Source organism: Gordonibacter sp. 28C (assembly GCF_003339845.1).
Taxonomy (GTDB): domain Bacteria; phylum Actinomycetota; class Coriobacteriia; order Coriobacteriales; family Eggerthellaceae; genus Gordonibacter.
The window spans coordinates 1-57,671 of record NZ_PPTR01000010.1; the positions used below are offsets into that span (position 1 = coordinate 1).

The window sequence follows — 57,671 nt, forward strand, 5'->3', positions numbered from 1 at the left end:
TACCGCGAGCAGTTCCGCAACGGCGCGCGGGACCGCAGGGAGCTGCTCTACTCCCACGAGGCGTCGGGGCGCTACGTCTGCACTCGGGTCCTGACCCACCTCGAGCCTAGGCCGTTCATGAGCTGCGCCAACAGGTGGGCCGTCGGCGAGAGGCACGGCCACGCGTCAATGGCGGTTCGGCAGCGGATTCCATCGATCGCGGTCAAAAACGCCGGAACTGCGTCGCTCCGCCGGCCCTTGCAACGCCCTTCTGATTTCCGACGATCTCGCGAGCAGGGAAAACGCGGATCAAGGCGCCGCCGAGCGTCCTCGCATGGCCGTGCGGCGACGAACAACCGTCAAAAACGGCCGCGAAAGCCGAAATCCGCCGTCAAACCGGAATCGACATAGGCCCGTTCGAGGCTGCATGGCGGCGGATCGCCATCAGGCGCGACGTGGGGGCGTGTCGATGGTGGTCTAACAGCGGAAGTCGGATCTGGCTCAAAAGATCAAATAAAGATCCGCGAAGGCCGGTTCCGCCGCCATGGAGGCAAGGGAACGAAGCCGATGCCCCAAGGACGAACGACGCGCAGGTTGAACCCCCTCACCCCTACGGACCCTTTGCTCGGCCCACGAGGAATCGGAGGGGCTACGCGGGCCCGCTGTAGATTCCGCATGGTCAACAGTCCAGTGGACTGTTGACACACTACGTTCCGCGCCCGAGCGGGCGCACCCGAGAGCGGCTATGCCGATCTCGGGTGTGGGCTGTTCGCGCGAGCCAGGACTGACCGAACAGCGGGCCCGCGCAGCCCCTCCGATTCCGGCCCAGGTTGACCAGCCGATCAAAGCCCCAGGTCACCATCTCATACCAACGTACTGATTCGCAATCTGCATACTCATTACGCGATACGCTCATACCGGGCGCATGCTTTACTCGCACCAACCCTAGAGGGGGCGGACCGATTGGGGCGGACACCCGACAGGACCGCGAATCGAGAGGAGTTGCGATGGTTGAAAACGCAGTCGCGGAGAAGGACCGCGACGAGATCGGCACATCCAAAGAGGAGAACCAGTTCAACTTTGGCGCCGGCAAGAGGCAAGAGGTCGACCCGCGCTGGAAGCACCCGGGCGAGTGGCAGTACGAGGAAGACGGCATGATCGTCACCCGCACCTCGGTGTGGTCGGCCCCGGGCTGCCACGAGGGCTGCGGCGTGCTGGTGTACTCCGACAAGGAGACCGGCAAGTTCATCAAGTGCGAGGGCGACCCGGACGACCCGTACAACCGCGGCGCGCTGTGCCCGCGCTGCCTGGCCTTCAAGCAGGTGGAGTTCCACCCCGACCGCATCCTGTACCCCATGAAGCGCGCCGGTGAGCGCGGCGAGGGCAAGTGGGAGCGCATCACGTGGGACGAGGCCCTCGAGACGTGCTACAAGGAATTCCGCCGCATCGCCATGACGTACGGCGGCGACTCTATCCACGCCCTGCGCGGCACCGCCCGCGACAACCAGTGGCAGGTCGGCCGCATGGTCAACACGTTCGGCAGCCCGAACGAGTACGGCTTCCTGTCCGGCACCGCCTGCTACCTGCCCCGCCTTTCGCTCATGATCATGACGTACGGCGGCATGCTCATCGCCGACTTCTCGCAGTTCTCGGCGCTGCGCTACGACGACCCCGAGTGGGTCTGCCCCGAGTGCACCATCGTGTGGGGCTGCAACCCCACCATCTCCAACCCCGACTTCTTCATGGGCCACTGGGTCACCGACGCCATGAAGCTGGGCTGCAAGCTCATCTCCGTCGAGCCGCGCGTCACGTGGCTGGCCGCGCACGCCGACATCCACCTGCAGCTGCGCCCCGGCACCGACACGGGCCTGGCGCTGGGCATGATCAAGGTCATCATCGACGAGGACCTGTACGACCACGACTTCGTCGACCGCTGGACGTACGGCTTCGACCAGCTGGCCGAGCGCGCCCGCGAGCTGTCGCTTGACCAGGTGGAGGAAATGACCTGGGTGCCGAAGGAGAAGATCGTCGCCGCCGCGCGCCTGTTCGCCACCTCCAAGCCGGCGAACGTCGTGTGGGGCCTCGCCGTGGACATGCAGAGCCAGGGCACGCCCTGCGCCGCCGCCATCGCGGCGCTGTGGACCATCACCGGCAACCTCGACGTGCCGGGCGGCATGTGCTACACCGCCTCCCCCATGGGCGTCGACCAGCCCTCCGCCGGCGCATGGGGCATCTACGACCTCATCAACGAGGAGATGCAGAAGAAGCGCGTGGGCTGGAAAGAGTTCCCCATGTACCGCTACGGCCTCACCCAGGCCATGCCCGACATGTGCCTCGAGTACATGGAGGCCGACAAGGTCAAGGGCGTGTGGATCCAAACGTCCAACGGCATCGCCTGCATGAGCTGCGAGGTGGACCGCTGGTACAAGGCCATGAAGAAGCCCGAGTTCATCGCCGCCGTCGACATCTTCATGACGCCGACCATCCAGTCGTGCGCCGACATCGTCATGCCGGTGCAGACCTGGGCCGAGAAGCACTCCGTGCGCGCCCACTACTACTTCCTGTCGGCCATCACCGGCGGTTGCGCCGCCGAGGGCGAGGCGAAGTCCGATTGCGAGATCAACCGCGAGCTCGCCCAGTACTTCGACAACGACGACGAGTTCAACCAGGCCATCGGCCGCCCCGAGGGCAAGCAGCACACGTGGCCGTGGGCGACAGAGGACGAGGTGTACGACGAGATCGTGAAGCCCTCCGGATTCACCTTCCACGAGCTCATGGAGCACGGCCCGGTCTACCAGAAGTACGTGTACAAGAAGTACGAGAAGGGCCTCATGCGCCCCGACGGCCAGCCCGGCTTCAACACCCCCACCGGCCGCATCGAGTTCTACTCCACGCTGTTCGAGAAGTTCGGCTACGATCCGCTGCCCTACATCGAGGAGCCCGGCATCGGCCCGGTGACCACGCCCGACCTGTACGAGGAGTACCCGCTCATCATGATCACGGGCGCCCGCACCACCTCGTTCTTCCACTCCGAGCACCGTCAGATCCCCTACCTGCGCCAGCTCACGCCCGATCCGTGGGTGCAGATCCATCCGCGCACGGCCAAGGACCTCAACATCTCCGAGGGCGACTGGGTGTGGATCGAGAACCATCGCGGCCGCTGCCGCCAGCGCGCCCGCCTCACGTTCGAGGTGCACGAGAAGGAAATCGCCGCCCAGCACGGCTGGTGGTTCCCCGAGCAGGACGGCGCCGAGCCGAACCTGTACGGCTTCCGCCAGTCCAACATCAACCAGCTACTGGCCAACAAGCCCGGCACGACCGGCTTCGGTGCCGACCTGAAGTGCACGCTGTGCAAGGTCTACCGCTGCAAGGAGGAGGAACTGTAATGGCACGCAACGGAATTCTCGTCGATTACCAGTACTGCACGGGGTGCTACTCGTGCGAGGTGGCCTGCCAGGCCGAGCACGAGCTGCCGCTCGAGCAATGGGGCGTGCGCGTCATGCAGAACGGCCCCTGGCCGGTGAAGGACGCCGAAGGCAACGAGACGGACAACTACGTCTACGACTTCATCCCGTCGTTCACGAAGATCTGCGACCTGTGCGCCACGCGGCAGGAGAAGGGCAAGCTTCCCTCCTGCGTGTTTCACTGCCAGGCGAAGTGCATGGAGTTCGGCCCGGTGGACGAGCTTGTGAAGAGCCTCGACTCCAAGCCGCAGCAGTACCTCTGGGTGCCGCCCTGCGCGTAGGGTAAACTATCGACGGATGGGACGGTTCGCCGTCCCATCCCTGCTTTGTTCCGTAAACGCAGGTCGAACCGTAGGGACGATCCCCTGATCGCCCGCTCGCGCGCAGCGCGAGAACGCTGCCCTCGGTTGCTTTTCCGGCTTCGCCGGAACGGGCGATCAGGGGATCGCCCCTACGAGTCATCCTGCGGGTACTTTAAGGGGAAAACACACCAAGGGGGAATCATCATGGCTGAATTGACCGCCGATCAAATAGCCAAGCAAGACAAGGTTTCCGGCAAGGCATGGGGCATCCTCGCCGTCACGTACCTCGCGAGCTTCTGCGCGCCGCTGTGCCAGTTCAAGATCCCGCCGCTGGCGTCGTGGCTGTTCCCGGCGTTCCACGGCGCGCTCGACTCCGTCACGTTCGGAACGCTCATGAGCGCCATCGCCATCATCGGCGTGGTGCTGGCCTTCCCCGCCGCGTTCATCGCACGGCGCATGGGACTGAAGAACGTCATCCTGCTGTCGGTGGCGTGCCTGGGCGTGGGCTCGGCATTGGGCGGCCTCGCGAACGATCTCGCCGGGCTCATGGGAAGCCGCCTTCTGGAGGGCGTGGGCATCGGCCTTATCGGCGTGGCCGCGCCGTCGTGCGTGACCATCTGGTTCCCGGAGCGCAAGCGGGGACTCGCGCTGGGCATATGGGCCACCTGGGTGCCCGTGGGCTCCGTGGTGGCGTTCAACACCGCGCCCGCCATCGCCGGCGCGTTCGGCTACCAGGCGGTGTTCTTCGCCATCGCGGTCGTGTGCGCGGTAGCGTTCGCGCTGTTCGCCCTCGTGTACAAGATGCCTCCGGGCGCCACGGGCGACATGGGCGTGGAGGGCACGTTCAAGGAGTCGCTCAGGTACTGCAAGAACCGCCGCATCTGGATCTTGGGCGCCGTGTTCTTCCTGTTCGCCTTCACCACCATCGGCATCATGAACACGTATTACAACACGTTTCTGGAAACGCAGCTGGGCTTCGACGCGCAGACCGCCTCGACGCTCTCGTCCGTCATCATGTTCCTGTCGCTCATCGTGGCGCCGCTCACGGGCTTCGTGTCCGACCGCCTGCCGCTCGGCCGCAAGTACATCGTGGGCCTGGTGATGATGCTGCTGCTCATACCCACCGGGTTCTTCATGTTCTACACCGGCAACGGGGCCGTCGCCGTCATGTGGGTCACCATCGTGCTGCAGGGCGTGGGCGGCGGCATGTGCGGCGGCAGCCTGCGCCCCATGGCCCCCATGCTCATGCGCAACACCGCCATGGGCGCCACCATGGCCATGGCCATCATGCAGTTCTGCCAGAACCTCGGGTCGGCCGTGGGATCGCCGCTGTTCGGCGCCGTCATGTCGCAGACCGGCTGGCAGACCGCGAGCCTGGTCCTGCAGCTTCCCGCCTACGTGCTGGCCTTCGTGCTGTGCTTCTTCATCCTGCCGCGCGGCAAGAACGTGAAGAAGCTCGACGACGTGCCGGCCGAGGAGGCGTGGCCGAGCGGGTTCTAGCCGCAACGAGCGGAACGGCGTGCGTGCGCTGCGCCGCCCCGCTCGCACCACCCATGTCGCAGCGCCGCCGAGTTCGAAGGAGCCACCATGGACTATCAAGGACTGAAGGAAAGCATCGACCAGGCGCCGCTGGCGTCGCGCGCGGCGCTCGAGCGCCTGCTGCTGTACGTGTCGACGGGCCCGAACGTGTCCCCCGACTACCAGCCGTACTTGGAAGGCGCCTCGTCCTACCAGGACTTCTTCAACGCGATCTACGCCGACGACGGCAAGAAGGACACCTCGGTGTGGGCCGAATGGGCGTCGCTCAAGCGCAAGAGCTGGCTCAACCGCTTCGAGCCCAACATCCTGCTGGAGAACCTGCGCTTGAAAAGCGACGGCCTGCCGGTGCAGTTCGGCACGGGCCTGTTCTTGGCCCCCACGGGCAGCCGCGACAACATCGCGAACTTCTACGTGTTCAAACAGGGCGCGTTCAATGCGGAGGCGGCCGAGTTCGTCACGTCCATCGGCGGCACGTTCGTCTGCGCCGGCTACGAGTTCGCCGGCATCTACGGCGTGTACAAGTACCGCGGCAGCGTGGTGTTCGAGGAGTGGGAGGCCGACCGCGAGCCGGTGCCCGCCGAGAAGGACTAGCCTCAAGAAGCATGCCGGTTGCCCCGTAGGGGCGATCTCCTGATCGCCCGCTCGCGCGAAGCGCGAGAACGCGGCCCCCGGTTGCTTTTCCGGCTTCGCCGGAACGGGCGATCAGGAGATCGCCCCTGCGAAAACCGCCCAAAAAAGAAGGAGGCCCGCCATGAGCCGCAAGAAGAAGATGACGCCCGCGCAGAAGGCGGCGGCGCGCTGGGACGAACCGGACGCCGTCGTGCCGGGCGAGCCGACCGAGGCCGCCGCCCGCCAACCCGACCAAGCCCCTCCCGCCTTCTCGGCGAAAAACGTGCTCGTGGCCGTAGCCGGCATCGCCCTCGTGGCCGCCGTCGGCTACTTCTCCATGGGCGGCATAGGAGGTTAGCCGCAACCGCACAAGAATCGCACTCGAACGTTGGGCCGACTCCGGAGATATCCGGAGCCGGCCCTTCTCGTTTTGCCCTTCCCTGTCCCCACCGTGGCATTTGAAATTGAAATAACCAATCGCAAAAGTGTCGGACATCCAACAGGCCGCCGAAGGAGCCGCATGGCTTAATACAGGTAGCAAAAAACAGGCTCCCCCGAGTTGAAACCAAAGAGCGCAGGACGGTTCGCTTCAACAAGCGAGCAGGTCAAACACTGTAAAAAGCAGATCGAACCAACGTTTTCGCCAGAGGAAGGCCATGCGCCTCTCTTGGCGAACGCCGCCCGAATGAAGCATCTCAGCGACTGGCTGTGTGCGATAGAGAGCAGAAGCGTCAGCGGAGGAAAGAGGGTACCATGGGCAGGCCAACAGTGTTTCCAACCGGAACGACCATCTACGATCCCGAGAAGTGCCAGAGCGGCTACACCTTGTTCACCGGGCCGAACAAGGGCGTGCTCCTCATCAACATGAACGGCAAGGTCGTTCGCTACTGGAAGGACTTCCAGGGGTTCCCTTGCAAGATGATCCCGGGCGGGCACCTGTTCGGACATTTGGGCGAGCGCGACCCCGAAGCCGCGTACCAGGACCAGACGGACGTGACCGAAGTCGACTGGGACGGCAACGTCGAATGGACGTTCAACCGCAATCAACAGGTCAAAGACGACGACGAAGCCGGCGAGCAGTGGGTTGCCCGCGCGCACCACGACTTCCAGATCGAGGGCAACCCGGTGGGCTATCACGTTCCCGGGCAAGAATCGACCAACGACTTCAACAAAGTGCTCCTCCTCACGCACAACGACGTGCGCAAGCCCAAGATATCGCCGCAGCTTCTGTTGGACGACCGCCTGATCGAGGTGGACCGCGAGGGCAACATCCTGTGGGAGTGGAGCACGCTCGACCACATCAACGACTTCAACTTCACCGAGGCCCAGAAAAACGTCATCTACCGCGACCCCAACACCCAAGACGCGGGCGCGGAAGGCGAAGGGGACCTCTTCCACGTCAACTGCGCCAGCTACCTGGGCCCCAACCACTGGTACGACGAAGGGGACGAGCGCTTCAACCCCAATAACATCATCATGGACTCCCGCGAGACGAACATGCTGTGGATACTTGACCACGAGACCGGCAAGATCGTGTGGAAGATCGGGCCGGATTACACGCAAAGCCGCGAACTGCGCATCCTCGGCGCCATCATCGGCCCTCACCACACCCATATGATCCCCCGGGGGCTGCCGGGCGAGGGCAACATTCTGGTCTACGACAACGGCGGCTGGGCGGGCTACGACCAGCCCTCGCAGGTGTCGAAAACGGGATTGAAAACCCAGCGCCGCGACGGATCGCGCGTGATCGAGTTCGATCCGGTGACGCTGAAGGTGATCTGGGAATGCCGCGACACCAACGAGACCGTGGGCTTCCCGTTCAGCGCCCATAACTTCTACTCGCCGCTCACGAGCGACGCGCAGCGCCTGGAGAACGGCAATACGCTCATCTGCGAGGGCACCACGGGCAGGTTCATGGAAATGACCCCCGAGAAGGAGCTGGTGTGGGAATACGTCTACCCCGACGTGGGCCCCGCCCTGCTCTACCGCGCGTACCGCATTCCCTACGAGTGGATCCCCCAGCTGGACGCGCCCGAGGAGGTCGCCATCCCCCGCTGCGACAACGCGCAGTTCCGCTTGCCCGGCGCCGAGGCGCCCGGTTACGACGAGGCAGAGGTCTCGGTCGAGGGGGCGAGGGGCTTCCACGCCAACATGGCCCACTGCGTGGACAAGCTCAACTAGCGCGAAGCGGTCGGCGACCTGGCTTGGTCGCCGACCGCCGACCAAGCAGGCGGCACGGGCGCGCGGCGGACGGTCGGGCGCACGGCGACGCCGCCCCATGCCGAAGGGAAGAAGGGGATATGGAAAAGACCAAGCCCAACCTGCCGAACCGGTGGCTCGTGTTCACCGTCGCGGTGATCGGCTCCATCTGCGTTGCCGTGTCGTGGATGAAAGTAAGCGGCACCATGGTTTTTATAAAGGGGGAATACGGCATCGACGTCACCACAGCCGGAATGCTGATGAGCATCACCGCCCTAGCCAACCTGCTCATCGCCTTGCCAGGCGGCTCCATCGTGGCCAAGTTCGGCGTGCGCAAAGTGTGGCTGTTCGGCATCGTCTGGTGTCTTGCGTTCAACGTTTTGGGCTTCTTCGCCCCGGACTTCACGACGCTGGCGATAACGAGGTTCTGCGAGGGCATCAGCCTCGGGTTCGTGTTCATCGTAGCACCGGTCATCATCACCGAGGCGTTCCCGGCCGAGAAGCGCGGCCTGCCCATGACGCTTTGGTCCATCTGGTCAACCGTGGGCACGCTGATCGTGCTCAACCTGTGCAACTTCTTCACGCCGCAGTTCGGCTGGAGGTCGAACTGGCTGGTTGCCGCCGCGTTTCTGGCTGTGGCCTTCGTGTTGAACTTCCTGTTCTGCCGGGTGCAGTCAGACCGCGACAAGTCGGCGAAAAATGCCGAGGTGAAACGCGACCACGCGCCGCAGCAGAAGAAGCAGGGTGCATGGTCCGAGTGCCTGAAGAACCCGGCTTGCGTGTGCATCTGCATCGTGTTCTTCGCGGCCATCTTCGCATTCAACGTCTACACATCCTACTACCCCACGTTCTTGCAGAGCACGATGGGCCTTCCCTCCGCCGAGGCGAACTCCGTCTCCACCGTGCACACCTATTGGATGATCTTCCTTTGTCTGACATTCGGCTTCGCCTTGAACAAGATCAAGAACATGCACCATCCCAAGATATTTCTCGTTCTCACGTTCTTCGTAGTGGCGGGCGGCACGCTTATGTGGAACATGCCCTCCATCCCCCTGGATATCGTCGCCATCCTGCTGTGCGGCACCGGCATGCAGCTTATCGGACCCATGGCTCACAACCTCGTGCCCGACACCGTGGCACCCCACGCCGTACCCGTGGGCATGGGTATGCTCTCGTTCGCCTCGGGGCTCGGTTCGATGTTGGGGCCGGTCATATGCGGGCAGGTCGTCGACGCGACGGGTAATTGGGGCCTCATGGCCGTACCCGTGGGCATCGTGTCGCTGATCGGGATCGCCGCAGCGATCGTCGTTCTAAGGAAAATGTACAAAGGCGGCACCACGCAACTTACCGAGGGTGCGCCGGCTATCAAGGAAGAAGGAGTGACGGCATGAGCAAGTTCGAACCGCTCAACACAGCGGCTTTCGAGGAAATCGTCGAGAACGACGGGGAGCACTGCCTGGTGATGTTCTCCCGCAAGTCCTGCACGGTCTGCCAAAGCGTGCATTCCAAGCTCGAGGCGCTCAAGGACGACTACCCCTCTGTCCCCTTTTACGAAGTGGACGTGGAGGAGCAGCCGAGGCTAATGGCGAAGCAGCACCTGAAAGGCGTGCCGCAGACCCTGTTCTTCGCCGACGGTGAAACGCGCGCCCGTATAACCGGGGACGCGAGCGAGGACGACTTCGCCGATCGGATCGAAGAACTGTAACACGTTGACGCCGGCTTGTTTTCCGTCCGCGACGGGCGATACGATCGCCGCGGACGGAAAACAAGCCGGCATCCTGTTGTCGAGGAGAATCTCACATGGACGAATACTACGACCTGATCGTCATCGGGGGCGGCCCGGCCGGCCTGGCGGCAGGCATCTACGGAGGCCGGGCGCGCCTGAAAACGCTCATACTGGAAAAAGGCAACGTGGGAGGGCGCGTGTACGACACGCGCGAGATCGTGAACTACCCCTCCGTCGAGCAAAGCTCGGGGCCGGATCTGATGGCGAAGATGGCCGAGCATGCCCGGGAGTTCGGCGCGGAGATACGCCAGCAAACGGTTCGCAGCGTGGACTTCTCGAGCGACGAAAAGATCGTGAACGTTCGGAAGGCGACCTACCACGCCAAGGCCGTCGTCCTTGCGACGGGCACGAGCCCGCGCGTGCTGGACATCCCCGGCGAGAAGGAGTTCGCCGGCAACGGCGTGAGCTACTGCGCCACCTGCGATGCCGAGTTCTACCAGGACGAGGACGTGGTCGTGCTGGGCAGCGGGGACCAGGCCATTGAGGAAAGCGAGTTCATCGCGAAGTTCGCCCGCAGCGTCACGATCGTCGTCGTCCACGACGAGGGGGTGCTCGACTGCAACAAGCTGGCGGCGGAGCAGGCCATGAGGAACCCGAAGCTGAGCTTCCTCTTCAACAGCACGATCGCCGAAGTTTACGGGCAAGACGAGGTCGAGGGCGTCAAGATCAAAGACGTCCGCACCGACGAGACGCGCGACCTTCCCTGCCAAGGCGTGTTCTTCTTCTGCGGCATGGTGCCCGCAACCGGCTTTTTGGGGGACCAGGTGCCGCGCGATTCCCGCGGCTGGCTGCACACCGGCGACGACATGGATCTTGGCATAGGCGGCGTGTTCGCAGCCGGCGACGTGCGCCAGAAGTACCTGCGTCAGGTGGCGACCGCCGTGGGCGACGGGGCGGCGGCGGCCACGGCCGCAGAGCGCTACATCGCCGAGATGGAGCAGTTCCGCGCCGATATCCTCGAAAGCGAGGAGCCGGTGCTCTTGGGATTCTGGGATCCGGGCCTTCCCGGCAGCATGGAGGCCTTGGGGGAGCTCCGCGCGAAGAACAGGGCGCAGGGGAAACCGCTCCGCTTCATTGAGTTCGACGTCAACCTCAAGCGAGGCATCGCCTCGAAGTACGGCATAGCCTTAGACGAACAGAACAAGGCCCAGGTCGTTCGCGAAAACGGAAGGCGGAGTTAACCCGCCGCCCACCCAAATACCGCTGGGCGGCGGGTTAGACGGGACGGGCGAATACGGCGGAACGTTGCGCATCGCCGGAGAAAGGCGCTATGATGGGTGGACGAGGCCCCCGGCCCCCGCCCGCTCGGGCAGGGGCCGCAAGGCGGTGCTCCCCGATGGGAAGGTGATCGTTTTGAACCAGACGGATCCCGAAGCCGGCCTGTGCATCGGGCCCCCCGTGCGACGCTGGAACCTGTCGGACTGCGACATCCTGTCGGAGCCCTCCTTCGCCAGCTCCTGCCTGCGCCACCCCGTGTTCGGGGAGCTCTTCCGTCGAAAAACCTACAAGCTGGGCGAGACGATCCGCACCGTCGGTACCCCTATCAAGGAGTTCGGCATCGTAGTGGACGGATGCCTCAAGTCGTGCCGCAGCACGGTCGACGGCGACGAGCTGTGCAGCGCGTACTTCGAAAAGGACGACGTGTTCCCCGAGCTCCTCTACTTCACCGGCACGAAGGAGTACACCTACAACCTGTCGGCTGCGAAGAGGACCACGGTCATGTGGATCGGCGCGCCGTATTTCGAGCTGATGCTCAGGACGGACGACCAGTTGCTGTACCGCTTCATGCTCTATATGTCGAAGCGGGGGCTGAAAAACCAGATGCTGCTCGCCTGCCTGCGCTACCGCACGATACGGGAACGCGTGGCGTTCTGGCTGCTGGAGATGGACGGCATAGCGCAGGGCGACCGCGTGCAGCTACCCGCCTCGCAGACGATCTGGGCGAACGAGCTGCGGGTGTCCCGCGCCTCCCTGAACCAGGAAATCAGGCGGATGGGAGAGCTGGGCTACTTCCGCATCAAGGGCCACCAGCTGGAACTGCTCGACCGGGAGGGGCTCGGGAACCTTCTGTGAGAGGCCCTATCGCATGAGGAGAGAACGCGGCCCGAAGAGCCGCGTTCTCGTTCCAGAAGCTTGCAGGCACGCCCCCTAGGCGCGCTTAACCAGGTAGCACTGGTGGATCTTGGGGTTGCGCTCGAAGTCGTGGGGGATCGTGGACGCCGTGATGTCCTCGATGGCCACGCCGTACTTCGCCAGCGCCTCCACGTCGGGCTTGAACGTGCGCAGGTTGCACGAGAACACGGCCTCGCCGCCTTCCGTGAGAAGGCGCGTGACGCCGATGAGCAGCTCCACGTGGTCGCGCTGCACGTCCCAGGTGCGGTTGCCCATGGCCTTCGAGTTCGAGAACGTGGGCGGATCCACGAAGATCAGGTCGTAGCGCAGGGGCTTGCGGCGCGTGTCGGTGATCCACGACATGACGTCGGCGCGCTCGAAGGAGTGCTCGGGGCCCGCGAAGCCGTTGTCGGCCATGTTGCGGCGCGCCCAATCGAGATAGGTCTGCGAGAGGTCCACCGTCGTGGTCTCCACCGCTCCCCCACCGGCGGCGTGCACGGTGGCCGTTCCGGTGTAGGCGAACAGGTTGAGGAAGCGCTTTCCGGCCGCCTTCGCGCCCACGAGCTCGCGCGTGGTGCGGTGGTCCAGGAAGATTCCCGTGTCCAGGTAGCCCGACAGGTCCACCTCCATGAGGTAGCCGTCCTCCAGCACCTGCGTCACATAGCTGCGCCGCCCGGCGTCGCGATACTGCGCGCCGCCTTTGTCGCGGCGGCGCGTCTTGGCGAACACGTGGTCGGGGCGCACGCCCAGCGCCACGGGGGCCAGCGCCAGCACGTCGTCGAAGCGACGTCGAGCCTTGGCGGCGTCCACCGACGAAGGCGGAGCGTATTCTGCTATGTGCAAATACGTGTTGCCCTCGGCATCGCCCGCACCCGCGTACACGTCGATGGCGACGGCATAGTCGGGCAGGTCGGCGTCGTACACGCGGTAGCACGTCACGCCCTCGCGGCGCGCCCACTTGCGGCGCTCCTTGGCCACCTTGAACAAACGCGACGAGAACTGTTCGGAGGCCGGCTCCAGCACCTCGACGCGGTGCTCGGCACCACCCGAGGGATCGGGCACCGTGACCACGGCGGAAACGGCGGGCGGCGCGTCGAACACGAGCGCCTCGACGGCCACGCGGTCGCGCCCGAGCTCTGCGCGAATGGCGGGTTCCGTGCCGAATCGGTCCTCCACGGCCTCGCTGCCCGCCACGGCGAACGCAGAGCCCGCAGGAGCCGCCGTGGCGGCCGCCACGAACGCGGCGGCGTCGGCCTGCGCGCTGGCCTCCGAGGAGCGCTCGCGCGCACCCAGCACGCTGGCCACGAGGCAGGTCGCGCCCTTGTCGGCCCCCGCGGGCTCCGACGCCCCCGCAGCCGCAGCGCTCACGCGCTCCACCAGAACGGGCGCCTCTTCGGTGCCGCCGGCCTCGATGCTCACGGCCTGGCGCAACCCTGCGCGCTTGGCGCGCCCGCGTGCCCGCGAGATGGCCGGCGAGGACGCCGAGAGGCCCGCGAAGCGCACGACGTCAAGGTCGGGACGCGCCGACGTCGTGCCATCCACGGCCCCCTGCGCAACCGCGGCTGCCAGGCCGCGTTCGAAGCGCTCGTCCGCATCGTCCAGCAAATCGGCCCACGCATCCTCGTCGAAGCCCGCCCAGCCGTGGAAGCCCCAGCGGTCGCGCGCCAGACCCGGAGCCAGGTCGCACGCCATCGCGGCCGCCTCCACCACCGCGGCCCCGTCGCCGCAGGCCGGATCCACGAAGGCCGCCCCGTCGCGCGTCCGCGCGCGCCAACCCGCCAACGCAAGCAAGCCCGCCGCGAGCGCGCATTCGAGCGGCGCCTCGGCGCCGTCGTCGGGAGCCAGGTAGGTGCGGTGGTAGAGCGACGCGCCCGAAAGGTCGAGCGAGACGGTGGCGCGCTTGTCGCGCACGCGCACGTCGATGACGGCGTCGGGGTTCTGCGCGTCGACGTCGGGCCGCGCGCCCCGCTTGTCGCGCAGACGATCGCACACCGCATCCTTCACCTTGAGAGCCGTGAAGCGGGTGTTGCGCAACTCCTCGTTCATGCCGTGGGCGGACACCGCGATGCTCGCGCCGGGAGCCACGACGTCTTCCCAAGGAAGGTCGAGCACGTCGTCGTAGAGCAGATCGGCCAGGCGCGCGTCGGCGCGTCCCACCACCAGCATGATGCGCGAGGCCAGGCGCGACCACAGGCACGCTTTGAGCGCGCCGCGCACGTCGCAAAAAAAGGCGACGCCCCCGCCAAGGGGGCGCACGCGCTTGATGCCCATCTGCTTCAACTCGTCGGCCAACGGCCGCTCAAGCCCCGCCAAACAGCTGGCGAACAGTTCGAGGTTCTCCACTTCACATTCCTTCGTTCAACCGAACCGCGCCCCCTTTTCCGTTTGATGACAAACGTAGGGGCCGGGGCGGCGAGGCTTCGAGGCGAGTTCCGCACGAGCCGAACAGCCCAGAGGGCTGTTCGTGCGAGCCCAGGACTGCCCGAGCAGCGAAGCCTCGCCGCCCCAGCCCCGGACATGTGCGTTTAATCTTCCAAATAATCCTTGAGCTTCGATGAGCGGGACGGGTGGCGCAGCTTCGCCAGCGTCTTGCTCTCGATCTGGCGGATGCGCTCGCGCGTGACGCCGAACTCGCGCCCGACCTCCTCGAGCGTGCGCGGATGGCCGTCCTCAAGGCCGAAGCGCAGCGAGATGACCTTGCGCTCGCGCTCGGCCAGGCCGTCGAGCACCTTCGACAGCTGCTCCTGCAGCATGCTGAACGAGGCGGCGTCGGGCGGCACCACGGCGGCGTCGTCCTCGATGAAATCTCCCAGCTGGGAGTCCTCCTCCTCGCCGATGGGCGTCTCCAAGCTCACGGGCTCCTGCGAGATCTTCTGGATCTCGCGCACGCGCTCGGCGGGCAGGCCCATCTCCTTGCCTATCTCCTCGGGCGTGGGCTCGCGGCCGAGCTCCTGCAGAAGCTGGCGCTGGATGCGCACGAGCTTGTTGATGGTCTCCACCATGTGCACGGGGATGCGGATGGTGCGGGCCTGGTCTGCTATGGCGCGCGTGATGGCCTGGCGGATCCACCACGTGGCGTACGTGGAGAACTTGAAGCCCTTGGTGTAGTCGAACTTCTCCACCGCGCGGATGAGGCCCAGGTTGCCTTCTTGGATGAGGTCGAGGAACAGCATGCCGCGGCCCACGTAGCGCTTGGCGATGGACACGACGAGGCGCAGGTTCGCCTCGATGAGCTGCTGCTTTGCATCCAGGCCCACCTGCTCGATGCGACCCAAGCGGCGCTTCTCGCGGCGGTCGAGCTCCATGCCCTCGTCCTCCGCGCGGTCCAGCTCCTCCATGGCGGCCATGCCGGCCTCTATCTTCATGGCCAGGTCGATCTCCTCCGCCGCGGTGAGCAGCGGGACCTTGCCGATCTCCTTCAGGTACATGCGCACGGGGTCGCCCGTGAGCATGGTCACGCCGGCGTCGGCGTTGCGCTTGCGCGTCGTGCGAGCCTTGCTCTTGGTCACTCTCGGAAGCTGTACGTCGACGGTCGCTTTCAGCTCCTCTTCGGGGATGCCCTCGAGCAGGTCGGCGTCTTCGTCGACCAGGCTGGGGTCCAGCTTGTCGTCATCGAGCGTATCGGCTGCGCCGACGTCGGGTTCGACGTCCAGCGCGTCATCGTCATCCAGTATCTCTTCGGTATCGATCGGGGCTTTCGCAGCTTGCTCGGTATCAACTTCCACAGCTTGGTTCTTAGAGGCTTGGGCCACGTGATCTTCCTTTCAAACAAGATGCGCTCAGGCGTGCGGAAGCATGCGCGCCGGGCGCAAAGATACAGCAGAGCACTATACCACAAAATCAAGCCCTTTGTCACGGCGGATTTTTCCGGCGTCCGCAGCGCACGGGAATCTGCCGCCTGCGCCCCGCCATCCAACGCGCGCGACGAGCCGAAAGGCATCCGCGAACGCGAAGACCTTTCGACTTCGACCTTGGCCCGTGCTCATCGGGATGTCGAGCCCGACGCGCCGCCTTCGCCGAACACCATCCTCTCGAACGACTCGATGGGAACCGGTGCGGAGAACACGTAACCCTGCACCGCGTCGCAGCGTATCGAGCGCAGTATATCGACCTGCGGGATAGTCTCCACGCCCTCGGCCACCGTGCCCATGTTCAGCTTCTTCGCCAGCTCCACCACCGACGACACCACATCGTAGGCGCGCTCGTCGTCGCTGCTGAAAAACGCGCGGTCGATCTTCAGGATGTCCATGGGGATGTCCTTGAGCACGTTGAGCGACGAGTAGCCGCTGCCGAAGTCGTCCATGGAACACAGGAACCCGCGCTCGTGGATGTCGTCGACCACGCGGCGCAGCAGCTCCAGGTTCTCGAACGCCACGCGCTCGGTCAGCTCCAGCTCCAACAGCTCGGGCGGGACGTCGTAGCGGGCGCGCACCTCCTCGAACGCGTCCAGGAAGTCGGGCATCTGCAGGTGCAGCGGCGAAAGGTTCACCGACACCGGCAGCGGTTCGAGGCCCGCGTCCATCCACGTGCGCATGAGGCGGCACACCTGTTCGAACACGTTCAGGTCCAGCTTTATCACGAAGCCGTTGCGCTCGAAGAACGGGATGAACTCGTCGGGCGGGATGAGGCCGCGGTCCTCGCTGTCCCAGCGCACGAGCGCCTCGGCGCCCACGGTCTCGCCCGTCTCGAGGCTCACCTTCGGCTGCAGGTACACCACGAACTCGCCGTTCTCGAGGGCGTCCTCCATGGCGTTCTCCATCTCCTTCTCGCGCAAGAGCCGTTCGTGCTCGGGGTTGCTGTAGAACGAGCAGCGGAACAGTCGCTCGGAGACGTCGCCGACGCCCTTGCGCGCCGTGTTGGCGCGATCGCGAACGGTGACGACGTCCTCGTCCCCTTCCACCACGTACGAACCGCAGTTGAGCATGAGCAGGTAGGCCGACTTGCCCTCGCGGTTGAACCCGTTCGCCCTCTCGGCAAGGCGCTCGAGCCACGCCGTCACGCGACCAGGGTCCGTCTCGTCGAGTATGACGTCGAACACGTCGGATGAGATGCGCGCCGCGTACTCGCCCTCCGAGAGCAGCGACAGGATGGTGTCGTGGATGTGCTTGAGGATGCGGTCGCCCTGCTCCTTGCCGAAGAAGTCGTTGATGAGTTTGAAGTTCTTCACGTCCACGGTCACGAACGAGAACGGCTTGCCTTCGGCGATCTTGCTCCCGACCTCTTGGTCGAAGCGGACGGCGGTGAAGCCGCCCGTCACCGGATCTTCGTAGGCGATGCGCAGTATCTCGCGGTTCTTCTTCCCCGTCACCCATAGAAGCACGCCCCCGAACGCGGCGAAAGCGAGCAGGGCGATCGCCGCGGTGGCACCGGTCGAGAACGCGGCGTAGTCCGCCAGGGAGCTGGAATACGCGTCGGGGGGAACGATGGAAAGCAGGTACCAATCGCCCCGTTCGAGCGGCACGTAGTTCATCTCGCGCGCCTCGCCGTTCACGACGAAGCGCACGTGCCCGCTTTCGCCCGCGGCCATGCCCTGCTGGAGATTCGCCAGGTCGCCTTCTTCGAACTGAGCCTGCATGGCCAGGCTTTGGATCGCGTTGTCGCCCGTCAGGTAGGCGTTCCCGTTGGAAGAGCGCAAGATGAAGTCGCCGTTGGAGGCGACCACGTGCGAGAAGCCCACGCCGCCGGAGATGTCGGTGTTCATGAGCAACCGCATCCGGTCGGGGGGAACCCAGCCGACCACCGCCGCCACGGCGGGGTCGCCGCCGGAAGCGGGCACCGCGTACAACGCGCCCTTCTCGCCGTCGAACACGGACACGAGCGTCTCGCTCACGCCGTTCTCGCCGGCCAGCGCGCGCTCCACCACCGAAAAGCCGGCCACGCTCGTAGGTTCGCGGCCCTCCACCGCGAGCATGCCTTTCGCGTCGACCGTGCCGATCCACGCGAAAGGCCCGTTTTCGACGAAGGACGCGACGGCTGTCGAGCAGTCGTCCGCCTCGCCCTCGTTGATGGCCAGCTCGTCGCTTAAAAGCCCCAGCAGCTCGAGGTTGAACGACACGCGCTGGTTCACCTTGGACGACGCCTGCTGCGTCAGCTCCGAGAGGTAGCGCTGCGACTCCTCGTCCGAGACGGCCTCCCCGCGTTGCATGGTGACGGCGCATACGATGCCGGTGGCCAGCGCCAAAACCGCCAAGGCGGCACCGAGCAGCGCAAGGTGGCTGCCGTTTCGGACGGTGCGTTCCATGAAAAAGCCCCTTCGGATCGAGCGGGCGCCCGCGCCCGCATGGAAAACGGAACCCATTATCCCGCAAAAACGCCTGAACATGAGCGGAATCCAACGTTCAACCGGACAGGGAACGCAAAATGCGCGAAAAACGCGCCGTCTTTCGCCGCTCTGCGATGAAAGACATGTCGCTTCGCGGCGAGAAGCCGTCCTAGCTTTCCGGAGGCAGGAAGCCCCGCAGGACGTCGTAGAGCTGCCGGGCGTCGAAGGGCTTCGGAATGAAGCCGTCCATGCCGGCGGCGGCCGCATCGTCGCGGTCCTCCTGGAACGTGTTCGCCGTCAGCGCCACGATGGGCACCGCGCGGGCGTCGTCGCGATCGAGCGCGCGGATCGCGACGGCCGCCTCCAAACCGTCGAGCACGGGCATCTTCACGTCCATGAGCACGAAGTCGTAGAACCCCGGCTCGGCGGCGGCGAACAGGTCGACCGCCTCGCGGCCGTTCGCGGCGCGGTCGACGGAGACGCCCTCCATCTCCAAGAGCGTCACGGCGATCTCGGCGTTCAGGTCGTTGTCCTCGGCCAGAAGCGCTCGCGTGCCGGCAAGCGAGCGCGCCTCGGGGGCGTCCGACAGGCACGGCGCGTCGACGTCGGACGCGTCGCCGAGGGGAAGGTCCAAGGCGAAATGGAACTCGGAGCCCACGCCCACCTGGCTGCTCACCCTCAGCTCGCCGCCCATGAGGCGCACGAGGTTGCTGCTGATGGCCAAGCCCAAGCCCGTGCCCTGGGCGTTGCGGTGGTTCTCGGCGGCCTGTTCGAACGAGTCGAAGATGCGCTTGTAATCCTCGGGCCGGATGCCGGCGCCGTCGTCGGCCACGCCGAAGCGCAGCAGCACGCGTCCGTCGACGCGCGCCACCTCCTCGATGCGCAAGGCGATCGTGCCGCCCGCGTCGGTGAACTTGAAGGCGTTGGACAGCAGGTTCGCGAGCACCTGCTGCAGGCGCACGTCGTCGCCCACCACCACGTCGTCCGTCAGGCAATCCACCTTGAACGAGATGCCCTTCTCCTGGGCCTGGATGCAGAACATGCTTTCGAGGCGCTGGGCGAGCGAGTCCAGCCGCAGGGGCGCCACCTCGATGCTCATCTTGTCGTTCTGTATCTTGGACATGTCGAGGATGTCGTTCACCAGAGACAGCAGGAACTGCGCCGAGGTGTTGATCTTCTCGAGGTTGGAGCGTATGGCGGGCGTGGCCTCGCCCGACAGCGACGCCACGTTGGACAGCCCGATGATGGCGTTCATGGGGGTGCGGATCTCATGGGACATGCGCGAGAGGAAGTCAGCCTTGGCCCGTCCCGTCTCCTCGGCCTTCTCCAGCTTGAGCTCCATCATGCGGTTGCGCACCTTGGACCCCGCGACGACGATGGCGATAACGCCCACCAACAGGAAGAACACCAGCGAAAGCGCCACCACCAGCAGCGGGTTCTCCGACACGAACGATTCCACCGTGGCTCCGCGACCGCCCAAGGCGACCGCGTTTCGGGACACCATGACGTCGAGCTCCTCGTCGGTCAGGCTGTTCACGGCCTTGCTCAAAACCGAGTACAGCGAGGAGTCCACCGGAAGCGGCAACGCCATGGAGAACGTGGTTTCGGCGTGCTCCGACGTGGCCGGCGCGACGTTTCCGTATGAATGCTCGGTGAACAGGCACTCGGCGTACGAGGCGGGCATGCTGGTGAGGTCCGCGCGGCCGGCGTTCACCGCGGCGAGGCACTCGGCGTACGAGGGGTAGCGGACCACGGTCGCGTCCTTCTCTCCCCCGGCAGGCGCGCGGCCCTCGAGCTGGGCGACCACCGGCCCGTCGTCCGCCTGCGCGGACAGCTTGTTGCGGAAAACCACCTCGTCGAGCGTCGCGTAGCCCTTCGTCAAGGCGAAGCCCTGCTGGGCCGCCGCCCGCTCGTCGTCCATGAAGCACCCGGCGAGGTCCGCCTCCCCCGACGCCACGAGGTCGAGCGCGGCCTGGTAGCTGTCGGCGTGCACGAACCGAAACGACAGCCCCGTGCGCTCCGCGATACGGTCGAACAGGTCCTTCGTTATCCCCTGGTACGATCCTTCGCGCTCGTAGTACATCGGGTACTGGCCCGCAACCACCGCCACCCGCACCTCGCCCGCCTGCTCCACGAACGCGAGATCGGCCTCGGAGAACTCGATGGGACCGGGGTACTTGTCGGGAAAGTACCGATCGTAGAGCTCGCGGGAGAACCCGGAATCGGCTGCGTAAATCTGCCTCATTGCCTCGTCGAGCTCGGGAAGCAGGTCGCTTCCCGACGTAACGGTCATGTACTGCGGCTCGCCGTCGAACTCGGCGACCACCTTGCACCCGTCCTTCGCGTCGAGGTCGCTTCCAAGCATCAGGTCGGCCGCGCCGTCCTCCAGGCAGCTTTCGTACGCGGCGGGATCGAGGCGCACCACCGTGCAATCGAGATCGTTGAACGCAAGGAAGCTCTCCAAACGGCGGATCTTCTCCGTGGCGTTGCCGTTCACGCCGATGGCCTTCCCGTTCAGGGTGCGCAGGTCGAAGGTGGACAGGGAATCGTCGCCCACCGGGCAGACGAGGACCGACCGGTTCGAGCCCATGCTGAACGTCGAGTAGTCCAACCGCTCCTCGAGCTGCTCGCGGCGGAACATGCCGCCGGCGAGGTCGGCGTCGCCGGCCATCACCTGCTCCACGACCTCGTCGACGCCGCCGTCCACGAACTCGTAGCGCCATCCCGTGTATTTGGCTATCTCCACGAGCCAGTCGTAGAACACGCCGCTGCGCACGCCGTTCTCGTCGACCGCGCTGAAACCCTCCGCCTGCGGGAAGGCCACGCGCACAAGGCGGCCGCCGTCGGCGTCGCGCGGCGCGGCGGCGGCTCGAGCGTCATCGGAGTGCGGGACGGGTTCTTCGAGGGCGAACGCGGCGGGCGCGGTGCAAACGGACAGCGCCACGGCGAGCGCGACGCATGCGAGACGAGCAGACCGCTTCACCTCGTACCCTCCTCCTTCGACCTCCGAACGTGCACTCAAGAAGCGTTCAGGATACCATGGGTTGGAGCGACGGCCCCCGAGCCGATGCTATTATATAGCCGAACAATCGCCAGCGCCGCGTCTTCGGCGTCGAAGAGGAGCCCGCCATGAGCGACCGTCGTTTTCCTTTCTCCCGCGCGCTCGCATGCGCCCTTTCGTCCGCGCTCGCGGCCTGCTGCCTCGCCGTCCCGGCGTTCGCGTGGACCGGCGGCGACGATGCCGTGCTCGAGCGCAGCGTGACGGAGCTCGGGCTTTCCGACGAGTTGCATCCGAGCATCGACGCCTCGTACGCGGCCCTCATGGACGAGGACGGCGCCCTGTGGTTCGGGCGGGCGGCCGACGAGCGCGCCCAGATAGCCTCGCTCACGAAGATCATGACGGCCATCGTGGCCGCCGAGCATCTGGACGCCGGAGCCTCCGTAACCGTGACGCCGGAGGCGGCGGGCGTGGGCGAGTCGAGCGCAGGGCTTCTGGCCGGCGACGAGATGACGTTCGACGACGCGCTCAAGGCCGTGCTCACCGCTTCCGGCAACGACGCCGCGAGCGCCGTCGCCCAAGCGGCGGGTGCCGTCATTTTGGGCGAGAGGGGGCAAGGCGGCGACGCCTACGCCTGCGAGGCGGCGTTCGTGGAGGCCATGAACGCCAAGGCGGCCGAGCTCGGCATGGCCGGCACGTACTTCGCGAACCCCCACGGCCTGGACTTCGACGCGTTCGCGCAAGGGCAGTACAGCTGCGCCCGGGACGTGGCCGTCATGCTGCGGCACGCGATGGGCGTCGACCTCGTGCGCGCGAACATCGGGTACGAGCACGTGGGCATCGCGGTCCTTCGGGGCGGGGCGCCCGTGACCGTGGAGCTGGCGAACACGGACACGATGATCGAGGGCTACGCGGGAACGTGCGCCGCCAAGACGGGCTACACGCTGGCCGCCGGGCCCTGCGCGGCCACGGCCGTGAACCGGGGCGACGGGCACGAGTACTACGCCGTCGTGCTGGCCTCGTCGTCCAAACCGCAGCGCTTCGCCGATTCCGAAGCGCTCTACGACTGGGTCTACGCCTGCCGCGAAGAGGTGCGGGCCGTCGCCGCCCCCGAACCCGCCGCGCCGGCCGAGCCGGAGACCGCGACCTACCAGCTGCTGAACGCCCCGCGCTCCGTGCGCGCGACGATAGGCGGTGCGGAGGCGGCATGGCCCGTGATGGCCGAGGTGGCGCACGCCGACTGGACGAACCGCACCGTGACGGCCACGGTGGTCGGGGCGGAGCCTGCGGTGACGCTGCCGAAAGAGGGCGGGCGCGTCGAGCAGGAGGCGTCGTTCGACGTCGTGACGGGCGACGTGGCGGCCGGCGACGCGGTGGGGCGCCTGGCGTTTCGCCGCGACGGGGCCGTCGTATGGGAGGCCGACCTCGTGGCCGTCGAGGACGTGCCGGCGCCGACCTGGTGGGAAGCCGCCGGCATCGGCATGCAGCGGTTCTTCGGCGGTCTGTTCGGCATGCCCGCCGTCGCCGAAAGCGAGCTGGTGAACCTCGGGGCGCGGGAAGCGTCGTAGCGCGAAGGAGCCATCCGTCGCGCGACACGCGATCCTGGCTTTACAGCAGGTCGTCCGGATCGACGTCCACGGCCATGTTGACATCGCGCTCCGGCTTGCGGGCGCGGAAGAAGGGCAGCAGCACGCCCGAGAGGTCGCCCTCGAGCGGGCACTTCACCACCAGGTGCCAGCGGTACGTGCCGCGCAGCTTGGCCAGCACGCACGGCGTGGCCGGCAGCACGTCCCATCCTTCGCCCGCGAAGTCGCGCACATGGGCGGCCACGCCCTCGTAAAGCGCGCCCGCCGAGCGTCGCACCGCCTCCTCGTTCTTGCCCCACACCAGCACGTTGGCCATGCGCACGTAGGGCGGGTACCGGAGCATCCTGCGCTTGGGCAGCTCGTCGCGCAGGAAGAGCGCGCGGTCGTAGGCCGCCGCGGCGCGGATGGGCGCGGCGTCGGCCTCGTAGGTCTGCACGAGCACGCGCCCGGGCAGCTCCGCGCGGCCGGCGCGGCCGGCCACCTGCTCCACGAGCGCGAACGTGCGCTCGGAGGCGCGGTAGTCGGGCAGGCGCAGCATGGTGTCGGCGTTGATGACGCCCACGAGGGTCACGTCCTCGAAGTCCAAGCCCTTGGCTATCATCTGCGTGCCCAGCAGCACGGCGGCGTCGGCGGCGGCGAACTCCTCCAGCAGCCGCTGGTGCGCGCCCTTGCCGCCCGTGGTGTCCGCGTCCATGCGCACGATGGGAACCTGAGGCCCCACGCCCGGCGTGGAATCCAGCAGCACGCGCAGGTCGGCTTCGACGCGCTGCGTGCCCGCGCCGAACTTCTTCAGGTAGGGGCTGCCGCATTCGGGGCACACGGGCGGCGCCGCGATGCGGTGGCCGCAGTGGTGGCAGACGAGGAAGTTGCCCCGCTCGTGGAAGGTGAGCGAGGTCGAGCACGACGGACATTCCGGCACGAACCCGCACTCGCGGCAGAGCAGGAACTTCGCGAAGCCGCGCTGGTTGAGCAGCAGCACCGCCTTGCGCCCGGCCGAGAGCTCCTCGGCGAGCGCGCGGGAGAGCGCGCCCGAGAACATGGAGCGCGAACCGCCGCTGAACTCCACGGCCATGTCCACCACCTGCACGGCGGGCAGCGGCTTGCCGTTGGCGCGCTCGGGCAGCTCCACGTGATGCCACGAAGGGTCCTTCGCGCAGGCGTGCAGCGCCTCGATGGAGGGCGTGGCCGAGCCCAGCACCACGGCGGCGCCGGCGCGACGCGCCATCCACACGGCCACGTCGCGCGCATGGTAGCGCGGCGCGCTGTCCTGCTTGTAGGAGCCCTCGTGCTCCTCGTCGATGACGACGAGGCCCACGTTCGCCATCGGCGTGAACAGCGCGCTTCTGGCCCCCACCACCACGCGCGCCGCGCCCGAGCGGATGAAGTCCCACTGGTCGTAACGCTCGCCCGCGCTCATGCGAGAGTGCATGACCGCCACCGTGTCGCCGAAGCGCCCGCGGAAGCGCCCCACCGTCTGGGGCGTGAGCGATATCTCGGGCACGAGCACGCACGCCGTGCGCCCCGCGGCGAGCGCCTCCTCGATGGCCTGCAGGTACACCTCGGTCTTGCCCGACCCGGTGACGCCGTCCACGAGAACCACCTCGCCCGCCCCGCGCTCCCGCGCCGCGTTTATCGCGGCGAGTGCCGAAGCCTGCCCGGGCGTGAGCGGGGGCTTGGGGCTCGGGACGAACGATGCAGCGTCGGACGCGCCACCCGAGCCCGCAACGCCCTCGGCCATGCCCCGCATGCGGCGACGGTGCTCGATGCGCACGACCCCCTGCTTCTCGAGAGCCTTGAGCGGGGACGACACCGCGCCGAACTCGGCCGTCAGCTCGGCAACGCGCAGTTCGCCGCCGCGCAAAGCCTCCACGACGGACGCCTGCTTGACGGCGTTCTTGCGCGGCTCGAAGTCGGCGAACGCGGGTCCGGGCAGCACCCAGCGATCGTCCACCTCGCCCACCGTCGGCTCCTCCAAGCGCCAATAGCCCTCGCGCGAGCGAACCATGCGCGGCACGCCGCCCGGCGGCGTGAACAGCCGCACGCACGACGAGAGCGGCGCCAGGTAGCGCTCCGAGAGCCACTGAGCGCAGGCCGCCCCCTCCTCGTCGAAGTAGGAGCGGCTCACGGCACGCACGATCGGCTTGACCTTGGACGGGTCGAGCCCGGCGGGCGTCGAGCCCTCGTCGCAGTTCTCTACGGCCACGACGAAACCCACGGCCTGCCGATGTCCGAACGGCACGAGCACGGCGCAACCCACTTCGATGGGCAGGTCGCCGCCCGTATCTTCGGGAACGGCGTAGGTGTAGGGCGCGTCGAGAGCCTGCGTGGGTATGTCCAGAATGACGGATGCGAGTTTCATAAGGAACAGTATAGGTGTTTCATCTTGACCTCCACCAGCTTCCGACCGTGAAAACAAAATCGCCGAGCCCAAACGTAACGGCAACGCCCCAAAAAGGAGCTCGACGCTACACTGCCGCCGCTATCGCTTCGACCACGAATTGGTTGAGCGACTCGCCTTTCTCCACTGCTTTGAGGGCGGCACGCTCGTGCAGACTTGCGCCAATACGGATATTGAACGTACCTTTAAACGGCTTTTCAGGATCCTTTCCCTTTTCGGCGCAGAAAGCGAGGTAGTCGTCGACCGCCTCGTGAAACGAAGATGTGATCTCTCGAGCGTTTTCGCCTTCAAAGTAAATTCTGTCGCGAATCCCCAAAACCGTTCCGTGCAGATACCCGCCCTCAGCCTCGAAGGATACTGGCGCGGTGTAGCCTTTGTACGTCAGAGCACGTCCCACGTTCATTCCTTTCCCGCTTCCCTGAGAAACGATGCCAATTCCCGCACGGCTGCCGCTCGCAACTCATCACCTGGATGGGGTATATGCATTAGCATCATGCGGCCATCGCTCTCCCGATAAAATCGCACGCGAGAACCGGACGTTTTGCCTTTTTCGTCAAGGTCGAACCCGTACCACGCCATAACCCGCACGGCATCATCAAACCGAAACGTTCGAGGGCAGGCCATTAATTGCCGAGCAAGCTTTTCAACCCTCGTCATGATGATCCTCGCTTTGCAACTGTATTATAGTTGCAATATGAGCGCTCATCAAGCCCTCGACTCGTCAACATTAGCCGAAGACGCCCTCCGATCTTCCGGTGCAAAAGAGCCTTTCGCGCCGCGCTCGTAGGCGATGCGCGAGAATTCCTTCTCGGTCTCGGTCAGCCGGCCCCGAAGCGCAAGGCGGTTCAGCTCCGCCATGCGCTCTTCGATAAGCTCCTGTTTGCGCGTCTGCAAGGCGAAGTAGCTTTGGGCGAAGGCGATCTCCTCCTTGCGCGGATCGCCGTTTTGGGCAATGAGGTAGCAGGCATAGCGGGTGAGCTTGTAGTCCTTGGCTTCGCGCTCCGACCCGCTTCCGAGTCGAACCATTTTGCTGACGCCAGCAAAATGATGTTCACCTGCGGTTTTGCTGCTTTCTGCCGATATCATCGCCTTTTTCACCGCAGCTTCGAAGTTACGCCATTGCGCGTACCCCAGAAACCCCATGATGTCGCGCGCGTACCAGTACTCCACGCCGCTTTCCTCGTCGACGTGGGCCAGATCGTCCAGCGTCAACTTGCGCTCCTCGATGTCGAACCGCTCCATGCGAGTCCTCCCGTCCGCCCCTTTGCGCGCACGCGGCCACGGTCGCGCGAACGCGACGTGAGGGGCATGCTCCGTTTCCCTAGAGGATCTTGCGGACGTGGTGCGGGCGACGCGGAGACCGCCACCATCTACGGGCATCCTTTCAACGCTACCGAAGGCGGTAAGCGGGATGCATCCGCACTGGCTCTTTTCATTGGAACGCATCATATCATAAAACGAACGTGTGTTCCCTATAAATCTTGCATCCCTGCAAAAGAAAACCGCTCGCTGCATGATCGCAGCGAGCGGTTCCGTAACCTTTGTCGACTCAAAACGCCCCTACGCCAGCCCGCACGCGCGGCGCAGCTCGTCGGCCTTGTCGGTGCGCTCCCAGGTGAACTCGGGCAGCTCGCGGCCGAAGTGGCCGTAGGCGGCCGTCTTGCGGTAGATGGGGCGACGCAAATCCAGCTGGTCGATGATGGCGCCGGGGCGCAGGTCGAACACCTCGCCCACCGCGCGCTCGATGGCAGCCTCGTCAACCTTGTTCGTGCCGAACGTGTCGATCATCACCGACACGGGCCGGGCCATGCCGATGGCGTAGGCCAGCTGTATCTCGCAGCGCTCGGCCAGGCCGGCCGCCACGACGTTCTTCGCCACCCAGCGCGCGGCGTAGGCGCCCGAGCGGTCCACCTTCGTGCAGTCCTTGCCGGAGAACGCGCCGCCGCCGTGGCGGCCCATGCCTCCGTAGGAGTCCACGATGATCTTGCGGCCGGTGAGGCCCGCGTCGCCCATGGGCCCGCCGATGACGAAGCGGCCGGTGGGGTTCACGTGGATCTCGGCTCCGTCGGAAAGCGCGACGCCCTCGGCCTCCAGCACGGGCTCCACCACGTGCTCCACGATGTCGGCGTGCAGCTCGTCGTGCTCCACGCTCTCGGCGTGCTGCGTGGACACGACCACCTTCTCCACGCAGGTCGGACGGCCGTCCACGTAGCGCACGGACACCTGCGTCTTGCCGTCGGGGCGCAGGTACGCAAGCGTGCCGTCCTTGCGCACGGCGGCCAGGCGCTCGGCCATGCGGTGCGCCAGGTAGATGGGCATGGGCATGAGCGTGGGCGTCTCGTCGCAGGCGTAGCCGAACATCATGCCCTGGTCGCCCGCGCCGATGCGCTCGTAGGGGTCGTCGCCGGCCAGGCCGTGCTGGGCCTCCCAGCTCTCGTCCACGCCCTGGGCGATGTCGGGGCTCTGCTCGTGGATGGCGTTCAGCACGCCGCAGGTGTCGCAGTCGAAACCGAACTTCGCGCGGTTGTAGCCGATGTCGGACAGCACCTCGCGCACGATGCCGGGCACGTCGACGTAGGCTTGCGTGCGTATCTCGCCCGTGACCATGACCATGCCCGTGGTGGCCACCGTCTCGCAGGCGCAGCGCACCTGGGCGGGATCGGCCGGGCAGCCGTTCGGCGCCACGTAGCCCTGGGCGGCCAGCTCGGTCTCCTTGGCCAGGATGGCGTCGAGCACCGCATCGGATATCTGGTCGCACACCTTGTCGGGGTGACCCTCGGTGACGGACTCGGATGTGAACAGGTAGGTAGAACGATCTTCGGCCATGAGCTCCTCCTTCATCGTTGTAGGCCGGACCACCTTGGCGTATCCGCCAGGTTGGTGTCGGGATCACAGAGCCAACTCTCTCCCCCGACTCTTGATAAAGCAGAGAACCGCGCAAACAGCCGGAATCCCCGCGTAACCTTGCCGATGGTACCCCGAAAGACCCGCGCGCGCAATAGGGAGATCGCCATGCGCGCTCAACCTACGGGAACGGCGTCATGCGCACACGGAAACGGCGACGAAGAGCCGCGAGGCGAAGGCCCCTCCCAACGAGCATCGTCGCCCGAAACGGTCGTTTTCGAGCGCAGAACCGACCGTTTCGGGCGACGATGCTCGCGCTGGACACCGCCGCGTGGGAGCAAGGTTCCCCGTCGTCGCCGTTCGTGTGGCGATACGGCAACCTCGGCGGCGGGCGCGTGGCGGGCGTGGTACACTTTCTGGTCGAAAAGCATCCCCGCTTCGACCTGCGCAGGGCGCCGGAAAGCGGGGCGTCCCGAAAGGATCGCCATGCCAACCAACGCCGACTACACGCGCGAGTACTTCGACATCATGGAGTCCCTCGGAGGGGACGTCGAGGGCCGCCGCGCCGCCTACGATTACATGCAGGGCTCCACTGCCATCGTTCACCACAAGGTGGTCGCGTGCTCGTTCATCCCGCGCCTGTTCAACGCCGAAACCTACCGCGTGATGAAGGAGACGGCCGAAACCGCGCACCGCATCCTCGTCAAGGTCATCGCGCGCTATCTGGAAGACCCCGCGTACCGCCGCGCGTTCGACTTCGACCCGCGCCTCGAGGAGCTCATCCTGCTGCCGCGCGGCTACGACTCGCTGCTGCCGTTCGCGCGCGTGGACACGTTTTTGGACGAGGACGACTACCGCATGAAGTTCTGCGAGTTCAACGGCGACGGGTCGTCGGGCATGAACGAGAACCGCGAGATCACCCACTCCGTCGAGAACACGGCCACGTTCAAGGAGTTCGCAAGCCGCCACCGGGTTGAGGGCTGCGAGCTGTTCGAGTCGTGGGTGCGCACGTTCATGGACATCTACGCCACCTACGAGCGCCGGGTGGAGAACCCGCGCATCGCCATCTGCGACTATCTGGAAAACGGCGTGGTGGACGAGTTCCGCATCTACGCCGACCTGTTCAAGCGCGCCGGCGCCGACTGCGTCGTGGCCGACGTGCGCGACCTGCGCTTCGACGGCGAGGTCCTGCGCGACGCCGAAGGCGGCCGCGTCGACGCGATTTGGAGACGCTGCGTGACGAACGACGTCATCGACCACTGGGACGAGTCCCAGCAGCTCATCGACGCCGTGCGCGCCGAGAAGGTGGCCCTCATCGGCAGCTTCGCCGGCCATATCGTGCACGACAAGCAGCTGTTCGACGTGCTGTTCGACGAGCGCACGACCGCGTTTTTGGACGCCGACGAGATATCGTTCATCGAGGAGACCGTGCCCCTGACCGCCTTCCTGGACGACGAGCACGTGAACCTGCCGCAGATCCGCGAGAACCGCTGCGAGTGGATCATCAAGCCCACCGACCACTACGGGGCCGACGAGGTGTACGCGGGCGAGTCCGTGACGCAGGAGGAATGGGAGCGCCTTGTCGACCGCTTCGCGAACGGGCGCGCCGGCTACCCGTTCATCGTGCAGCGCTACATCCGCCCCTTCAAAACCGAGACGCTGCCGCCCGACGCGGGCATCGACCAGCTGCCGGACGGCGAGGTGCCGCGCGAGCCCAAGCCGTACAACAACCTGAACGGCCTGTACCTGTACGACGGCGAGTTCATGGGCGTGTTCAGCCGCCTGGGGCCCCTGCCCACCATCTCGAAGGACATGCAGGGCATGACCGCCGCGACCATCTGGGTGGACAGGGACTGAGGACGCGGGAGAGACGCATGCGCCGCGGCGGACCGGCGTGATCGGCCCGCCGCGGCTTCTCGATGGGGGAACAGATGAAACTTGCAGATCGCATCGTATCGATCGTGGCCACGATCGCGCTCTCGGTGACGTTCGTGGCAGCCGGCCTGGCCGCATGCTGCCTGCCGCAGACGACGCAGGCGCTCGCCGAGGCGTTTTCGGGCACCGAGGACACGGCCACGCCGTTCTCGCACGACCAGCTCGTGCGCGCCGCCGTGGCCACACGCGATTACACGGTGGGCTCGCATGACGGCGCGGCCGTCATGGGCGTGGTGGCCGCCGTCAACCGCGACGCGGGCACGCCCTACGCCGAGGCGGACGAGGAGTCGCTCGTCGCCGCGCCCGACGTGTACACGCTCGACGCCGAGGCGCTCTCGCATCTCGACGACGTGTACGGCGTGGTCTCCACCGCGTTCGTCGCCCTGGGCGTCATCGCGCTCGTCGCCGTCGCAGGCTGCGTGCTCGCAGGGATACGCGGAGGCGGACGGCGGCTGGGAGCGGTGCTGGCCGTGGCGGGTGCAGCCGTCGTCGTCGTGTTCGCGCTGCTGGCCGCCTGGGTGGTCGTGGACTTCAACGGCTTCTTCGCCGCCTTCCACTCGTTGTTCTTCGCGGACGGCTCGTGGACGTTCTCGTACGACTCGCTGCTCATCACCATGTACCCGCCCGCATTTTGGATGGGAATGGGTGCGGCGTGGCTTGCGGTGACGGGCGTGTTGTCTATACTGGCAATCGTTGCTGGCGGGTTTCTGAGGCGGTCTGGGCGGGGACGTTCCGTGCCCAAACGGTCCTGAGCTCGCGCAAACAGCCCTCTGGGCTGTTTGGCTCGTGCGGAATCTGCGCGCGGAACGTTCCCGCCCAGACCGCTCGCGCGAACATCGTTGTCGATATTCAACCTGGAGGATCACCGCAGCTATGACTGAAGAAGAGAAGAAAGTCCGCGTCCGCTTCGCCCCCTCGCCCACCGGGCGCCTGCATGTGGGCGGGGCCCGCACGGCCATCTACAACTGGGCGTTCGCCCGCGCGACGGGCGGCGACTTCATCCTGCGCATCGAGGACACCGACCCGGAGCGCTCCACCGAGGAGAACGTGCAGGTCATCCTCAACGCCATGAAGTGGCTGGAGCTCGACTGGGACGAAGGCCCCGAGGTGGGAGGCGCGGCCGGCCCCTACTTCCAGACCCAGCGCGCGGACACCTACGCCCAGGCGCTCGAGCTGATGAAGGAGCGCGGCAGCGTGTACCCCTGCTTCTGCACGAAGGACGAGCTGGACGCCAAGCGCGCCAAGGCCGAGGCCGAAGAGGGCGGCTACGCGGGCTACGACCGCACCTGCCGCGACCTCGACCCCGCCGAGGCGGCCGCGCGCATAGAGGCGGGCGAGCCCCACGTGTGGCGCCTGCGCGTGCCCGCCGAGCGCGGCGCCATCGAGTTCGACGACGCCGTGTACGGCCACGTGAGCTTCCCGGCCGAGGTGATGGACGACATGATCGTCGTGCGCACCGACGGGACCCCCACCTACAACTTCGCCGTGGTGTGCGACGACGCGAACATGGGCATCACCCACGTCATCCGCGGCGACGACCACCTGTCCAACACCCCGCGCCAGATCCTCATCTACGAGGCGCTCGGGTTCGACGTGCCCGTGTTCGCGCACCTGTCCATGATCCTGGGCCCCGACGGCAAGAAGCTGTCGAAGCGCCACGGCGCGGCATCGGTGGAGGAGTTCTGCGAGCGCGGCTACCTGCCCGACGCCATGGTGAACTTCCTGGCGCTTCTGGGCTGGTCGCTCGACGGCGAGACCACCATCATCGACCGCGAGACGCTGTGCGAGAACTTCAGCCTGGAGCGCGTGACGAAGAAGGACGCCGTGTTCGACGAGACGAAGCTCGACTGGATGAACGCCCAGTACATCAAGGACATGGGGCCGAACGCATGGGTGCGCTCGTCGCTTTTGTGGCTGGCGCAGGCGAACATCCTGGGCAGCGCTGTGGCCGCGGGGTCGCCGATCGATCCCGAAGCGCGCGAATCCGCCTTCGACGGCGCGGCCATCGAGTCCGCGCTGGCCGACGTGCAAGAGCGCGCGGTGTGGTACTGCGATCTGTACCCGCTCGTCTCCGAGCGCCTGACGCGCTTGGACGAGGTCGTGGACAAGCTGGCCTTCATGTTCTGGGGCAAGAACGTGCAGCTGGACGAGAAGAGCGTCAACAAGGTGCTGAAGAAGGAGGGCGCGCGCGCCGACGAGGCGCTGGCCGCCTGCCGCGGCGTGCTGGCCGACGAGGGCACGGCCTGGGAGGCCGAGGCTTTGCAGGAGGCGTGCCGCGCCGAGGGCGAGCGCCTGGAGATCAAGCCGAAGCTGCTGTTCCAGCCGCTGCGCGTGGCCGTGTGCGGCAACATGGTGTCGCCGCCGCTGTTCGAGAGCATCGAGCTTCTGCCCCGCGAGGACGTGCTCGCGCGCATCGACCAGGTGACGAGCGAGGTGTTCGGTGGCTGAGAACCCTCCTGTCATCCTGAGCGTAGGCGACGAAGTCGCCGGAGTCGAAGGATCCCCCGCGGCGGTAGCCAAAGATCCTTCGACTCCGCTTCGCTCCGCTCAGGATGACAACAAGGGCGCCTCCGAGCGCCCGCAGCGCATCGTGGTGCTGCGGGACTTCTGCATGCGCGCGCACGGCGCCGACTGCGAGCGGTGCGCGCTGGCCTGCCCGCACGGCGCCATATCGTTTTCGGAAGACGGCGTCCCCGCCATCGACGCCGACGCCTGTACGCGCTGCGACATCTGCCTGGGCGTGTGCGACGCGTTCTCGTCGACGCGCGTCACGATGGCCGACCTGCACGCCCGCATCCGCCGCATCGCCCTGCGCGGCGAGAGCGTGGTGCTCACCTGCAAGGAGAACGTGTTCCCCGGCTTGGAGCCGGCGGCGAACGTCGTGGTGCTGCCGTGCCTGGCGTGCCTGTCGCCCGAGTTCTGGACGCTCGTTTTGGCCGAGAACATCGAGGTGAGCATAGCGGCCGACCTCTCCTATTGCGCCGACTGCGAGCGCGCGGGCGAGATGGGCGAGCTTCTGTACGCCCACGCCGTGGAGACCGCCGAGGCGTGGAGCGGGCGTTCCGTGGGCTTCAGCGACGTCATCCCCGAGAAGGAGAGCCTGGTCAAGGACTTGGCGAACCCGGTGGGCGTCGATCGCCGCAGCGCGTTCACGAACCTGGTGGGCGATGTGGGCGACATAGCCTCCGGCAAGCGCCGCCTGCGCAACTCCGAGGTGCTGCAGGAGTTCTACGAACGCCGCGAGCGCTCCCGGGCGCTGGCGCGCCTGAACCTGGGCAACGGCACCGAGTTCAACGACTTCGTGCCCGAGGGCCGCACGAAGAAGACCATGTGGCCGAAGCGGCAGATGCTGCTGGAGGCGCTCGACCGCGACCCGGACATCGCCGCGCGCGTGCCGCTCGTGGTGTCGGAGACCGACTGCGACCTCTGCACGAACGCGCTGGCCTGCGCCGCGGCCTGCCCCACGGGCGCCCGTCGGCCCGATCCCGCCGACGGTACGCTCGCCTACGACGCGCGCTACTGCATAGGCTGCGGCCTGTGCGCAGACGCATGCCCGGAAGGGGCCGTCGAGCTGGTTGAGACCACGGCGGAAGCGCTGTTGGACGCAGGGGACGGCGAAGCGGAGGCGTAAGCCGGCTCGCGCCTCGGGCCGCCTCGCGGCGGGGCGGACGGTTTCCCGCTTGCGAGCCGTCCGCCCCGCAAGCCCGCCTGTAGTCTCTGTGCGGTCGGAAAGCGACGGCGAGCGGCTGTGGTACTATGGAGGCGACCGCTACAGGCAAGGAGCTTTCCATGACCGATTCCGAGAACCAGAATCCCAGCGACGCGTCCGTGCCCGACTCCGACGGATCGTCGGGAACCGCCGCGCCTACGCCTCCTCCTTCCCCCTACGAGCGGCCTCCGCTGCCCGGCTCCGAACCCCCGACCGCGCCCTACGGCACCTCCTATCCGCCCCAGCAAGCGCCTTACGGGCAGGCATACCCGCCCCAGCCCGCGCAGCCGCCCTACGGGCAGCCGGCCTACCCGGCCCAGCAGCCCCCGCAACCCTGTTCGCAGCAAAGCCCTTACGCGCAAGGAGGCCCCATGCCGGGCGGCCAGGCGCCGTTCTGCGACGCAGGGCAGCAGCCTCCGTACCCGCCCTACGGCACCGGCCAGCAGCCCCCCGTTCCGCCCTACCCGATGCAGCCTCCGTACCCTTCGGCCCCTCAGCCGCCGGAGAAGAAGAAAGTGTGGCCCTGGGTGCTTTCCGGGTGCCTGGTCCTCATCCTTTTGCTGGGCATCGGCGGTTGCGTGAGCTGCACGGCCTGCGCCGTCATCTCCGACGTCGCGAGCGACCGGTACGGCTACGGCGACCGGTACGGCTACGGCGACCGGTACGACTACCCGTACGGCTACGATTACGACGATTCCTCCGACAGCGGGACAACCGGCCTGTTCACGCTCTCCGACATCGAGGAGGCGTTCGGCGGCGATCCGGGCAAGGTCGAGGACGGGCGCTGCACGCCCGGCGTGTTCGAAGTCGGCGTCGGCAAGGACGTCGAACCGGGCCGCTACTACTTCGAAGGCAGCCAAGACCAGGAGGCCAACTTCTACGTGTTCGACGGCGAAGACGACGGCTCGTACAGCCTGGACAAGGCGGTCGTGTATTTCGGAAACTACTTCGCCGACTTGGAGGAGGGCGACGTCGTCGCGTTCGACGCGGCCGGCGACCTGCGCTTCTACCCGATGTCCAACGCCGACTTCAAACCGGCCGGACCCACGTACGCCAGCGGCCTGTACCGCGTGGGCACGGACATTCCCGCCGGCACGTACACCGTGACGGTCAACGACGACGCAGCCGGCGCGGCTGAGCAGGACTGCGCGGCGTTCGTCATGAAGGACCTCGACTTCGACGACGATTCCATCACCGACACGAAGTACGTGGCACGCGGCGGATCGCAGACCGTCACCGTGAAGGACGGCGACTACCTGGAACTGTACGCCACCACGGCATCCCCGGCGACCGGGGAGAGCGCCTCGTAGCGCGCGTCCCGTCGAATCCCGAGCGCCCCGTCCGCCGGGACGCTCGCCTTGTGAAACCACCTTGCGCCCGCGCCCGCCGCAGGCACCGCAACTTCGGAAAGGAACGGCCATGCTCCCCGACAACCCCACCCGCGACCAGATAGAGGCCGTGTTCGCAAACGACCGGTTCGCCACCCAGGCGGCCGGCTGCCGCATCGTGTCGGGCGAGCGGGGGCGCGCCGTGTGCGAGATGGAACTGGCCGACGTTCACCGCAACGCCATGGAGAACGTCATGGGCGGCGCCATCTTCACGCTGGCCGATTTCGCGTTGGCCATATGCTGCAACATCGGCGAGGAGCCCACGGTTTCGGTCGACTCGAACATCAGCTTCTTCCGCACCACGAAGGGCACGAAGCTCACCGCCACGGCCGTCTGCGACAAGCCGGGCCGCCATCTGGGCTTCTACACCGTCGCCGTCACGGACGACCTGGGCAAGAACATCGCCCGCATGACCGCCACCTGCTACCGGTAGCGCGCCGGAGCGGCGGGGCTCACAGCTCGATCTCCGTCTTGAAGGCCACCACGGCCTGTCCGACGATCTGCACGAGAACGGGATCCCCGCGTTCTGTCTTCACCCTAACCCGCATGCCGCCGGCGCGCCCGACGGCCTCGCCCTGCACGATGGAAAACAACAGCTCGCCGCCCGACTCCAGCGCCCGGCACACGCCGTAATGCACCAAGTAGGCCCCCAGCGGCCCGTTGGCGTTGCCCGTAACCGGATCTTCGGGAATGCCGATAGCCGGCGCGAACATGCGCCCGTGAACCAACACGTTCTCTCCGGGGTTCAACGTGAAGACGTAGTATCCGTTGCATCCCACCTCGGCGCTTATGGCGGAAAGCGCTGCCAGATTCGGCCTGATGCCGTGCAGTTGGCGGTTCGACTTTATCCCCACCATGACCTTGGAGTGCCCCGCCGAAGCGATGGCAACCGGACAGTCCTCCCTGATGCCGTCCGCTTCCAAGCCCAAGGCGTTCGCGATCCTCCCTGTGGTGCGCCGGTCGAGCGGCGGGCTCACTTCCGGAGCGCCCTGCGTCATGACGATGGAAAAGTCGCCGTCTTCGCGCACGATGTCGACGGGCAGCAGGCCCGCCTTCGTCTTCTGAACCACCCGGCCCAAGGTAGCTTCTCCCCTGATCGCCCGCACATAATGCGCGGCGATGGTGGCGTGGCCGCACAACGGCACCTCGGTCGTCGGCGTGAAGAACCTCACCTCCACATCGTATTCCGGCGACGAGGACGAGAGCGCGAACGCGGTTTCGGAATTGTTCAACTCGCGCGCGATGCGTTGCATCTGATCCTCCGTCAAGCCGTCGGCGAGGGGCACGACCCCTGCCGGGTTTCCGAAGAACGGGCTCCGTGTGAACGAATCGACTTGGTATATTTCGTATGTTCCCATTGAGGCGGCTCCCGTCGGATCGTTCCTACTCCGTCGCGCGTCGGCCTTCCACCAGGTTGATGATCTCCTGTTGGGAGTGCGCGTCCAGCTTCGCGTAGATGTGCTTCACGTGCGTCTTCACCGTGTTCGGCGATATGACCAGCTCCTGGGCGATGAAGGGCGCACTGCGCCCGCGGGCGAGCATCTTCAGTATCTCGGTCTCGCGCCCGGTGAGCCCTCCCTCGCATGCCAAGGCGTCGCAGTTCCGTTCGATGAACGCGGCCGGACCCTCGCGCCCGTCCTCCGCATCGGGAGCAACCGCCGTCACCGGCGCGGGCGCTCCGTCGCCCGCGCCGGTGACGGCGTCCTCGAAACTGAAGCGCCGCAAGCCCACAAGGGCATAGGCCACGAGGGCGAACGCGAACCCCACGGCCACCACGTCGGGCACGAGCGGGTTCACGACGGAAAGCGAGCTCGCGCACACCCCCACCACCAGGCCGCCCAGCACGCCGCCGGCCACGGAGAGGCGCCCTCCCACTGTCAAGGAGAGGGCCTGCGCGGGCCGACGGGCGCCGCACGAGGCCAGCACGATCCACGTCAGCATGGCGAAGCACTCCGAACCCGCCGCCAAGAGCGTGTTCGACACGTGCACGAGGGCCACCCGCTCGCCGCCGGACGTCTGGGCCACGAACGGAACCACCAGAAGCCCCGCCAGCACGAGCAGGAGCCCGAAGTGGAACACGACGTCCGTGCGGCTCCTCGCGAAGCGCGAAGCCGCGATCACGGCCAGCATGGCGGCAGCCACCGCCACGTAGCTCACGCCCGCGCTCTCGCGCGTGCCGAACACGACGAAGGCCGTGTAGCCGCACACCAGGCCGAGCGCGAACAACACTGCGAACAGCACCGGAGCGCGCGGCCCGAGCGTACGCGCCTCCTCGTCCGGCCGGCCGGCAGCGGCGGCTCGCCGCTCGGCGAAGAACGAGAGCGCCGCCCGGCCGGGCTTCCACGCGCACGCGAGCGCCGCCAAGAACGTGACGACGTAAAGCGAGAGCAGCGCGAGGCGGGCCGGGCGAACGGATTCGAGCAACGGCATCGCGACGGAGGCGGCCGCGTAGACGGCGGCGAACGCCGCGAGCACCGGAGCAAGCCCCTTGGAAGGCTCGAGACGCGCGAGCGCCAAACCCACGAGGACCGCGGCCCACGCCGTGCCCAGGGACGCCAGCAGCCATCCCGCGAGCGAGGCCGGCGTCGACTCGGCCGCGTACCCCAAGCCTATCAGGCAGGAGCCCGCCGCGAACGAGCCCAGGCCGATCCACGATGCCGAAGGGCGGTCCAGAACGGCGGGGCTTCTCCTCGCGAGCGCGAGCAGAAGGGCATACGCCACCGCGGCGGCCAGCATGGCGGCGAAGCCCGCGTACGAGGGGTACGAGCCCGCGGAGGGCCCCACGAACAGGTTGAGCGCGAGCGAGTTGAACGCGAGCGCGGCCAGCGCGACGCAGCACCGCAGCGGGAAGCCGCCGAACGCCTTCGCCATCGCGTCGCCCCTTTCGCTCCTCGCCGTCACGTTGCGGGCATCCGCAAACGCCCGATCGCCATTATAGGCAAAGCAAACCCGACGCAGCTGGCGCATCCGATAAGTACATCGCGTTTCCGCCAGGAACGCCCCGCTCGTCTGGACATGCGGGCGGGAAGCCGCAGGCTCCCGGGCGGCAGCGGGAAGCCCAACCGTCGAAGTCTCCGGTTCGGTTCAGCCCGGATGCGGGAGTGCGGGGCGCAGGAGCGTCGCGCCCCTAGGCGTAGCCGTACGGCTTTCGCAGGCCCACCAGGAAGGCCGCCGTCAACACAAGCGCGCACGCCTCTGCCACGATGATGGCGCTCCACACGCCGTCGATCCCCCAGGCCAGCGGCAGCAGCATGACCGTGGACGTTTCGAACACCAGCGTGCGCATGAACGAGATGAGCGCCGACACCTTGCCGTTGTTGAGCGCGGTGAAGAACGCCGAGCCGTATATGTTGAACCCGCACACCAGAAACGACACCGCGTAGATGCGGAACCCGTGCAGCGTCATGGCGGAGAGCTCCGGATCGTAGCCCACGAACACGCCCACGAGCGGCGCGGCGAGCAGCTGGGAGGCTGCGAGCATGGCGGCGCCCGCGCCGCCCACCAATATCATGCTCTTGCGGAAAAGCCCCTTGAGCTCGTCTTTGTGCTGCGCGCCGAAGTGGAAGCTCACGATAGGGCCCGTTCCCATGGAGAAGCCGAAGAACACGGCCACGAAGATGAAGTTCACGTACATGATGACACCGTAGGCGGCCACGCCGTCCGCGCCCACCAGCATCATGAGCTGGTAGTTGTACAGCATGCTCACCACCGACGCCGCCACTTCGGTCATGAGCTCCGAAGAGCCGTTCACGCACGCGGCGCCGAGCGCACGGAAGTCCGCGAGAGGACGCGTGAAGCGCAGGCGGCTCGTCTTGCTGCGGGCGAAGAACGCGGCCGCCGCCACGGCCGCGAGCGCCTGGCCCGCCGCCGTCGCCACCGCGGCTCCGGCGATGCCCCAACCCATCACCGCAATGAACAAGTAGTCCAGCACTATGTTCGTCACGCCCGCCGCCACCGTCACCACAAGGCCCATCTGCGGCTTCTCGGCCGCGATGAAGAAGCTCAGGAACACGTTCTGCACGATGAACAGCGGCAGCGCCACCACGAGGATGCGGCCGTACAGAAGGCCCTGGTCCATGAGCGAGCCCTGCGCGCCCAGCACGGCGAGCAGCGGTTCCAGAACGGCCACGCCCGCAACGGCCAGAACCGCGCCCGCCGCCACGGCCGCCAAGGCGATGAAGCTGAACAGACGGTTCGCCCGCACGGCGTCGCCCTCGCCCATCGTCTTCGCCACGAGGGCGGCGCCACCCGTGCCCAGCATGAAGCCCACCGACCCCAGGCCCATGGCCAGCGGGAACACCAGGTTCACGGCCGCGAGCGCCTCCTTGCCCGCGAAGTTCGACACGAACAGGCCGTCCACCACGCTGTAGATGGACGTGAATATCATCATGGCTATGGAGGGCAGCGCGAAGCGCACGAGCCGCCCGTAGCCGAAGTGGTCCGAAAGCTTGATGGCCGTCATGCGCGCGCTCCGTCCGGGTACGGCAGGGCCTCCACCCGCGTGCGCAGGCGGTCCAGGTACGCGCGCGACAGCCGAAGCAGCTCCTCGCATTCCTGCGGCGCCAAATCGGAGAACGCGGCCTCCTCAGCTGCGACGAGCGGCCGGATGCGCTCCGCCACGAGAGCGCGTCCTTCCGGGGTCAGGTACAGGTGGGTGCCCCGGCCATGCTCGACCCGCAACTCCACGATTCCCGCGCGCTCCAGCTTGTGAACCGAGGTGTTGACGGTTTGCTTCGACATGCCCGCCGCCGCGCACACGTCTTTCTGCAGGCACCCGTCGCCCAAGGCGTCGAGGGCGTACAGGATGTCGAGCGCGCTGTCCGACAGGCCCATCCTCGCAGCCGCGTTATGGTACAGCTCGTTGCAGAGCCTGAACAGGTTGTTGTACTCGCGGTTGGCGCGCGCCGTCCGAGCCTCCATGGGCCTGGCCCTCCGTTCCTCTTCAAGTCCGATTTCGTACTCGGGAAGTATAAGTCCGATATCGGACTTGTAAAGGGAGCTTCACGAAGCATACACGAACTGCAGGCAACGGAGGAAGATGCCCGTTTCGCAAGAACGAGCAACCATCGGAAAGCGCTTCGGCGCCTTCGCGGCGCCTTACGCCTGCCGAGACTCCGCGCGGGCGAAGAACGCGGCCGCGTTGCCGAAGAACACCTTGTCGGCGACGTCGCGGCCGAACTGGCGTGCGAGCAGCGCGTGCAGGTCGCCTATGCGGTCGCACGGGTCGAGCCAGCTGGGCACGTCGCAGCCGTCGTAGTCGCTGCCGAGCGCGGGCACGTCCTCCCCCGCCACCTCCAGCACGTGGTCCACATGGCGCAGCACGTCGTCGGTCGTGGGATCGGCATGCGTCTCGGACAGGAAGTCGCGGCAGAAGTTCAAACCCGCGACGCCGCCCCGGTCGGCCAGTTCGCGCAGCTGCCAATCGGCCAGGTTGCGCGGATGGCCGCACACGGCGCGCGCGTTGGAGTGGGAGGCGGCGAACGGCCGCGCGGCCGCGTCGCACACGTCCTTGAAGCCCGCAACGTTGAGATGCGACACGTCCACCACGATGCCGCGCCGCTCCAATTCGCGTACGGACGCGCGGCCGAACGCCGTCAGGCCCTCGTCCGTGTCGTTGCCGCTGCCGAGCGCGTTCGGGCCGTTCCACGTGAGCGTGACCATGCGCACGCCCGCCTGGGCCAGCGCGTCGAGGCGGGCTTCGGCGGTGCCGTCGCCAACCAGGAACGACGCGCCCTCGACGGTGAGCAGGCCCGCCGTCTTACCCGCGGCGTGCGCCGCATCGACGTCCGCCATACGGCGCACGGGAGCCAAACGGTCCGCGCATCGCCCGAGCTCGCGCTCCCATACCGTCCGCACGCGCTCGAACAGCCCCCAAGCCGCGTCGCCGCGCACCTTGTCGGGAACGAACACCGCGAAACACTGGCACCAACCGTACTCCGCCGTGCGGACGAGCGAGATGTGGGCGTCGTTGTCCGCAAGCGCGTCCATGCGGCCGGCCGGAACGTCCGCGTCGTGCTCCGCGAACCCGCCGGGCACCGACGCGTCCCCGTGGAACGCCAGTCGATCGAGCGTGTCGCAGTGCAGGTCGAACACCCGCAAACGCCCCGAGGATCCGCCGTCTGCCGCATCGCCGGCCTCTCGCGCAAGCGCGCCTGCGTCCCACAGGCGGACCGCCTCCTCGGCAGCCGCGTCCTCCAACGTCACGAACAGGCCCATAGCAGCATCCTTTCTCGATTCCGGCACCCCCAGTATATCCAAACGCCCGCCGCGGCGGGCGCACATGGTAAACTCGTCTCATTGGAACAGAGAAAGGGAAGCGGCGGAAAGCGAACCGGGAGAAGGCCATGGCCCAAGCGCTCGTACCAGACATCGTCATCGGCGCGGCGGACGACAGGTTCGCCGACCGCTACCAGGACGCCTCCCGCGCCGTCATCGTCGATGCCGGCGGACTGCTCACGATGATCACCACGCCGCAGTACGGCGAGTTCGGCTTTCCCGGCGGACGCAAGAACCCCGGCGAGGGCGATGTCGAGGCGCTCGTGCGCGAGGTGCTGGAGGAAACCGGCTACCGCGTGGTCGAGAAGTCGATCAAGAAGCTCTGCACGGTCGAGGTCGTACGGCAGCACGAGAGGTTCGGGGAAGTCAACTTGCACCAGATGAACCGCTTTTTCCTCTGCGAGGCCCGCAAAGAGGCCGGCCAGCGCTTGGACGACCGCGAGGCGGCCCACGGCATCGACGTGGCGACGGTGTCCCTCGACGAAGCGGCGCGCCGCAACGAGCTCGTGCTCGAGGAAGGATACCGTTTCTGGGTCGATCGCGACCTGCGCGTGCTGCGCGCGCTGCAAGGGCTCAGACCCTAGCCCCTCGCCAAACGCGGCCCGCGCTCCAATCCTGCCAGCACCTCGTCGAGGGGAAGCACGCGAGCGTAACGGCCGTTCCAGATGCAATCCTCGAAATACGCCGTCAGATCGCCGCCTTTCGCAAACGCGGAGTCGAACGTCGTCACGGCGCCCTTCGGCACCATCGCCTCGTAGCCCAGCTCGAAGGCCACCTTCACCGACACGTCGAAGCAGAACTCAGTCTGCATGCCGCACATGACCAGCGAGCGCGCCCCGATGCGCCGCAGATGGTCGTGCAGCTCCGTCTGGCGAAACGCGCTGTTGAAGCGCTTTTCGAACACGCGCTCGCCCTCGAGGGGAGCAAGCTCGGCGCAGATCTGCCAGCCGTCCGTCCCCGCCTCCAGCTCGTCGCCGGCCCCGCCGTCGTGGCGCACATACAGAACGGGCACGCCGGCCGCTCGGGCGGCGCGCACGAGCCTCCCGACGGAAGCGACCGTTTCGACCTCGTTGCAGGGATGCCGACCGACCAGCGCGGTCTGCATGTCGATGACGATCAGCGCGTCGAAACCCATGTTCGCACCTTCTCCTTGCGTCCGGGCGGCCGTCGATCCGACGCAAGCGTCAATCCTGGCGGCCGCGAGCTTTCGCGATAGCTCAGTATACCCGCAAGCCCTTTCCATCCGCGCGTCGACGGCTGCGAACACAAAGCGTCCAAGCGAACCCGCGAGGCCGACCGATCGAGCGGGAGTCGGCCCGCACGCCCCTCCCGACCGAGCGCGGGCGATACAACGACTCGCGGTCATGCCGGCCCGGGCGCAAGTTCGGTTGAGGCCACCCCATCGGATCGCCGCCGGACAATACGAGGAACAAGCCAACGCCGGCAGAGCGCGGACAGACGATCCGCCGTCAATCCAGAATCGACATGCACCGCCGCACGCCGCCTTCCCAATCGGACGGCTTGCGATCAGGCGAGATAGGGGCCTGGCCGATGGCCGAGGGGGGCTTCCGAGCCGCCGGCGAGGTTTTCGCGGGACGGACCGACCTGGGCTATGCCGATTCTGGCTTAACAGCGGACAGGCGGAATTGTGGCACGAATTCCGAGTTGAGGGAATCGATCCAACCGAAGAAAAACCACGACCCGGGGTTATGCCTTCAAAACCCGGCGAGCAAAGCCTGCAGCAACCGAAATCATTCCCTGAACTCGGTTTTTATGCCAAAAAACAGGGATGCGCCGCCGAACTGGCGCAAACGCAACACCGCTTTCGACGTCCGCAAGTCAAGCTCCTTAAGATGCGATTAGCCCCAATGCGTTGAAAGGAGCCGAGAACGGCGACCCAAGCCGAGCAAGGGCCCTTTCACGCGCAAGGAAGCGGGCGGGGCCGGCGACAGTCGGGCCCGCCTTGGCTTGGAGCCCCGCGCGCAGGCTCCTCCTATCGCCGCGGCAGCTCGCGCAGGCTCTCGCCCGCCATGCGGTACACGGTCCAGTCTTCCATAGGCTCGGCGCCCATGGCCAGGTAGAAGTCAATGCTCGGCTGGTTCCAGTCGAGGCACGACCATTCCAGCCTGCCGCACCCGCGCTCGTTGGCGATGAGCCCCAGCTCCTTCAGCAGCGCCTTGCCCAGGCCGCGCCCGCGAAACTCCGGCTTCACGAACAGATCTTCCAAATAGAGGCCCGCCTTGCCCAAAAACGTCGAGAAGTTGTGGAAGAACAGGGCGAACCCCGCTTCCTTGCCGTCGGCCAGAACGAACAGCACCTCGGCCTTGCCCTTGTCGAAGATCCACTCCTCCAAAAGCGCCTCGGTCGCCGTGACCTCGTCGGCCATATGCTCGTACTCCGCAAGCCCTTCGATGAACTCCAAGATGAGCGTCTCGTCGCCGCGCTCCGCGCGCCTGAACGTCGTCTCCATTGCCTATCCGCCTTCCCTCGAACGTCCTTCGCCGTCGGTCGCCGCGCCCCTATTCCCAGCTCTGAAGCTCGACGACGTTTCCTTCGCAATCGGTCGCGTACACGAACACGGCGCGTCGGCCGTCCTCGTACTCCGCGCGCACGACCTCTCCCAGCTGCCCGCCGCCTTCGCTCTTCACGAGCGTGAGGGTGGCCTCCACGTCGTCCACCTCGAACGCCAGGTGCCCGAAGCCGCAGCGGTTCGCCCGCGGGTCGCCTGCCGCCTCCATCTCGTCGTAGGAGAACACCTCGAGCGTGGGATGGTCGGCGTCGTAACCGGGCAGCAGCAGGTGCTCGCCCGCGAGGTGCGCTCCGGGAATGCCCGTCATGCGGTCGAGCCACTCCCCGCGCAGGTCGCGCTCCTCCCCGATGCTCTTGCAGCCGAGCGCCTTCTTGTAAAAGGCGACCAGCCGCTGCGGGTCGCGTGCGATAACGTTCGTGTGCACGTACTTGATCATACTGCCCCTCCTCGTCCGTCTTGCGTATTCGTTGAAACCGCGCCGACGTCCATCGCGGCGGCACCGCTTTCCTCTTGCGGCGACTTCTCGCCCGTAACCAGGAATATCATGGCTATCATGAGCACGAAGCCCGCCCAGTCGGCGCCCGAGAACGCCGTCCCCAGCCACAGCGCGCTGAACAGCGTGGCGCTCACCGGCTCGATGGCGCCCAGCAGGCTGCCCTTCACCGAGCCCACGATCGACACGCCGTGCAGGTACAACGCGAACGCGGCGAACGTGCCCACTGCGATGATGAGACCGAGCACGACGAAGCCCGCCGCGTCGAGCGTCGGCAGCGCGAGCGAGGCGCCGCCCGCAAGCCCGCTCGCCAGCCACACGAGCAAGGCCGCCACGCCGCCTACGAACATGCCGACGCCCGTGACCGCGAAGCTGCCCCACTGGGCGAAGAGCTTCTTGGGATACATGATGTAGAACGCCACCGACAGCCCGTTCGCGATGCCCCACACCAGGCCCGGCAACGGCAGCGACAGCGCCGACGGATCGCCCTGCGTGGCGATGAGCCATGTGGCGAACATGGCCGCCGCCAGCCCGACGAGCTCCTTCGCCCGCGGCAGCGTGCGACCGATGACGCAGGCGAACAACATGACGAACGCGATGCCCGTGCACTGCAGCACCGTGGCCGTTCCCGCGTTCGTGTAGTCGATGACGACGGCGTAGGTGATCTGGCACAGGTACAGGCCCACCGCGCCGAACACCACGAGACGCCCCGCCGTGCGCCGGTCGCGCAGCATGGCCGCGAGCCTCTCGCGCTGCCGCGCCGCGAGCACGACGAGGAACAGCAGGCCCGCGCCCAGCATGCGCACGGCCGTGACGAACGGAGGCGTGATATCGTAGTTCGACAGCAGGAACTGCGCGCACGCCCCCGAGAACCCCCACAGCCCCGCACCTGCGAGCGCGCACGCGATCCCCCGCCAGAACCGCTGCCGGAAGAAGCGCGCGCCGGCCTGCACGCCCGCGCCGGGCGACGCCGCCTCCGGCTGACGCCGTGCGGGATCCTTCGGCTCTCCCGCCGCCGACGCGGCGGCCCCTTGCGCTCCGCTCTGCGGTGCTGGAGGCTCGACAGTCCGCCGGACCCTCGATTGCCCAGGACGAAAAGCGCTCACGCCAGCTCCTTCAGGAACGCGAACACGGGGCCCAGCAGGTTGTCGCCCTCGTCCAGCTTGAAGTGGCGCAGCGGCAGCTGCAGCTTGCGCTTGTCGGCCAGGTAGCGACCGCCCGCGCGGCGCAGGCCCGTCATCTTGTCGCGCGACACGTCGACGGGCTCCACCACCAAGCGGCCGCCCGTCACCGACACGGTCTTGATGTGGCGCTCGTTCGCGAACGCCTTGATGCGGGCGCGCTCCAACAGGTTCTTCGCGGCCTGCGGCATGTCGGGGCGTTTGTCCGCCAGGTCGGCGGCCACGTCCTCGACGGCCTGCTCCGTCGCGGCCGACGCGATCTTGCGGTACCACAGCACGCGCTCGTCGGCGTCGGGCACGTAGTCCTCGGGCAGGTAGGTGTGCCCCGGAACGTTCACCGTGATGTCCGAGAGCGCGGGCGGCAGCGTGTCCATGGCCTTGAGGTCGCCCTCGCGCGTGGCGGCGACGGCTTGCGACAGCATCTGTGCGAACAGGTCGAAGCCCACGGCCGACATGTTGCCCGACTGCTCGGCGCCCATGAGGCTGCCTGCGCCGCGAATCTCCAGATCGCGCATGGCGATGCGCATGCCGCTGCCCAGGTCGGTGTGCTCGTCGAGCGCGGTGAGGCGCGCCTGCGCCTCCTCGGTCAGGCTCACGTGCTCGGGGAACATGAAGTAGGCGTAGGCCTGTGTGGACGAACGGCCCACGCGCCCCTTCAGCTGGTACATCTGCGCCAGGCCGTAGCGCTGCGAGTCCTCGATGATGAGCGTGTTCGTGTGCGGGTTGTCGATGCCGCTTTCGATGATGGTGGTGGCCACCAGCACGTCCAGCTCGCCGGCGGAGAAGTCCTCCATCACGCGCTCGAGCTCCTCTTTCGACATCTGGCCGTGCGCCACGCCCACGCGCGCCTCGCCGGCGGCCGCCGTCACGCGCCGCACGGCCTCCTCCATGGTGCGCACGCGGTTGGACACGTAGTACACCTGCCCGCCGCGCGCGAGCTCGCGCCGGATGGCGGCGCTCACCAGGTCGGGGTCCCACTCGCCCACGTGCACCTCCACAGGGCGGCGCTCGTCGGGCGGCGTGAGGATGAGGCTCATGTCGCGCACGCCCGACAGCGACATCTGCATGGTGCGCGGGATGGGCGTGGCCGACAGCGTGAGCACGTCGATGGATTCGCGCAGGTTCTTCAGCTGCTCCTTGTGGCCCACGCCGAAACGCTGCTCCTCGTCGATGACCACAAGGCCCAGATCGTGCGGGTTCACGTCGCGCGACAGCAGCCGGTGCGTGCCCACGAGGATGTTCACGTCGCCTTCCTGGAAACCTTTGAGCGCCTCGGCTTGCTGGGCGGGCGTGCGGAAGCGCGAGAGCACCTCCACGCGCACGTCAAACGGCTCGCAGCGCTCCTTGAAGTTCGTGAAGTGCTGCTGCGCCAGGATGGTGGTGGGGCACAGCACCATGACCTGCTTGGAGTCCTGCGTGGCCTTGAAGGCGGCGCGGATGGCCACCTCGGTCTTGCCGAAGCCCACGTCGCCGCACACGAGCCGGTCCATGGGCTTGGCCGATTGCATGTCTGCCTTCACGTCGGCGATGGCCGCCAGCTGGTCGGGCGTCTCCTGGTAGGGGAACGCCTCCTCCATCTCGCGCTGGGCCGCCGTGTCGGGCCCGAAGCGGTAGCCCTGCACCGTGGCGCGGCGCGTGTACACGTCCACGAGGTCGAACGCGAGCTTTTTCGTGGCCGCGCGGGCCTTCTTCATGGCGCGCGACCAGTCGGCCGTGTTCAGGCGCGTGAGGCGCGGGCTCGCGCCCTCGGGCCCCACGTAGCGCGTCACGCGGTCGAGCTGCTCCACCGGCACGTACAGCTTGTCGCCCTCGGCGTACTCCAGCAGCAGGTAGTCGCGCGCCGTGCCGTCCACGTCGCGCCGCACGAGCTCCTTGAAATGCGCCACGCCGTGGGCCGCGTGCACCACGTAGTCGCCCGGCTGGTAGGGAAACGTGATCTCCGTGATGTCCACATGGCGGCTCGGACGCGCCGTAGAGGCCCCCTGCGTGTCCGACACGCTCACCAGCGCCAGCTTCGCCTTCGGGATGATCATGCCAAGCGGCACGTCCACGTCCACCACGTTCACCACGCCCCGCCGCAAGCGGCGCTTGGCGAAGGGCTTGTCATCCTGAGCGGAGCGACCGGAGGGAGCGGAGTCGAAGGATCCCGCGCGGGCCGGCAGGCCGGGAGCGTCATCGGCTGACGCCACACGGGATCCTTCGACTCCGGCCTGCGGCCTCCGCTCAGGATGACAAGGGGAGGCGGCCTGCGGCCTCCCCTCAGAATAATGTCCCAATTGGGGACTGTCCCCAATTGGGACATTTTCGACATCCAGCGACTCCTGGATGGGCAGCCCTTGGTCCACGAACGCCAGCTTCATGTCCTGGCGGGCGCGGAAATTCGGCGCGCTGAACACCACCGTGTAGTCGCCGTCCACGAGCGTTCGCAAACGCCCGTACAGCTTGTCGGGATGGCCCGCCACCTCCACGCGCTTCACGGGCAGCTCGTCGTCGATGTGCCCGCCCACGCGCATGATGGACACGTAGGTGGCGCGCTGACCTTCGCCGAAGCTCACGCCGCCCGGCTCGGCGTACAGGCCTTGGAGCGCGAGGCCCGAGCCCTTCGCCCGCCCTGCGACGTCGTCGTGCGCGTGCGCCATGTCGTCGAACAGCGAGCGCGGCTCCACGAGCGCGGTGAGCGCGCCGGGGCGCACGTAGTCGCCGAGCGTGGACGTGGTGTTGTACAGATAGGGCAAAAGCACGTCCGAGCCGTCGAAGCGCAGGCCGCCGTCCAGCTTCTCCAGCACGTCGCGCAGGGCGGCGTTCGTCGCGGCGGGGCGCTCGAGCTTCTGGCGCGCGCGGGCGAGGGCGCTCTTCGTGGCCGCGAACTCCACGACGGGGTACGCCTCCGCGCGGGGCAGCGCTTGGATGGTCTGCCCCGTGGTGGGCACGATGCGGCGGATCTCGTCCAGCTCGTCGCCGAAGAAGTCAAGGCGCACGGGATACACCAGGTTGCCGGGGAACACGTCGACGGTGCCGCCGCGCACGGCGAACGTGCCGGGTCCGTCCAGCTCGCCGGTGTTCTGGTAGCCCCGCTCCTCGAGAGCGCGCGCCACGTCGCCGAACTCGGCCACGCCGGCCGCCGGGGCGCCCTCCATGTCCGCGAGCTCGCGTCCCGCCTCGAACACCAGGGGCAGAAACACGTTCGACCCCGCCGGGGGCAGCGTGCGCACGAGCGCGCGGGCGCTGGCCACCACCACGACCTCGCGCCCCGACGCCAGCGCATGCACGGCCTCCATGCGTCGCGCCACCTGCGCCGGATCGCTCGCTTTCGGGGCGAAGGGATAGTCGGAGCGCTCGGGGAAGCGCATGACGCGCTCGTCGCCCAAATACGCCGCCACCTGCCGGGAAAACGCCAGCGCCGCGTCCTCGCCCGCCACCACCACGAGCGTCGTCTGGGGCTTGTGCGCGAACCTCGCGGCCACCAGGAAAGGTCGTGCCGAGGACGCCACCCCCAGCGTGCCGTCCTCGCCTGCGTCGAGCTTGCCCCAGAACGCGTCGAGGCAGCCCGATTTCTCCAGCGTGAAGGTGAGCGAGTCTATGAGCATGGCGGTGTCCTCTTCCGTATGCGAACAGCACGAAAAGCCGCGATTGGCGGCTTCATGCAAGGTTTCTGCTCGCCGCCCGCGCAAGGGCGCGAACGGCGCTGCCGATTCTACCACCCGAGCGCACCTCGCACGACGCGCGATGACGCCCCGTGAAGGAGAAACCACAGGCGCGGAAGCGGAAGCGGTCGAGCGCGGCCGCATGCGTTCCTTCCGTTTCGGCGGAAGGGGCCGCGGCTTGCATGAACCGCGGCCTTTCCTTTGCATGAGCCTTTGCGCGAAGGCGGCGTGCGGGAAACCGAGGATCGCGCCGTGAATCCTGCGGGCGCATTGTCTATACTGGACGGGACGGAAAGTACCTGTCGGGATAAGGAGCGCCCATGGCACGAGAGACGATGAAGGCCAAGCGCGAGCGCGCGCTTCGTGTGGCCGAGCGCATGAACGAGCACTACCCCGCAGCCGAGTGCGCGCTCGTTTACGGCGGCGACCCGTTCCGCCTGACCATCGCCGTGCTGCTGAGCGCGCAGACCACCGACAAGGGCGTGAACAAGGTGACGCCCGCGCTGTGGGAACGCTACCCCACGCCGGCCGACCTGGCGGCTGCCGACGTGCGCGACGTGGAGGACATCATCCGCACCATCGGCTTCTACCACACGAAGGCCGCCAACGTCGTCAAATGCGCCCGCCTCGTGGTGAGCGAGTACGGCGGCGAGATCCCGCGCGACATAAACGAGCTTCAGAAGCTGCCCGGCGTGGGCCGCAAGACGGCGAACGTCGTGCTGAACGAGGCTTATCACATCGTGGAGGGAATCGCCGTGGACACGCACGTGTTCCGCATCGCCCACCGGCTGAAGTTCGCCGGCCCGTCCGCCGACACGCCGGCCAAGACGGAGGACGCGCTGCTCAAGCTGTACCCGCGCGAATATTGGGGGCCCATCAACCACCAGTGGGTGCTGTTCGGCCGCGAGACGTGCATCGCGCGCAAGCCGAAGTGCGGAACCTGCTTCCTCGGCGACCTCTGCCCCAGCTGCGGCAGGGCGTAGGGGCCTCCGGCGTCCCGGCACTCGAGGCGCGGGCTTCTATCGAGAACGCCTCAAGCGCCTCGTCCCCACGGCAAGGCCCGCCGTCGCGACCACCGCGAGCGCACCTGTCGCGGCAAGCGGCAGAGCGGCGGAATCGCCGGTCGGCGCGAGCGCGACGCGCTTCGCTTGCGGGGCGCTCGCCTGCGACGCATCGGCATCGGGAAGCGGCTGGGGGTCGATGGGGGCCGGGTCGGGAACAGGGTCGGGAACGGGAGCAGGGTCGACCGGAGCCGACCTTGCGGTCGTGTACGCCTTCAGGACGGCGTTGCCCATGCGCAAGCCTTCGCCGTTCATGGCGCCCGAGGCCGGATCGTACCAGAAATCCTCGCCGCCCGTCTCGTCGTCGGCGCATAAGCTCTGCCCGGGCTCGCACGTCAGATCGGCACCCCCGATGCTCTCGTCCTCGATCTCGGCCGACACCTGGAACCTCCCGTTCGGAAAGCGGATCGTGGACACCACGCTGAACGTGTCGCCCGGGGCGATCTCGAACGCATCCTCGCCGAGATCGAACGTGAGCTGGCCCGCGTACTCGAGGGTTTCCGACATGCTCCACACCTGCTCGCCGCTACGCGGATCGAGCTCGCCGGTGGGCGACGCGCCGGAGGGGTTCTTGTACACCGCGATGTCCACCTGACTGCCCGCCGCATCGACGATGGCGCTCACCGCTCGAACCGTCTCGTAATCGCGCGCTGCGAACACGTTGGCGAACCACATCCGCGTTTTGCTGCTGTACATGGCATCCCCGAAGCCCGCGCCGTCGTACTGGTATATGCCGTCGTACACGTGATCGGTCTCGGCTCCGCGGTAGTCGGCATCCTCGGCCTCGTAGAACGTCGGCTGGCTGAACGACGTGTCGTAGTAGGAGAGGTAGAAGTACCCCTCGTCTCCAAAGCCCGTTCCCCAGCTGTTCTTGACGATCCATGCGCCGTCGTCTGCGGGCTGCGTGGAGAATCTTTCCTTGGAGAACGTATCGTCCCAGCCGACGATGGAAACCTCGTGGTTCGCGAGCACGGCCGCATCCTCGTCCCTTCCGGTGTAGCAATAGGCGCTCGCATCGGGGTTCCAGTAGTCAGACGACCCTTTCAAGGGGTTGGCCTGCGCCTCGTCGGCGTAATAGCCGACGCTCAAAGCGCCGTTGTCCATGAGGAAGGCCTTGACGGCTTCGACGGCGGCGGCATCGTGGCGGTAGTCCAGCGTGCCGTCTTCCTTGCGAACGTACTCGTTCGGCTCGGGCAGGTAGACGACGTTCTGCACGTGCAGGAATGATTCCGTGCGAAGGTCGAGGTCGGGCGCGCCCATCCCCGGCTCGCTGCTGAGCGGCGCGCTCGCCTCGTCCACCGTGCCGTACCAGCGCATCAGCGTCGGGCCCGACTTCCATCGGCCTCCGCCGGCATTGTAGGGGTCGTCCGACACGAACGTATCCGCACCGGCCCAGAAGCTCGCATCCTCGCTGTCGTCCGCGCCGTTGTACGTATACCAGACGAGATGGCGCTCCGATAGGTCGGTGTCGCCCGCATGGCCGCTGACGATCAGGCCGGACTCCAGCGATGAGAGCGCCCCGAAGGCCCAGCAATCGCCGTATGGACTCTGGTTCTTCACGCCCGTGGCGAAGCTCGCGCCGCCCACATCGCGCGGATCGAACTTCTCCGGCAGCGCGGCGTACAGGGAAACGCCCGATCCCGCGTTCAAGAGCGACGTGTCGTACAGGCTGAACACCGGCCCGCGCTCGTTTTGAACGACCTCGCCCAGAGGGGTCTTCGACGAAAGGCCGGCAGTGGGTTCGGCGAAGGCGGGCGCCGAGGGAAACACTGCGAACAATGCGAAAGCTGTCAGCACGCATGCCGCAGCACGGAGTTGACTAATGCGGGCTGTTCTCATGGCGTCCCCCTGTCGACGGAATCGCTCGTAGTGTAGCGCCTCCGAGCAAGAGGCGGCACCTTGGAAAACGCGCGGCGCCTTCTCAGCCGGACGAACGGAAGGGGCAAGCTGTCGCCATGAGGGCACCGCGATCGCCCGCATGGCGAAGCGCGCGACGCGCTTCCCCGGCGACCTTCACCCGCAGCTGTGGTAAGGTGTAGGGTTCCCAAAACCTTCTTCGGCGAAAGGACCCGCTCATGGAAACCCTTTCCATCATCGGCGCGCGCGAGGGGAACCTGCGCGACGTGACGCTGCACATCCCCAAGAACCGGCTGGTCGTGTTCACGGGGGTTTCGGGATCGGGCAAGTCGACCCTGCTCGTGGACGTGCTGTTCAACGAATGCCAGCGGCTCTACCTGGAGGCCATGTCGCTGCAGGGCATCCGCAAGCCCGCCGTCGAACGCGTGAAGGGCGCCTCCCCCGCCGTCGCCATCCTGCAGAACGACGCGAACAAGAACCCGCGCTCCACCGTGGGCACGCTCACCGACGTGTACACCGCCCTGCGCATGGTCTACGAGAAGCTGGGCGAATACCCCTGCCCGCACTGCGGGACGACCATCTGCGCAGCCGACTGCTTCGAGGAGAGCGAGCGCGTAGGCGACGACTTCCACGTGCATATGTGCTGCAGCGCGTGCGGGGAGCGCCTGGACAAGATCACGCGAACCGACTTCTCGTTCAACACGCCGGAAGGCGCCTGCCCCGCCTGCGAGGGCCTTGGGCGCGTGCTCTCAGTGGACCGCGCCGCCGCCGTGGACGAGAGCAGGTCGCTCGAAGACGGCGCCGTGGCCTTCTGGGCGGCGAAATACCGGGACTACCAGATAGGGGTGTTCCGCGCGGCGTGCCGGCACTTCGGCCTGCCCGACCCCGCGAACATGCCCGTGGCCGCGTTCGACGAAGTGCAGAAGGCCCTGCTCTACGAAGGGGCGGAAGCCGACGCCCTCGCACGGGCGCTGCCGCACTTCGAACCCCCGAAGAAGGTGGCCGACGGACGCTTCGAGGGCGTGGTCCCGCAGCTCATGCGGCGGGTGGCCGAGCACGGCGCGGATGCGAAGAACGTGCATCCCTACCTCGTCCAGGCCCCCTGCCCCGACTGCGGCGGCGAACGGCTGCGCGCGCGAAGCCGCGCCGTCACGGTGGCGGGTACGCGGCTGCCGGAGCTGTCCGGCGCCACGCTGCGCGGGCTCTCGACCTGGGTGCGGAACCTCGACGCCCGGCTGGACGGCACGCGGCGGACGCTCGTGGAGGACTACCTGCTGGATTTGTCCACGAAGCTCACGCGCATCGCCGCCGTGGGGCTGGACTACCTGACGCTCGACCGCGCCACAGTCACGCTCTCGGGCGGCGAGCTGCAGCGGCTGCGCCTCTCGGCCATCCTGGACTCGGAGCTCTCCGGCGTCGTCTACATCCTGGACGAGCCCACGGCGGGCCTGCACCCGCGGGACACGGCTGGGCTCGTGGACATCCTGCGCCGCCTGCGCGACCTGGGCAACAGCGTGCTCGTCATCGAGCACGACCCGGACGTCATGCGCGCCGCCGACCATCTGGTGGACCTGGGTCCCGGCGCGGGCACCTGCGGAGGCCGCGTGGTGGCCGAGGGGTCGCTGGCCGATCTGGCCGCCGCGCCCGACTCGGCCACGGGACGCTTCCTCGCGCGGAAGCCCGCCTTGAAGCGGGCGGTCCGCACGCCGGACGCCCCGCCCGTCCGCATCCGCAACGCCACGCGGTTCAACCTGCGCCATCTCGACGCGGACGTCCCAACCGGGTGCCTCGTCACGGTGACGGGGCTGTCGGGCTCGGGCAAGTCCACCCTCGTGTTCGAGGTCCTGGCTCGCGGCGACGCCGCAGGGCCCGAGAACGCCGTGGCCGGCTGCGAGCGGTTCGACCGCATCGCTGCCGTGGGCCAAAGCCCCGTCGCGCGCATGAAACGCTCGAACGTGGCCACGTACATCGACGCGTGGTCCGACATCCGCGGCGCGTTCGCACGCACGGAAGAGGCGCGCGCCCTAGGTCTTTCGGCCGCGTCGTTCTCGTTCAACACGCCGGGCGGGCGCTGCGAGACGTGCGAGGGCATGGGCACCGTCGCGAACAACCTGCTGTTCTTCCTGGACACCGAGGTTCCCTGCCCCACCTGCCATGGGCAGCGGTTCCACGACGACGTGCTGTCGATGCGGCTGGACGGCCGCTCCATCGTGGACGTGCTGGCGCTCTCGGTGGGCGAGGCGGCGGCCGCGTTCGCCGACCGTCCGAAGATCGCCCGCGCGCTCGGCCTCCTGCAGGACGTGGGGCTGGGCTACCTGCAGCTGGGACAGTCGCTCACCACGCTCTCGGGCGGCGAGGCGCAGCGCCTCAAACTGGCGAAGGAGCTGCTGGCCGGAGGGCGCACGCGCACGCTCTACCTGCTGGACGAGCCCACGAGCGGCCTGCACCCGCAGGACGTCGAGCACTTCCTCGAGCTGCTGGACCGCCTGGTGGACGGCGGCAACACCGTCGTGGTGGTGGAGCACAACCAGCAGGTGGTGTGCGCGAGCGACTGGATCATCGACCTCGGCCCCGAAGGCGGCGAGGCGGGAGGGCGCGTGATGTTCGCGGGAACGCCCGCCGACCTCGTGGAACACGGCGAAGGCGCCACGGCCGACTGCCTGCGCACGGCGCTGGAGGCCCGATAGAGAACACACGCCGCACGCTTTGCGGAAACCTCGCAACGCAAGACCTTACGACGGCGAAAACATCGCACCGGCGAGTATTCGCCTCTTGACTTGGAGTGCGCTCTAAGCGATATGGTGGGATGCGCAAAACGAACAACGGGCATTGCAAGCCGATACGATGCCCGCTCAAACCGCAAGACGAAAACCAAGGAGGCCCCATCATGGACAACGAGCTGAACGACGTCTTCCCGCGCGGCGAGAAGAACCCCTACGGCCAGTACTTCATCGGCCAGAGCTACCTGAACATGCTGTCCACCGAGCAGGTGGGCGTGGGCAACGTCACGTTCGAGCCGGGATGCCGCAACAACTGGCACATCCACCACGCCGACGAGGGCGGCGGGCAGATCCTGCTGGTCACGGGCGGTCGCGGCTGGTACCAGGAATGGGGGAAGCCCGCCCGCGCGCTCGAGCAGGGCGACGTGGTGAACATCCCCGCCAACGTGAAGCACTGGCACGGCGCGGCCGCCGACAGCTGGTTCGCGCACCTGGCCGTGGAAGTGCCCGCCGTGAACGGCACGAACGAGTGGTGCGAGCCCGTGGGCGACGAGGAGTACGCCGCGCTGTGACGCGCGCCGCCGGGGAGGGGACGCATCCGCATCGGCATCACCGACGACGGCATCCGTGTCGCGAGCCCGATCGGCCGACCTCTCCATCGCCGGCCACTCAAGAAACAGAGGCCCGCCGTCAAACGCACCTTACAGAATGCGCTTGATGCGGTCGATGCGCGCTTGGATGCCGCAGCATACGAGATCGACGCGGTCGGAGATCGCACGGTTCTGCGACAGGATACCCGCAGCCTCGTCGGCGAAGCCGTCGAGCGCATCGAGGTCGAGCCACGAGTAGTCCTGCACGAGCCGGAGCTGACGATTCGGATCTTCGTAAAAGGGTTTCGCGGCGAACGAGAAATCGCCCGCGCGCAAGCGCCCGACGGGCGCGTCGCACCATAGGCTGTTGCCGCTGTCGAACAACGGCGCAACCCGGCATTCCAGCGTCTCCACGTTGCGCACGAGTCCGAAGTTGCGCCAATGCCGGTCGAAGTTGCCCAGAATGTCGTCGCACACGATCATCTTCTCAAGCGATCGCTCGACGCCCTCGACCCCCAGCGCAACGCAACATTCGAGATAATGCCGGTAGTCGCTGTGATGGTTGGCTTGGCGTTTCGATCGTCTAACATAGAATGCGGGCAGGTACTCCTCCTCAGGCGACACGAAATCCTCGCATAGGCACACCGCGCCCGACGCCCCCTCTCGCAGGCGGTACGCCAGATACTCCCCCGGCTGCAGCAACCGTCGGTGCAGCGCGGTCGCCACCGTCTCGTTGTACGGTTCCTGATTGAGAACCGATCCGCCTTTCGCCAGCAGGAGCGCCCCTCCGTCGCGCACCCATTTCTTCGGGAGCTGCCCTTCGGACGTGTTGTCGGGCGAATCGAGCCCCACGCCGGAAAGCCACGGCGAGCCGACCTTCATGTCGGCGAAGTCGTTGTCGAAGTAATTGACGTCCTCCCACCGAATGTTGCCGCCCGCAGGCCGGATCCAGTACTGGTCGGAAAGCGACAGCCCCAGATTCCGAAACGGAATCTGGTACGCGGCCTCGTACCCGAGCTCGGCCAGCTTCGCCTGCATGCCGGCTCGCGACCCGGGGATGGCGCGGTGCTTCCACCAATGCTCCAACGCCTTGACCGACGCCTTCGCGGCGCGGGGGGAAACCATTCCGAGAGGAGCCCGGGCGGCGTCCGTCACGTCGCCAGCTTCGACGAACGCCCCGCGTTCGACGTCGTAGTCGAACGAGAGAACCCGGTGCGTCCGGTTCATGAGCTCGAACGTCCGCACCGCGGAAGCGTCCTTCGCCTTGCCGCGCCGGCCGCCGCGGGCAGCGCCTTCGGCCATGCGCGCCTCGACGCTCGCGCGATCGACCAGCCAGATGCCGCCGGCTTTCTCCGCGGACAGTGCTCCGCTTTCGACCAGTTGGTACGCACGGGGCCTGCTGACGCCCAAAAGAGCGGCGGCCTCCGCGACGGTCAAGTCGAACGCCATACGGCATCTCCCTTCAACAATCCTATCGTATTTTATAGAGCTCAATTCATTTAAGCTATTTCATTATACCTATAAAATTTTATAGGTATAAGCCTTCGCAATCGACGCTTGGATAATATGGCGCTTCTCGCTTGACTTGAAGCGTGCTCCAAGGTGTTCAATAGCCTTGCGCCGAACGCGTCCGCACATAGACGCGTTCGGCGGTATCATGAACGCATGACGAAACGGACGAGGGAGATGCTATGCGGTACCGCATGCTGGGCAGAACCGGCCTGGAAGTGAGCGAGATCGGCTTCGGAGCCGAGTGGATGGAAAAGAAGTCGGCCTCCGAGGTGAAGGCCGTCGCGGACGCCTGCGCCGAGGCCGGCATCAACATCATGGACTGCTGGATGGCGGGGCCGGAGGTGCGCAGCAACTTAGGGAAGGCCATCGCGGGCAACCGCGACCGCTGGATCATCCAAGGCCACATCGGCTCCACCTGGCAGGACGGCCAGTACGTGCGCACGCGCGACTTGGGCGTCGTGCGCCACGCGTTCGAAGACCTGCTCGAGCGCCTGGGCACCGACCACGTGGAGCTGGGCATGATCCACTACGTGGACGACGTGGAGGAGTACGAGGGCATCATGGCCGGCGACTTCATCGCCTATGTGCGCGAGCTGAAGGCGGCGGGCACCGTGCGTCACATCGGGCTTTCCACCCACAGCCCCCAGGTGGCGAAGCTGGCCGCGCTCTCCGGCGAGATCGAGGCCGTCATGTTCAG

The 57,671-nt window shown here is 67.0% G+C and carries 43 protein-coding genes and 1 riboswitch (1 of these 44 running past the window's edge); of the genes, 22 read left to right on the top strand and 21 right to left on the bottom strand.

Annotation, left to right across the window (positions count from 1 at the left end; translation table 11 throughout):
• The first annotated feature begins 986 nt into the window (after nucleotides 1–986).
• The 10 genes from C1878_RS11985 to C1878_RS12030 all read left to right on the top strand — a co-directional run bounded on the left by C1878_RS11985 (nucleotide 987) and on the right by C1878_RS12030 (nucleotide 11,951).
• Nucleotides 987–3,365: a molybdopterin-dependent oxidoreductase gene (locus tag C1878_RS11985; protein WP_114601864.1), complete on the top strand. Its 2,379-nt coding sequence runs from the start codon at nucleotides 987–989 to the stop codon at nucleotides 3,363–3,365.
• On the top strand, nucleotides 3,365–3,724 hold the full coding sequence (locus tag C1878_RS11990) for an oxidoreductase (RefSeq protein ID WP_114601865.1): 360 nt from the start codon (nucleotides 3,365–3,367) through the stop codon (nucleotides 3,722–3,724). The genes C1878_RS11985 and C1878_RS11990 overlap by 1 nt, the downstream gene beginning before the upstream one ends.
• 225 nt (nucleotides 3,725–3,949) lie before the next feature.
• A complete protein-coding gene (locus tag C1878_RS11995; RefSeq protein ID WP_114601866.1) occupies nucleotides 3,950–5,245 on the top strand; it encodes a nitrate/nitrite transporter in 1,296 nt (431 codons plus the stop codon).
• Nucleotides 5,246–5,332: 87 nt separating this feature from the next.
• Nucleotides 5,333–5,875 (top strand): hypothetical protein, encoded by a 543-nt coding sequence (locus C1878_RS12000; protein WP_114601867.1) that lies wholly within the window; start codon nucleotides 5,333–5,335, stop codon nucleotides 5,873–5,875.
• Between the two features lie 160 nt (nucleotides 5,876–6,035).
• Nucleotides 6,036–6,251: a hypothetical protein gene (locus tag C1878_RS12005; RefSeq protein WP_114601868.1), complete on the top strand. Its 216-nt coding sequence runs from the start codon at nucleotides 6,036–6,038 to the stop codon at nucleotides 6,249–6,251.
• A 395-nt stretch (nucleotides 6,252–6,646) separates the two neighbouring features.
• Complete coding sequence (locus C1878_RS12010) at nucleotides 6,647–8,074, top strand: aryl-sulfate sulfotransferase (protein WP_114601869.1); 1,428 nt, start codon at nucleotides 6,647–6,649, stop codon at nucleotides 8,072–8,074.
• A 119-nt stretch (nucleotides 8,075–8,193) separates the two neighbouring features.
• Nucleotides 8,194–9,483: an MFS transporter gene (locus C1878_RS12015; protein ID WP_114601870.1), complete on the top strand. Its 1,290-nt coding sequence runs from the start codon at nucleotides 8,194–8,196 to the stop codon at nucleotides 9,481–9,483.
• Nucleotides 9,480–9,797, top strand: a complete 318-nt coding sequence (locus C1878_RS12020) for a co-chaperone YbbN (RefSeq protein WP_114601871.1) — start codon at nucleotides 9,480–9,482, stop codon at nucleotides 9,795–9,797. Before C1878_RS12015 ends, C1878_RS12020 begins: the two co-directional genes overlap by 4 nt.
• Nucleotides 9,798–9,892: 95 nt before the next feature.
• Nucleotides 9,893–11,059, top strand: a complete 1,167-nt coding sequence (locus tag C1878_RS12025) for an FAD-dependent oxidoreductase (protein ID WP_114601872.1) — start codon at nucleotides 9,893–9,895, stop codon at nucleotides 11,057–11,059.
• Between the two features lie 172 nt (nucleotides 11,060–11,231).
• A complete protein-coding gene (locus C1878_RS12030; RefSeq protein WP_241963724.1) occupies nucleotides 11,232–11,951 on the top strand; it encodes a Crp/Fnr family transcriptional regulator in 720 nt (239 codons plus the stop codon).
• Between the two features lie 75 nt (nucleotides 11,952–12,026).
• On the opposite strand, the gene rlmKL is transcribed toward C1878_RS12030, so the two are convergent.
• From rlmKL to C1878_RS12050, 4 genes are all read right to left on the bottom strand, one after another.
• The gene (gene rlmKL, locus C1878_RS12035; RefSeq protein ID WP_114601873.1) at nucleotides 12,027–14,333 is read right to left on the bottom strand and encodes a bifunctional 23S rRNA (guanine(2069)-N(7))-methyltransferase RlmK/23S rRNA (guanine(2445)-N(2))-methyltransferase RlmL; all 2,307 of its coding nucleotides are present in this window, start codon (nucleotides 14,331–14,333) and stop codon (nucleotides 12,027–12,029) included.
• 182 nt (nucleotides 14,334–14,515) lie between these two features.
• A complete protein-coding gene (gene rpoD, locus C1878_RS12040; protein ID WP_114601874.1) occupies nucleotides 14,516–15,742 on the bottom strand; it encodes an RNA polymerase sigma factor RpoD in 1,227 nt (408 codons plus the stop codon).
• Between the two features lie 230 nt (nucleotides 15,743–15,972).
• A complete protein-coding gene (locus tag C1878_RS12045; protein WP_158539804.1) occupies nucleotides 15,973–18,231 on the bottom strand; it encodes an EAL domain-containing protein in 2,259 nt (752 codons plus the stop codon).
• Nucleotides 18,232–18,421: 190 nt separating this feature from the next.
• On the bottom strand, nucleotides 18,422–21,235 hold the full coding sequence (locus C1878_RS12050; protein WP_241963725.1) for a transporter substrate-binding domain-containing protein: 2,814 nt from the start codon (nucleotides 21,233–21,235) through the stop codon (nucleotides 18,422–18,424).
• Between the two features lie 146 nt (nucleotides 21,236–21,381).
• Between C1878_RS12050 and C1878_RS12055 the strand changes: the two genes are divergently transcribed.
• The gene (locus C1878_RS12055; protein WP_147272941.1) at nucleotides 21,382–22,818 is read left to right on the top strand and encodes a D-alanyl-D-alanine carboxypeptidase family protein; all 1,437 of its coding nucleotides are present in this window, start codon (nucleotides 21,382–21,384) and stop codon (nucleotides 22,816–22,818) included.
• Between the two features lie 40 nt (nucleotides 22,819–22,858).
• Here the strand turns inward: C1878_RS12055 and priA are convergent, their stop codons facing one another.
• From priA to metK, 5 genes are all read right to left on the bottom strand, one after another.
• Nucleotides 22,859–25,195: a primosomal protein N' gene (gene priA, locus C1878_RS12060; RefSeq protein ID WP_114601876.1), complete on the bottom strand. Its 2,337-nt coding sequence runs from the start codon at nucleotides 25,193–25,195 to the stop codon at nucleotides 22,859–22,861.
• A 106-nt stretch (nucleotides 25,196–25,301) separates the two neighbouring features.
• Nucleotides 25,302–25,631 carry a type II toxin-antitoxin system HicB family antitoxin gene (locus C1878_RS12065; RefSeq protein WP_199519343.1) on the bottom strand — a complete coding sequence of 110 codons (330 nt, stop codon included), beginning with the start codon at nucleotides 25,629–25,631 and terminating at the stop codon, nucleotides 25,302–25,304.
• Nucleotides 25,632–25,633: 2 nt separating this feature from the next.
• Nucleotides 25,634–25,891, bottom strand: a complete 258-nt coding sequence (locus C1878_RS12070) for a type II toxin-antitoxin system HicA family toxin (protein WP_114601878.1) — start codon at nucleotides 25,889–25,891, stop codon at nucleotides 25,634–25,636.
• Nucleotides 25,892–25,939: 48 nt separating this feature from the next.
• Complete coding sequence (locus C1878_RS12075; protein ID WP_114601879.1) at nucleotides 25,940–26,476, bottom strand: BRO family protein; 537 nt, start codon at nucleotides 26,474–26,476, stop codon at nucleotides 25,940–25,942.
• A 318-nt stretch (nucleotides 26,477–26,794) separates the two neighbouring features.
• On the bottom strand, nucleotides 26,795–28,060 hold the full coding sequence (gene metK, locus C1878_RS12080; RefSeq protein ID WP_114601958.1) for a methionine adenosyltransferase: 1,266 nt from the start codon (nucleotides 28,058–28,060) through the stop codon (nucleotides 26,795–26,797).
• Between the two features lie 8 nt (nucleotides 28,061–28,068).
• Nucleotides 28,069–28,161: riboswitch (SAM riboswitch) on the bottom strand.
• A 403-nt stretch (nucleotides 28,162–28,564) separates the two neighbouring features.
• On the opposite strand from metK, the gene C1878_RS12085 reads away from it, so the two are divergent.
• The 6 genes from C1878_RS12085 (at nucleotide 28,565) to C1878_RS12110 (ending at nucleotide 35,543) form a co-directional block, all read left to right on the top strand.
• Nucleotides 28,565–29,935 carry an SDR family oxidoreductase gene (locus tag C1878_RS12085; protein ID WP_114601880.1) on the top strand — a complete coding sequence of 457 codons (1,371 nt, stop codon included), beginning with the start codon at nucleotides 28,565–28,567 and terminating at the stop codon, nucleotides 29,933–29,935.
• 74 nt (nucleotides 29,936–30,009) lie between these two features.
• Nucleotides 30,010–30,765 carry a DUF1461 domain-containing protein gene (locus C1878_RS12090; RefSeq protein WP_114601881.1) on the top strand — a complete coding sequence of 252 codons (756 nt, stop codon included), beginning with the start codon at nucleotides 30,010–30,012 and terminating at the stop codon, nucleotides 30,763–30,765.
• A gap of 121 nt (nucleotides 30,766–30,886) precedes the next feature.
• Entirely contained in the window at nucleotides 30,887–32,461 is a 1,575-nt protein-coding gene (gene gltX / locus C1878_RS12095) for a glutamate--tRNA ligase (RefSeq protein ID WP_114601882.1), read from the top strand.
• Nucleotides 32,454–33,644, top strand: coding sequence for a 4Fe-4S dicluster domain-containing protein (locus C1878_RS12100; RefSeq protein ID WP_241963726.1), 1,191 nt, complete (start codon nucleotides 32,454–32,456; stop codon nucleotides 33,642–33,644). Before gltX ends, C1878_RS12100 begins: the two co-directional genes overlap by 8 nt.
• Before the next feature lie 158 nt (nucleotides 33,645–33,802).
• Nucleotides 33,803–35,032 (top strand): hypothetical protein, encoded by a 1,230-nt coding sequence (locus C1878_RS12105; RefSeq protein ID WP_114601883.1) that lies wholly within the window; start codon nucleotides 33,803–33,805, stop codon nucleotides 35,030–35,032.
• 109 nt (nucleotides 35,033–35,141) lie between these two features.
• A complete protein-coding gene (locus C1878_RS12110) occupies nucleotides 35,142–35,543 on the top strand; it encodes a PaaI family thioesterase (RefSeq protein WP_114601884.1) in 402 nt (133 codons plus the stop codon).
• Nucleotides 35,544–35,562: 19 nt separating this feature from the next.
• Here the strand turns inward: C1878_RS12110 and C1878_RS12115 are convergent, their stop codons facing one another.
• The 5 genes from C1878_RS12115 to C1878_RS12135 all read right to left on the bottom strand — a co-directional run bounded on the left by C1878_RS12115 (nucleotide 35,563) and on the right by C1878_RS12135 (nucleotide 41,326).
• On the bottom strand, nucleotides 35,563–36,468 hold the full coding sequence (locus C1878_RS12115) for a PhzF family isomerase (RefSeq protein WP_114601885.1): 906 nt from the start codon (nucleotides 36,466–36,468) through the stop codon (nucleotides 35,563–35,565).
• A gap of 25 nt (nucleotides 36,469–36,493) precedes the next feature.
• Complete coding sequence (locus C1878_RS12120; RefSeq protein WP_158539805.1) at nucleotides 36,494–37,981, bottom strand: helix-turn-helix transcriptional regulator; 1,488 nt, start codon at nucleotides 37,979–37,981, stop codon at nucleotides 36,494–36,496.
• Between the two features lie 256 nt (nucleotides 37,982–38,237).
• Nucleotides 38,238–39,572, bottom strand: a complete 1,335-nt coding sequence (locus C1878_RS12125) for an MATE family efflux transporter (RefSeq protein ID WP_114601887.1) — start codon at nucleotides 39,570–39,572, stop codon at nucleotides 38,238–38,240.
• Nucleotides 39,569–40,030, bottom strand: a complete 462-nt coding sequence (locus tag C1878_RS12130; protein WP_114601888.1) for a MarR family winged helix-turn-helix transcriptional regulator — start codon at nucleotides 40,028–40,030, stop codon at nucleotides 39,569–39,571. The genes C1878_RS12125 and C1878_RS12130 overlap by 4 nt, the downstream gene beginning before the upstream one ends.
• A 177-nt stretch (nucleotides 40,031–40,207) precedes the next feature.
• Entirely contained in the window at nucleotides 40,208–41,326 is a 1,119-nt protein-coding gene (locus C1878_RS12135) for a dipeptidase (protein ID WP_114601889.1), read from the bottom strand.
• A gap of 128 nt (nucleotides 41,327–41,454) precedes the next feature.
• On the opposite strand from C1878_RS12135, the gene C1878_RS12140 reads away from it, so the two are divergent.
• On the top strand, nucleotides 41,455–41,970 hold the full coding sequence (locus C1878_RS12140; RefSeq protein WP_114601890.1) for an NUDIX hydrolase: 516 nt from the start codon (nucleotides 41,455–41,457) through the stop codon (nucleotides 41,968–41,970).
• On the opposite strand, the gene C1878_RS12145 is transcribed toward C1878_RS12140, so the two are convergent.
• The 5 genes from C1878_RS12145 to mfd form a co-directional block, all read right to left on the bottom strand.
• Nucleotides 41,967–42,521, bottom strand: a complete 555-nt coding sequence (locus tag C1878_RS12145) for a cysteine hydrolase family protein (RefSeq protein WP_114601891.1) — start codon at nucleotides 42,519–42,521, stop codon at nucleotides 41,967–41,969. The two genes, C1878_RS12140 and C1878_RS12145, sit on opposite strands and share 4 nt — an antisense overlap.
• An 858-nt stretch (nucleotides 42,522–43,379) precedes the next feature.
• Nucleotides 43,380–43,856, bottom strand: a complete 477-nt coding sequence (locus C1878_RS12150) for a GNAT family N-acetyltransferase (protein ID WP_114601892.1) — start codon at nucleotides 43,854–43,856, stop codon at nucleotides 43,380–43,382.
• A 49-nt stretch (nucleotides 43,857–43,905) separates the two neighbouring features.
• Nucleotides 43,906–44,352 (bottom strand): VOC family protein, encoded by a 447-nt coding sequence (locus C1878_RS12155; protein ID WP_114601893.1) that lies wholly within the window; start codon nucleotides 44,350–44,352, stop codon nucleotides 43,906–43,908.
• The gene (locus tag C1878_RS12160) at nucleotides 44,349–45,515 is read right to left on the bottom strand and encodes a DMT family transporter (RefSeq protein WP_241963727.1); all 1,167 of its coding nucleotides are present in this window, start codon (nucleotides 45,513–45,515) and stop codon (nucleotides 44,349–44,351) included. The genes C1878_RS12155 and C1878_RS12160 overlap by 4 nt, the downstream gene beginning before the upstream one ends.
• Nucleotides 45,512–49,177, bottom strand: a complete 3,666-nt coding sequence (mfd, locus tag C1878_RS12165) for a transcription-repair coupling factor (protein ID WP_114601895.1) — start codon at nucleotides 49,175–49,177, stop codon at nucleotides 45,512–45,514. Before mfd ends, C1878_RS12160 begins: the two co-directional genes overlap by 4 nt.
• Nucleotides 49,178–49,554: 377 nt before the next feature.
• Here mfd and nth point away from each other — a divergent pair, with 377 nt between their 5' ends.
• Nucleotides 49,555–50,217 (top strand): endonuclease III, encoded by a 663-nt coding sequence (nth, locus tag C1878_RS12170; protein ID WP_114601896.1) that lies wholly within the window; start codon nucleotides 49,555–49,557, stop codon nucleotides 50,215–50,217.
• A gap of 36 nt (nucleotides 50,218–50,253) precedes the next feature.
• On the opposite strand, the gene C1878_RS12175 is transcribed toward nth, so the two are convergent.
• Complete coding sequence (locus tag C1878_RS12175) at nucleotides 50,254–52,134, bottom strand: lectin like domain-containing protein (protein WP_158539806.1); 1,881 nt, start codon at nucleotides 52,132–52,134, stop codon at nucleotides 50,254–50,256.
• Nucleotides 52,135–52,370: 236 nt separating this feature from the next.
• On the opposite strand from C1878_RS12175, the gene C1878_RS12180 reads away from it, so the two are divergent.
• Together C1878_RS12180 and C1878_RS12185 are read left to right on the top strand one after the other, a co-directional pair.
• Nucleotides 52,371–54,839, top strand: a complete 2,469-nt coding sequence (locus tag C1878_RS12180; protein WP_114601898.1) for an excinuclease ABC subunit UvrA — start codon at nucleotides 52,371–52,373, stop codon at nucleotides 54,837–54,839.
• Nucleotides 54,840–55,039: 200 nt separating this feature from the next.
• Nucleotides 55,040–55,444: a cupin domain-containing protein gene (locus C1878_RS12185; protein ID WP_114601899.1), complete on the top strand. Its 405-nt coding sequence runs from the start codon at nucleotides 55,040–55,042 to the stop codon at nucleotides 55,442–55,444.
• Between the two features lie 129 nt (nucleotides 55,445–55,573).
• On the opposite strand, the gene C1878_RS12190 is transcribed toward C1878_RS12185, so the two are convergent.
• Nucleotides 55,574–56,911, bottom strand: coding sequence for a DNA-binding protein (locus tag C1878_RS12190; RefSeq protein ID WP_114601900.1), 1,338 nt, complete (start codon nucleotides 56,909–56,911; stop codon nucleotides 55,574–55,576).
• A gap of 242 nt (nucleotides 56,912–57,153) precedes the next feature.
• Between C1878_RS12190 and C1878_RS12195 the strand changes: the two genes are divergently transcribed.
• Nucleotides 57,154–57,671, top strand: the 5' end (the start) of a protein-coding gene (locus C1878_RS12195; RefSeq protein ID WP_114601901.1) for an aldo/keto reductase. 625 nt of this gene lie beyond the right edge of the window; 518 of the gene's 1,143 nt are visible here — the first part of the coding sequence; it begins with the start codon at nucleotides 57,154–57,156; its stop codon lies off the right edge, out of view.

Excerpts from the sequence above, each read along its gene's own strand:
- C1878_RS12150 (WP_114601892.1), bottom strand. The coding sequence starts at position 43,856 with ATGGAGACGACGTTCAGGCGCGCGGAGCGCGGCGACGAGACGCTCATC.
- nth (WP_114601896.1), top strand. The coding sequence starts at position 49,555 with ATGGCACGAGAGACGATGAAGGCCAAGCGCGAGCGCGCGCTTCGTGTG.
- gltX (WP_114601882.1), top strand. The coding sequence starts at position 30,887 with ATGACTGAAGAAGAGAAGAAAGTCCGCGTCCGCTTCGCCCCCTCGCCC.
- C1878_RS12155 (WP_114601893.1), bottom strand. The coding sequence starts at position 44,352 with ATGATCAAGTACGTGCACACGAACGTTATCGCACGCGACCCGCAGCGG.
- C1878_RS12015 (WP_114601870.1), top strand. The coding sequence starts at position 8,194 with ATGGAAAAGACCAAGCCCAACCTGCCGAACCGGTGGCTCGTGTTCACC.
- C1878_RS12135 (WP_114601889.1), bottom strand. The coding sequence starts at position 41,326 with ATGGGCCTGTTCGTGACGTTGGAGGACGCGGCTGCCGAGGAGGCGGTC.
- C1878_RS12105 (WP_114601883.1), top strand. The coding sequence starts at position 33,803 with ATGACCGATTCCGAGAACCAGAATCCCAGCGACGCGTCCGTGCCCGAC.
- C1878_RS12125 (WP_114601887.1), bottom strand. The coding sequence starts at position 39,572 with ATGACGGCCATCAAGCTTTCGGACCACTTCGGCTACGGGCGGCTCGTG.
- C1878_RS12090 (WP_114601881.1), top strand. The coding sequence starts at position 30,010 with ATGAAACTTGCAGATCGCATCGTATCGATCGTGGCCACGATCGCGCTC.
- C1878_RS12120 (WP_158539805.1), bottom strand. The coding sequence starts at position 37,981 with ATGGCGAAGGCGTTCGGCGGCTTCCCGCTGCGGTGCTGCGTCGCGCTG.
- C1878_RS12075 (WP_114601879.1), bottom strand. The coding sequence starts at position 26,476 with ATGGAGCGGTTCGACATCGAGGAGCGCAAGTTGACGCTGGACGATCTG.
- C1878_RS12025 (WP_114601872.1), top strand. The coding sequence starts at position 9,893 with ATGGACGAATACTACGACCTGATCGTCATCGGGGGCGGCCCGGCCGGC.
- C1878_RS11985 (WP_114601864.1), top strand. The coding sequence starts at position 987 with ATGGTTGAAAACGCAGTCGCGGAGAAGGACCGCGACGAGATCGGCACA.
- C1878_RS12130 (WP_114601888.1), bottom strand. The coding sequence starts at position 40,030 with ATGGAGGCTCGGACGGCGCGCGCCAACCGCGAGTACAACAACCTGTTC.
- C1878_RS12085 (WP_114601880.1), top strand. The coding sequence starts at position 28,565 with ATGCCAACCAACGCCGACTACACGCGCGAGTACTTCGACATCATGGAG.
- C1878_RS12010 (WP_114601869.1), top strand. The coding sequence starts at position 6,647 with ATGGGCAGGCCAACAGTGTTTCCAACCGGAACGACCATCTACGATCCC.
- C1878_RS12145 (WP_114601891.1), bottom strand. The coding sequence starts at position 42,521 with ATGGGTTTCGACGCGCTGATCGTCATCGACATGCAGACCGCGCTGGTC.
- C1878_RS11995 (WP_114601866.1), top strand. The coding sequence starts at position 3,950 with ATGGCTGAATTGACCGCCGATCAAATAGCCAAGCAAGACAAGGTTTCC.
- C1878_RS12140 (WP_114601890.1), top strand. The coding sequence starts at position 41,455 with ATGGCCCAAGCGCTCGTACCAGACATCGTCATCGGCGCGGCGGACGAC.
- mfd (WP_114601895.1), bottom strand. The coding sequence starts at position 49,177 with ATGCTCATAGACTCGCTCACCTTCACGCTGGAGAAATCGGGCTGCCTC.
- C1878_RS12045 (WP_158539804.1), bottom strand. The coding sequence starts at position 18,231 with ATGGAACGCACCGTCCGAAACGGCAGCCACCTTGCGCTGCTCGGTGCC.
- C1878_RS12115 (WP_114601885.1), bottom strand. The coding sequence starts at position 36,468 with ATGGGAACATACGAAATATACCAAGTCGATTCGTTCACACGGAGCCCG.
- C1878_RS11990 (WP_114601865.1), top strand. The coding sequence starts at position 3,365 with ATGGCACGCAACGGAATTCTCGTCGATTACCAGTACTGCACGGGGTGC.
- C1878_RS12020 (WP_114601871.1), top strand. The coding sequence starts at position 9,480 with ATGAGCAAGTTCGAACCGCTCAACACAGCGGCTTTCGAGGAAATCGTC.
- C1878_RS12180 (WP_114601898.1), top strand. The coding sequence starts at position 52,371 with ATGGAAACCCTTTCCATCATCGGCGCGCGCGAGGGGAACCTGCGCGAC.
- C1878_RS12000 (WP_114601867.1), top strand. The coding sequence starts at position 5,333 with ATGGACTATCAAGGACTGAAGGAAAGCATCGACCAGGCGCCGCTGGCG.
- C1878_RS12185 (WP_114601899.1), top strand. The coding sequence starts at position 55,040 with ATGGACAACGAGCTGAACGACGTCTTCCCGCGCGGCGAGAAGAACCCC.
- priA (WP_114601876.1), bottom strand. The coding sequence starts at position 25,195 with ATGAAACTCGCATCCGTCATTCTGGACATACCCACGCAGGCTCTCGAC.
- C1878_RS12175 (WP_158539806.1), bottom strand. The coding sequence starts at position 52,134 with ATGAGAACAGCCCGCATTAGTCAACTCCGTGCTGCGGCATGCGTGCTG.
- C1878_RS12110 (WP_114601884.1), top strand. The coding sequence starts at position 35,142 with ATGCTCCCCGACAACCCCACCCGCGACCAGATAGAGGCCGTGTTCGCA.
- C1878_RS12005 (WP_114601868.1), top strand. The coding sequence starts at position 6,036 with ATGAGCCGCAAGAAGAAGATGACGCCCGCGCAGAAGGCGGCGGCGCGC.
- C1878_RS12190 (WP_114601900.1), bottom strand. The coding sequence starts at position 56,911 with ATGGCGTTCGACTTGACCGTCGCGGAGGCCGCCGCTCTTTTGGGCGTC.
- C1878_RS12055 (WP_147272941.1), top strand. The coding sequence starts at position 21,382 with ATGAGCGACCGTCGTTTTCCTTTCTCCCGCGCGCTCGCATGCGCCCTT.
- C1878_RS12070 (WP_114601878.1), bottom strand. The coding sequence starts at position 25,891 with ATGACGAGGGTTGAAAAGCTTGCTCGGCAATTAATGGCCTGCCCTCGA.
- metK (WP_114601958.1), bottom strand. The coding sequence starts at position 28,060 with ATGGCCGAAGATCGTTCTACCTACCTGTTCACATCCGAGTCCGTCACC.